This window comes from Microbacterium sp. LWH13-1.2 (assembly GCF_038397735.1).
In the GTDB taxonomy this organism is placed as follows: Bacteria; Actinomycetota; Actinomycetes; order Actinomycetales; family Microbacteriaceae; genus Microbacterium.
In genome coordinates, this window is record NZ_CP151635.1 from 2,253,047 (window position 1) to 2,309,423 (window position 56,377).

Annotated in this window: 54 protein-coding genes, 1 tRNA gene and 1 other RNA gene (2 of these 56 cut by a window edge); 9 read left to right on the plus strand and 47 right to left on the minus strand. The window is 68.6% G+C overall.

Going from position 1 to position 56,377, the window contains the following annotated elements:
* The 11 genes from recR to ffs all read right to left on the minus strand — a co-directional run.
* Positions 1-507, minus strand: the 5' portion of a protein-coding gene (gene recR / locus MRBLWH13_RS10820) for a recombination mediator RecR (protein WP_056312693.1). The gene continues 87 nt to the left of window position 1, outside the view; only the first 507 of its 594 coding nucleotides appear in the window; its start codon is at positions 505-507; its stop codon lies beyond the left edge, outside the window.
* Positions 507-2,933, minus strand: coding sequence for a DNA polymerase III subunit gamma and tau (locus tag MRBLWH13_RS10825; RefSeq protein ID WP_341955059.1), 2,427 nt, complete (start codon positions 2,931-2,933; stop codon positions 507-509). The genes recR and MRBLWH13_RS10825 overlap by 1 nt, the downstream gene beginning before the upstream one ends.
* A 104-nt stretch (positions 2,934-3,037) precedes the next feature.
* A complete protein-coding gene (locus MRBLWH13_RS10830) occupies positions 3,038-4,117 on the minus strand; it encodes a hypothetical protein (protein ID WP_341955060.1) in 1,080 nt (359 codons plus the stop codon).
* 2 nt (positions 4,118-4,119) lie between these two features.
* Positions 4,120-6,624: a glycosyl hydrolase family 65 protein gene (locus MRBLWH13_RS10835; RefSeq protein ID WP_341955061.1), complete on the minus strand. Its 2,505-nt coding sequence runs from the start codon at positions 6,622-6,624 to the stop codon at positions 4,120-4,122.
* A complete protein-coding gene (locus MRBLWH13_RS10840; protein WP_341955062.1) occupies positions 6,621-7,406 on the minus strand; it encodes an HAD-IA family hydrolase in 786 nt (261 codons plus the stop codon). Before MRBLWH13_RS10840 ends, MRBLWH13_RS10835 begins: the two co-directional genes overlap by 4 nt.
* Positions 7,407-7,507: 101 nt before the next feature.
* Positions 7,508-8,728: an acetate kinase gene (locus tag MRBLWH13_RS10845; RefSeq protein ID WP_341955063.1), complete on the minus strand. Its 1,221-nt coding sequence runs from the start codon at positions 8,726-8,728 to the stop codon at positions 7,508-7,510.
* A gap of 9 nt (positions 8,729-8,737) precedes the next feature.
* Positions 8,738-9,451, minus strand: coding sequence for a hypothetical protein (locus MRBLWH13_RS10850; protein ID WP_341955064.1), 714 nt, complete (start codon positions 9,449-9,451; stop codon positions 8,738-8,740).
* A 25-nt stretch (positions 9,452-9,476) separates the two neighbouring features.
* A complete protein-coding gene (gene pta, locus MRBLWH13_RS10855; protein ID WP_341955065.1) occupies positions 9,477-11,591 on the minus strand; it encodes a phosphate acetyltransferase in 2,115 nt (704 codons plus the stop codon).
* Positions 11,592-11,652: 61 nt separating this feature from the next.
* The gene (locus MRBLWH13_RS10860; protein WP_341955066.1) at positions 11,653-12,342 is read right to left on the minus strand and encodes a hypothetical protein; all 690 of its coding nucleotides are present in this window, start codon (positions 12,340-12,342) and stop codon (positions 11,653-11,655) included.
* Positions 12,339-12,950 (minus strand): rhomboid family intramembrane serine protease, encoded by a 612-nt coding sequence (locus MRBLWH13_RS10865; protein ID WP_341955067.1) that lies wholly within the window; start codon positions 12,948-12,950, stop codon positions 12,339-12,341. The genes MRBLWH13_RS10860 and MRBLWH13_RS10865 overlap by 4 nt, the downstream gene beginning before the upstream one ends.
* Before the next feature lie 43 nt (positions 12,951-12,993).
* Positions 12,994-13,090: signal recognition particle sRNA small type (gene ffs, locus MRBLWH13_RS10870), an RNA gene on the minus strand.
* 50 nt (positions 13,091-13,140) lie between these two features.
* Here ffs and MRBLWH13_RS10875 point away from each other — a divergent pair.
* The 4 genes from MRBLWH13_RS10875 to MRBLWH13_RS10890 all read left to right on the plus strand — a co-directional run bounded on the left by MRBLWH13_RS10875 (position 13,141) and on the right by MRBLWH13_RS10890 (position 20,643).
* Entirely contained in the window at positions 13,141-16,062 is a 2,922-nt protein-coding gene (locus MRBLWH13_RS10875; protein WP_341955068.1) for a DEAD/DEAH box helicase, read from the plus strand.
* A gap of 119 nt (positions 16,063-16,181) precedes the next feature.
* Entirely contained in the window at positions 16,182-17,171 is a 990-nt protein-coding gene (locus tag MRBLWH13_RS10880) for a MoxR family ATPase (RefSeq protein ID WP_341955069.1), read from the plus strand.
* A gap of 15 nt (positions 17,172-17,186) precedes the next feature.
* Positions 17,187-18,401: a DUF58 domain-containing protein gene (locus MRBLWH13_RS10885; protein WP_341955070.1), complete on the plus strand. Its 1,215-nt coding sequence runs from the start codon at positions 17,187-17,189 to the stop codon at positions 18,399-18,401.
* The gene (locus MRBLWH13_RS10890; protein ID WP_341955071.1) at positions 18,388-20,643 is read left to right on the plus strand and encodes a DUF3488 and transglutaminase-like domain-containing protein; all 2,256 of its coding nucleotides are present in this window, start codon (positions 18,388-18,390) and stop codon (positions 20,641-20,643) included. The genes MRBLWH13_RS10885 and MRBLWH13_RS10890 overlap by 14 nt, the downstream gene beginning before the upstream one ends.
* Before the next feature lie 4 nt (positions 20,644-20,647).
* Here MRBLWH13_RS10890 and MRBLWH13_RS10895 read toward each other — a convergent pair whose 3' ends face one another.
* The 13 genes from MRBLWH13_RS10895 to MRBLWH13_RS10955 form a co-directional block, all read right to left on the minus strand.
* The gene (locus MRBLWH13_RS10895; protein ID WP_341955072.1) at positions 20,648-21,538 is read right to left on the minus strand and encodes a rhodanese-related sulfurtransferase; all 891 of its coding nucleotides are present in this window, start codon (positions 21,536-21,538) and stop codon (positions 20,648-20,650) included.
* Between the two features lie 55 nt (positions 21,539-21,593).
* A complete protein-coding gene (locus MRBLWH13_RS10900; RefSeq protein WP_341955073.1) occupies positions 21,594-22,328 on the minus strand; it encodes a hypothetical protein in 735 nt (244 codons plus the stop codon).
* Positions 22,325-23,053, minus strand: coding sequence for an ABC transporter permease (locus tag MRBLWH13_RS10905; protein ID WP_341955074.1), 729 nt, complete (start codon positions 23,051-23,053; stop codon positions 22,325-22,327). The genes MRBLWH13_RS10900 and MRBLWH13_RS10905 overlap by 4 nt, the downstream gene beginning before the upstream one ends.
* Entirely contained in the window at positions 23,050-23,766 is a 717-nt protein-coding gene (locus MRBLWH13_RS10910) for an ATP-binding cassette domain-containing protein (RefSeq protein WP_341955075.1), read from the minus strand. Before MRBLWH13_RS10910 ends, MRBLWH13_RS10905 begins: the two co-directional genes overlap by 4 nt.
* A gap of 2 nt (positions 23,767-23,768) precedes the next feature.
* On the minus strand, positions 23,769-25,454 hold the full coding sequence (mpaP, locus tag MRBLWH13_RS10915) for a daptide biosynthesis intramembrane metalloprotease (protein WP_341955076.1): 1,686 nt from the start codon (positions 25,452-25,454) through the stop codon (positions 23,769-23,771).
* Positions 25,441-26,268, minus strand: coding sequence for a daptide-type RiPP biosynthesis methyltransferase (mpaM, locus tag MRBLWH13_RS10920; RefSeq protein WP_341955077.1), 828 nt, complete (start codon positions 26,266-26,268; stop codon positions 25,441-25,443). Before mpaM ends, mpaP begins: the two co-directional genes overlap by 14 nt.
* A gap of 66 nt (positions 26,269-26,334) precedes the next feature.
* A complete protein-coding gene (gene mpaA3 / locus MRBLWH13_RS10925; RefSeq protein ID WP_311244572.1) occupies positions 26,335-26,454 on the minus strand; it encodes an MpaA3 family daptide-type RiPP in 120 nt (39 codons plus the stop codon).
* A gap of 36 nt (positions 26,455-26,490) precedes the next feature.
* Positions 26,491-26,616: an MpaA2 family daptide-type RiPP gene (gene mpaA2 / locus MRBLWH13_RS10930; protein ID WP_311244573.1), complete on the minus strand. Its 126-nt coding sequence runs from the start codon at positions 26,614-26,616 to the stop codon at positions 26,491-26,493.
* Positions 26,617-26,653: 37 nt separating this feature from the next.
* Positions 26,654-26,788: an MpaA1 family daptide-type RiPP gene (mpaA1, locus tag MRBLWH13_RS10935; RefSeq protein ID WP_341955078.1), complete on the minus strand. Its 135-nt coding sequence runs from the start codon at positions 26,786-26,788 to the stop codon at positions 26,654-26,656.
* Positions 26,785-27,975: a daptide-type RiPP biosynthesis dehydogenase gene (gene mpaC, locus MRBLWH13_RS10940; RefSeq protein WP_341955079.1), complete on the minus strand. Its 1,191-nt coding sequence runs from the start codon at positions 27,973-27,975 to the stop codon at positions 26,785-26,787. Before mpaC ends, mpaA1 begins: the two co-directional genes overlap by 4 nt.
* Positions 27,965-29,230 (minus strand): daptide-type RiPP biosynthesis aminotransferase, encoded by a 1,266-nt coding sequence (gene mpaD, locus MRBLWH13_RS10945; RefSeq protein ID WP_341955080.1) that lies wholly within the window; start codon positions 29,228-29,230, stop codon positions 27,965-27,967. The genes mpaC and mpaD overlap by 11 nt, the downstream gene beginning before the upstream one ends.
* Complete coding sequence (gene mpaB, locus MRBLWH13_RS10950) at positions 29,227-30,276, minus strand: daptide biosynthesis RiPP recognition protein (RefSeq protein WP_341955081.1); 1,050 nt, start codon at positions 30,274-30,276, stop codon at positions 29,227-29,229. The genes mpaD and mpaB overlap by 4 nt, the downstream gene beginning before the upstream one ends.
* The gene (locus MRBLWH13_RS10955) at positions 30,276-31,178 is read right to left on the minus strand and encodes a hypothetical protein (protein ID WP_341955082.1); all 903 of its coding nucleotides are present in this window, start codon (positions 31,176-31,178) and stop codon (positions 30,276-30,278) included. Before MRBLWH13_RS10955 ends, mpaB begins: the two co-directional genes overlap by 1 nt.
* Positions 31,179-31,398: 220 nt before the next feature.
* On the opposite strand from MRBLWH13_RS10955, the gene MRBLWH13_RS10960 reads away from it, so the two are divergent.
* A tRNA-Ser gene (locus MRBLWH13_RS10960) sits at positions 31,399-31,483 on the plus strand.
* 134 nt (positions 31,484-31,617) lie between these two features.
* Here MRBLWH13_RS10960 and MRBLWH13_RS10965 read toward each other — a convergent pair.
* The 8 genes from MRBLWH13_RS10965 to MRBLWH13_RS11000 all read right to left on the minus strand — a co-directional run bounded on the left by MRBLWH13_RS10965 (position 31,618) and on the right by MRBLWH13_RS11000 (position 40,743).
* Positions 31,618-32,217, minus strand: a complete 600-nt coding sequence (locus MRBLWH13_RS10965; RefSeq protein ID WP_341955083.1) for a GNAT family N-acetyltransferase — start codon at positions 32,215-32,217, stop codon at positions 31,618-31,620.
* A 30-nt stretch (positions 32,218-32,247) separates the two neighbouring features.
* Positions 32,248-32,883 carry a phosphatase PAP2 family protein gene (locus MRBLWH13_RS10970; RefSeq protein WP_341955084.1) on the minus strand — a complete coding sequence of 212 codons (636 nt, stop codon included), beginning with the start codon at positions 32,881-32,883 and terminating at the stop codon, positions 32,248-32,250.
* Between the two features lie 30 nt (positions 32,884-32,913).
* On the minus strand, positions 32,914-34,425 hold the full coding sequence (locus tag MRBLWH13_RS10975) for a multidrug effflux MFS transporter (RefSeq protein ID WP_341958290.1): 1,512 nt from the start codon (positions 34,423-34,425) through the stop codon (positions 32,914-32,916).
* Between the two features lie 100 nt (positions 34,426-34,525).
* Positions 34,526-35,677, minus strand: a complete 1,152-nt coding sequence (locus MRBLWH13_RS10980; protein ID WP_341955085.1) for a cystathionine gamma-synthase — start codon at positions 35,675-35,677, stop codon at positions 34,526-34,528.
* Between the two features lie 77 nt (positions 35,678-35,754).
* Entirely contained in the window at positions 35,755-37,131 is a 1,377-nt protein-coding gene (locus tag MRBLWH13_RS10985) for a cystathionine beta-synthase (RefSeq protein WP_341955086.1), read from the minus strand.
* Positions 37,132-37,220: 89 nt separating this feature from the next.
* Entirely contained in the window at positions 37,221-38,186 is a 966-nt protein-coding gene (locus MRBLWH13_RS10990; protein ID WP_341955087.1) for a carbohydrate ABC transporter permease, read from the minus strand.
* The gene (locus MRBLWH13_RS10995; protein ID WP_341955088.1) at positions 38,186-39,325 is read right to left on the minus strand and encodes a sugar ABC transporter permease; all 1,140 of its coding nucleotides are present in this window, start codon (positions 39,323-39,325) and stop codon (positions 38,186-38,188) included. Before MRBLWH13_RS10995 ends, MRBLWH13_RS10990 begins: the two co-directional genes overlap by 1 nt.
* 101 nt (positions 39,326-39,426) lie before the next feature.
* Positions 39,427-40,743, minus strand: coding sequence for an extracellular solute-binding protein (locus tag MRBLWH13_RS11000; RefSeq protein ID WP_341955089.1), 1,317 nt, complete (start codon positions 40,741-40,743; stop codon positions 39,427-39,429).
* A gap of 281 nt (positions 40,744-41,024) precedes the next feature.
* Here MRBLWH13_RS11000 and MRBLWH13_RS11005 point away from each other — a divergent pair, with 281 nt between their 5' ends.
* Complete coding sequence (locus MRBLWH13_RS11005) at positions 41,025-42,029, plus strand: LacI family DNA-binding transcriptional regulator (RefSeq protein ID WP_341955090.1); 1,005 nt, start codon at positions 41,025-41,027, stop codon at positions 42,027-42,029.
* Positions 42,030-42,141: 112 nt separating this feature from the next.
* Here MRBLWH13_RS11005 and rplL read toward each other — a convergent pair whose 3' ends face one another.
* The 3 genes from rplL to MRBLWH13_RS11020 form a co-directional block, all read right to left on the minus strand.
* Complete coding sequence (gene rplL, locus MRBLWH13_RS11010) at positions 42,142-42,525, minus strand: 50S ribosomal protein L7/L12 (protein WP_056514013.1); 384 nt, start codon at positions 42,523-42,525, stop codon at positions 42,142-42,144.
* A 50-nt stretch (positions 42,526-42,575) separates the two neighbouring features.
* A complete protein-coding gene (gene rplJ, locus MRBLWH13_RS11015; RefSeq protein ID WP_053097428.1) occupies positions 42,576-43,064 on the minus strand; it encodes a 50S ribosomal protein L10 in 489 nt (162 codons plus the stop codon).
* 232 nt (positions 43,065-43,296) lie between these two features.
* Positions 43,297-45,090, minus strand: coding sequence for a glycoside hydrolase family 15 protein (locus tag MRBLWH13_RS11020; RefSeq protein ID WP_341955091.1), 1,794 nt, complete (start codon positions 45,088-45,090; stop codon positions 43,297-43,299).
* Between the two features lie 52 nt (positions 45,091-45,142).
* Between MRBLWH13_RS11020 and MRBLWH13_RS11025 the strand changes: the two genes are divergently transcribed.
* Both MRBLWH13_RS11025 and MRBLWH13_RS11030 read left to right on the plus strand, forming a co-directional pair.
* Complete coding sequence (locus MRBLWH13_RS11025) at positions 45,143-46,507, plus strand: glucose-6-phosphate dehydrogenase (protein WP_341955092.1); 1,365 nt, start codon at positions 45,143-45,145, stop codon at positions 46,505-46,507.
* Positions 46,508-46,588: 81 nt separating this feature from the next.
* A complete protein-coding gene (locus tag MRBLWH13_RS11030; RefSeq protein WP_056514019.1) occupies positions 46,589-47,281 on the plus strand; it encodes a YqaJ viral recombinase family protein in 693 nt (230 codons plus the stop codon).
* A gap of 21 nt (positions 47,282-47,302) precedes the next feature.
* On the opposite strand, the gene MRBLWH13_RS11035 is transcribed toward MRBLWH13_RS11030, so the two are convergent.
* From MRBLWH13_RS11035 to MRBLWH13_RS11060, 6 genes are all read right to left on the minus strand, one after another.
* Positions 47,303-47,812 (minus strand): hypothetical protein, encoded by a 510-nt coding sequence (locus MRBLWH13_RS11035; protein ID WP_341955093.1) that lies wholly within the window; start codon positions 47,810-47,812, stop codon positions 47,303-47,305.
* Positions 47,809-48,465, minus strand: a complete 657-nt coding sequence (locus tag MRBLWH13_RS11040) for a hypothetical protein (protein WP_341955094.1) — start codon at positions 48,463-48,465, stop codon at positions 47,809-47,811. The genes MRBLWH13_RS11035 and MRBLWH13_RS11040 overlap by 4 nt, the downstream gene beginning before the upstream one ends.
* On the minus strand, positions 48,465-49,094 hold the full coding sequence (locus tag MRBLWH13_RS11045; RefSeq protein WP_341955095.1) for a signal peptidase I: 630 nt from the start codon (positions 49,092-49,094) through the stop codon (positions 48,465-48,467). The genes MRBLWH13_RS11040 and MRBLWH13_RS11045 overlap by 1 nt, the downstream gene beginning before the upstream one ends.
* A 41-nt stretch (positions 49,095-49,135) precedes the next feature.
* On the minus strand, positions 49,136-49,753 hold the full coding sequence (locus MRBLWH13_RS11050) for a SipW-dependent-type signal peptide-containing protein (RefSeq protein ID WP_341955096.1): 618 nt from the start codon (positions 49,751-49,753) through the stop codon (positions 49,136-49,138).
* Positions 49,754-49,755: 2 nt separating this feature from the next.
* On the minus strand, positions 49,756-50,379 hold the full coding sequence (locus MRBLWH13_RS11055) for a SipW-dependent-type signal peptide-containing protein (RefSeq protein WP_341955097.1): 624 nt from the start codon (positions 50,377-50,379) through the stop codon (positions 49,756-49,758).
* 247 nt (positions 50,380-50,626) lie between these two features.
* Positions 50,627-51,502, minus strand: coding sequence for a LysR family transcriptional regulator ArgP (locus MRBLWH13_RS11060; RefSeq protein ID WP_341955098.1), 876 nt, complete (start codon positions 51,500-51,502; stop codon positions 50,627-50,629).
* Positions 51,503-51,572: 70 nt separating this feature from the next.
* Here MRBLWH13_RS11060 and MRBLWH13_RS11065 point away from each other — a divergent pair, with 70 nt between their 5' ends.
* Positions 51,573-52,241, plus strand: a complete 669-nt coding sequence (locus tag MRBLWH13_RS11065; RefSeq protein ID WP_341955099.1) for a LysE/ArgO family amino acid transporter — start codon at positions 51,573-51,575, stop codon at positions 52,239-52,241.
* A gap of 19 nt (positions 52,242-52,260) precedes the next feature.
* Here the strand turns inward: MRBLWH13_RS11065 and MRBLWH13_RS11070 are convergent, their stop codons facing one another.
* From MRBLWH13_RS11070 to nusG, 6 genes are all read right to left on the minus strand, one after another.
* Positions 52,261-53,082, minus strand: coding sequence for an amino acid ABC transporter ATP-binding protein (locus MRBLWH13_RS11070; protein ID WP_341955100.1), 822 nt, complete (start codon positions 53,080-53,082; stop codon positions 52,261-52,263).
* Positions 53,069-53,734 carry an amino acid ABC transporter permease gene (locus MRBLWH13_RS11075; protein WP_056312758.1) on the minus strand — a complete coding sequence of 222 codons (666 nt, stop codon included), beginning with the start codon at positions 53,732-53,734 and terminating at the stop codon, positions 53,069-53,071. Before MRBLWH13_RS11075 ends, MRBLWH13_RS11070 begins: the two co-directional genes overlap by 14 nt.
* 3 nt (positions 53,735-53,737) lie before the next feature.
* Positions 53,738-54,556 carry an amino acid ABC transporter substrate-binding protein gene (locus tag MRBLWH13_RS11080; RefSeq protein ID WP_341955101.1) on the minus strand — a complete coding sequence of 273 codons (819 nt, stop codon included), beginning with the start codon at positions 54,554-54,556 and terminating at the stop codon, positions 53,738-53,740.
* Between the two features lie 161 nt (positions 54,557-54,717).
* On the minus strand, positions 54,718-55,407 hold the full coding sequence (gene rplA / locus MRBLWH13_RS11085) for a 50S ribosomal protein L1 (protein ID WP_056514047.1): 690 nt from the start codon (positions 55,405-55,407) through the stop codon (positions 54,718-54,720).
* Positions 55,408-55,418: 11 nt separating this feature from the next.
* Positions 55,419-55,850, minus strand: coding sequence for a 50S ribosomal protein L11 (gene rplK, locus MRBLWH13_RS11090; RefSeq protein ID WP_056312763.1), 432 nt, complete (start codon positions 55,848-55,850; stop codon positions 55,419-55,421).
* Between the two features lie 191 nt (positions 55,851-56,041).
* Positions 56,042-56,377, minus strand: the end of a protein-coding gene (gene nusG, locus MRBLWH13_RS11095; RefSeq protein WP_341955102.1) for a transcription termination/antitermination protein NusG. It continues 714 nt past the right edge of the window; the window shows 336 of its 1,050 coding nt (coding positions 715-1,050); its start codon lies beyond the right edge, outside the window; the stop codon is at positions 56,042-56,044.

Genomic DNA, 56,377 nt, shown 5'->3' on the forward strand with positions numbered 1-56,377 from the left:
GAGACGCGACACGGTGATCTGCATGGTCGTGAGCAGACGGCTGAGGTAGCTCGCCGTCGCCTCGCCTTCGAGGTTCGGATTCGTCGCGAGGATGACCTCCTGCACCGTCCCGTCGGCGAGACGCGTCATGAGCTGGGCGATGCGCAGATCGTCGGGTCCGATTCCGGCGATGGGACTGATCGCCCCGCCGAGCACGTGGTACAGCCCACGGAACTCGCGGGTGCGCTCGATGGCAGCCACGTCCTTGGCGTCCTCGACGACGCAGATCAGCTCGGGATTGCGACGCGGGTCACGGCAGATCGTGCAGCGCTCCTGCTCTGCCACGTTGCCGCAGACCTCGCAGAAGCGCACGCGGACGCGGATCTCGACCAGCAGCTCCGACAGACGTGCGACGTCGAACGTCGGGGTCTGCAGGATGTGGAACGCGATGCGCTGCGCGGACTTGGGGCCGATTCCGGGGAGCCGGCCGAACTCGTCGATCAGCTCCTGGACGATTCCGTCATACATCAGGAGAACCTCGTCGGGGGCTCGTAGGGCTCTTCGCGCACGAATGTCGCGCCGAGCACCTGGCGGATCACGGCCTCACCGTAGCGCTGGACTCCCCCGGCAGGGGTGCGCTCGGTGATCACCGGGGCTGCGGCGGCGGATGCCGCCTTGCGCACCGGCGCAGCAGGCTGCACGGGTGCGGACTGAGCCGGGGTCGATGACGACGGATGCGCGTGCGCGCGACCGGCGGATGCCGCGGTCTGAGGTGTCGGCACCGGCTCGTACGCCGGGTCGTACGGCGGCTCGTCATCGAAGTACGGCGGCTCGTCGTCGAGCGGAGGCGGCGGCTCATCGCCTCCGACCGGCCGGCCGGCACCAGGAGCGGTCGGGGCTGCCTGAGCGGTCGGGGCTGCCGCGGTCGGCGCGGTCGGCGCGGTCGGCGCCGGCTGAGCAGCGGTCGGTACGGCGACCGGAGAGGTTGCAGGGTCGGCGGATGCCGGGATGGCGGCCACCGCCCACTCGGTCACCGGCCCCGCAGAAGCACTACGTGTCTGAGAGCGCGGTGAGCCCGCTGACGCAGGCTCCGATGCGGTGGCGTCGCCTGTCGGCGCACCGGACGAAGAGGTCGCCGGCTGGCGAGGCGCCCCACCCGCGGGCATCGGAGCAGGCCGGTACTTCACCTTGACGCCGACTTCGTGCTCGATCGCCATGCGGAGGTGATCCGACGGGCCTGCGCCCGGGACCGTGCCCTTGAACTTCGCGACGTCGTGCTGGCTCGTGAAGCCGAGGGTGAGCACCTCGGAATCGGTGTCGTAGGCGAGCGGCTGAACCGCGGTCGCAAGCAGCCAGGAGGTGCGGCTGAGCCCTTCGAGTCGCTTGAGCACCCCGGGCCAGGCGGCGGCGATTGCGTCGAACGTGACAGGACCGGCCGGAGCTGCGGGCGCCGCCTCGGTCTCGGCGGCCGACGCCGCTTCGGATGCAGCGGCTTCAGAAGCGGCGGCGGCGTCGGATACCACGGCTCCAGGTGCATCGGATGCGGGCGCCGCACCCGCGGGCACCTCGTCCTGCGGCGTCGCGGCTGCAACGGCAGCAGTCGGCGCAACTGCAGCGGCAGCAGTCGGCGCAGCCGCAGCGGCAGCAGTCGGCGCAGCCGCAGCGGCAGCAGTCGGCGCAGCCGCAGCAGCAGGGACCGACGCAGCGGCAGGAGCCGCTGTCGACCCGGTGGCGTGGGCGCGCGGCTCGGACTGCGTGGCAGCCGACGGTGTCTGAACTCGCGCAGGCGCCGCGGCGGACACGGAGGTGGCCTGCGGGGCGGCAGCGCCGGCCTCCGCTCCTGCGGCCAGAACACGGGCGACCATCAGCTCGAGGTGAAGTCGGGGCGATGTCGCGCCGGACATGTCGTCGAGGGCTGCGCTGACGACGTCGGCCGTGCGCGACAGACGCGCGGAGCCGAACGACTCGGCCTGCGTGCGCATGCGGGCGAGCTCGTCTTCGGCGACTCCGCGCAGCACCGAGGCAGCACCGGCGCCGACGGCCGCGATCACGATGAGGTCTCGCAGCCGCTCGAGCAGATCGTCGACGAAGCGACGGGGGTCCTGCCCGGTCTGCACGACGCGATCGATGGCGGGGAAGGCAGCGGCGGCATCGGCGGCGGCCAGCGCGTCGACGATCTCGTCGAGCAGAGTGGCGTGCGTGTAGCCGAGCAGGGCCACTGCCCGCTCGTACGCCACCGTCACGGTCTCGGAACCGGCGGGGGAATCGGAGCCGGCGATCAGCTGGTCGAGCAGCGACAGGGTGTCTCGGGGCGAGCCGCCTCCGGCACGAACGACGAGAGGCAGCACACCGCGCTCGGCGACCACGCCCTCTTCGGTGCACAGCTTCTCGACGTAATCGAGCATCGCGGCCGGGGGCACCAGCCGGAACGGGTAATGGTGCGTGCGCGAGCGGATCGTGCCGAGCACCTTCTCGGGCTCGGTGGTCGCGAAGATGAACTTGACGTGCTCGGGCGGCTCTTCGACGAGCTTGAGCAGCGCGTTGAACCCCTGCGGCGTCACCATGTGCGCCTCGTCGAGGATGAAGATCTTGTAGCGGTCGCGGCTGGGGGCGAATGTCGCCCGCTCGCGCAGGTCGCGGGCGTCGTCGACGCCGTTGTGGCTGGCGGCGTCGATCTCGACCACGTCTAGTGATCCACCGCCCGCGCGCGACAGCTCGACGCAGCTCGGGCACGTGCCGCACGGGACGTCGGTGGGCCCTTCGGCGCAGTTCAGGCACCGGGCGAGGATGCGAGCAGACGTGGTCTTGCCGCATCCACGGGGTCCGGAGAAGAGATAGGCGTGGCCGACGCGGTCACCGCGCAGCGCGGTCATCAGCGGATCGGTCACCTGGGACTGCCCGATCATCTCGCCGAACGACTCGGGGCGGTAGCGGCGGTAGAGGGCTGTGGTCACCACACCAGCCTACGGCGTGCCACGGACGTTCAGGCAGGCGGGTCCGGCCGATCGACCGAGCGCCCTGCGCCGCGCTGCCGAGATATCGGGAGCGACGCCGCGAATCACGACGAGACGGCCTCGAACACGCCGCCGACCACCTCGACGACGCCGCCCGTCGCGTCGACCAGGTCTCCGACCGCGCCGACGAGATGCACGACCCCTCCGACGATCTCGATCACGTCGAAGACGGCTCCGGCGACCTCGATCGCGCTGTCCAGCCCCTCCCCCGCTCGCAGCACCTGCGACTCCGTGCGGAGTGCGGCCGTCCACGAACGCTCGAGCCCGAACAGCACGGCATAGGGCAGCAGCCGCTCGTTCAGGAGGAAGCGCTGCAGCCTCTCGGACGCCGCCTCGGCGGAGACATCCGACCGCAGATCCGCCCCGTCCGCCGACTGGAGGAAACGCAGCGGCTCGGCCTCGGCGAGGGCGACGTACTCCCGGATGCCGGCGAGGTGCGCGCGCAGCGGTCGCGCGTCCGGAAGGAACCGGCGCCATGGCCTCGGGGCGATCACGATCACCGCGACGGCGACCACGACACCCGCGATCGGCACGGCGTACACGCCGGTGCCCGGTTCGCTCACCACGACCGCTGCGAAGAGCAGCAGCAGACACACGCCGATCACGAGGCAGGCAGCCACCCGCAGCAGGAAGGTCGCCCAGCCGCGGCGGCCGCGGCCGATCAGCCCCGCGGAAGCGAGCCGTGTCTCGGTCTCGTCGAGCACACCACGCACTCGTCGGTGCAGCGCCCGAGCATCCGAGCTGAATCGTCGCACCCGACCCGAGGTGTGGTCCGGACCGAACAGCGCCTCGAGGACGCTCAGCTCCTCCGGCGTGAATGTCGCGCCGTCGACGACCTCGATGCCGATCGGCGCGCGCTTGCGCGATCCCTCGGACGGCACGTCCTCGGCATCCACCAGCAGCCGCACCTTCCGGCGCACCGCCAGGTCGATCAGCGCCGCGGCGATCGCCCTGCGGTCGGCGTTGAGCAGCAGCGCGTCGTACAGCACCGTCGCACCGGGCGACGGTTCGAACCGCGGTCCGGGCGACGCCACGCGCTGCACCGATCGCACCCGCTCGATGACGGCGAGGACGAGCAGCAGCAGCGCGGGCGCGAGTCCGAACAGCGAAGCGGTGATCAGCACCGTCAGTCGATCGGCTCGATCACCGGGATCGCGGTGGTGATGACGGGGACCGATGCCGACAGGCGCGTGCCGTCCTCGCGGAGCGCATCGGCGAACTGGCGCAGTGACGGGCGTCCGGGGATCAACGGCCCCTGGTCGACCAGGGGCACGACGACCTCTTCGTCCGTGGTGGCGATGTACGCGACCTCGCGCACCGTGAACGGCACCGGGTTGCCGGTGCGAACCTGCACGCGCAGAGCATCCTTCGTGAGGGTGATCTGCAGCGCCGATCCCTGCCACTGCAGCGGGTACGACAGCGACGGCCAGTCCGCCGGCAGGCGGGGATCGAAGCTCAGCTCACCCGCGTAGTCGCGCATGCCTCCGAAGCCGCAGACGAGAGCCGTCCACACGCCGCCGGCGGATGCGACGTGCACGCCGTCGGCCGCGTTGTGGTGAAGATCGTGCAGGTCGACGAACAGCGACTGCTGGAAGTACTGCAGCGCGAGATCCTGGTATCCGACCTCCGCCGCGAGGATCGACTGCACGACCGCCGACAGCGTCGAGTCGCCCGTCGTCAGCGGGTCGTAGTAGTCGAAGTCGGCCTTCTTCTCTTCCGGCGTGAAATGGTTGCCCTGCAGGAACAGCGCAAGCACCACGTCGGCCTGCTTGAGCACCTGGAAGCGGTAGATCACGAGCGGGTGGAAGTGCAGCAGCAGCGGACGCTGCTCCGACGGGGTGTGCGCGAGATCCCAGAGCTCGCGCTCGAGGAACAGCGAGTCCTGCGGATGGATGCCGAGGCTCTCGCTGAACGGGATGAACATCGCATCGGCCGCGCGCTCCCAGCCCTCGGCCTCGCCCTCGGCGAGCCCCGTGCGCTCGACGACCCTGGCGAACTCCTCGCCGTTGGCCTCCTGCGCCTCCCGCACGACCCGCGCCGCGTAGCGCAGGTTGTAGCGGGCCATGACGTTCGTGTACAGGTTGTCGTTCACGACGGTCGTGTACTCGTCCGGGCCCGTGACGCCGTGGATGTGGAACGTCTCGATGCCGTCGTCGTCCGTGGTGTCCGCGACGAGGCGCGAGGTGCGCCAGAAGCCGAGCGTCGCCCACAGGCGCGCAGTCTCGATCGCGATGTCGATGCCCTCGCGGCGCAGGAAGTCGTCGTCGCCGGTGGCTCGCACGTACTTGCCCAGCGCGAAGCTGACGTCGGCGTTGATGTGGTACTGCGCCGTGCCCGCCGCGTAGTACGCCGACGCCTCTTCGCCGTTGATCGTGCGCCAGGGGAACAGCGCCCCCGCCTCGTTCAGCTGGGCCGCCCGACGACGGGCCGCCGGGAGCATGAGCACGCGTGCACGCAGCGCGTTGCGCGCCCACTGCGGCGAGGTGTACGTGAGGAACGGGAGGACGTAGATCTCCGTGTCCCAGAAGTAGTGGCCGCTGTAGCCCGACCCCGAGACGCCCTTCGCCGGCACGCCGGTTCCGTCGGCACGCGCCGAGGCCTGAGCGAGCTGGAGGAGGCACCAGCGGGTGGCCTGCTGGATGTCGTCGTGCTCGCCGATCTGCACGTCGCTGCGGGCCCAGAACGCCGCGAGCCACTCGGCCTGGCGGTCGAACTGCGCCTGAACGCCCTCGAAGGCGACGCGGTCCAGCGACCGGCGGCAGCGGTCGACGAGCTCCCGAGCGGGCACGCCGCGCGAGGTGTGGTAGCTGACGAGCTTGGTGACCGAGATGGGAACACCCGCCTTCGCCTGCACGCGGAAGACGTTCTTCGAGATGTCCTCTTCGATGAGCGTGCGCGAGGTGTAGTCGTTCTCGGTCTCGATGATGTGGTCGGCGACGACGGCCACCGTCATGCCCGAGGCTGCCACCGAGTACGACAGCGCGGACCGGAGCCCGTCCTGCCAGTGCTCGGCGGGCTCGAGCACGCGTTCGGCGATCTTCTCGGCCTTGCGGGGGTCGAATCCGCTCTTCGCCTGGTTGGGCGTGCCCGCGTAGACGCCGGCGCCGTCCTGACGGTTGATCATCTGGCAGCTGACCGTGACGGGGGCGTCGGCGTTCTCGACGACGACCTCGAGGCGGAGCACCGCGAGGTGGCGCTCCTCGAAGCTGACGATCCGCTCGTCGCGCATGCGCACGCGCTTGCCCGACGGCGTCTCCCACACCACGACGCGCTCGAGCACGCCGGTGCGCATGTCGAGCGTGCGGCGGTACTCGCGCACGTCCGCCTCGTCGAAGGAGATCGGCTCGTCGTCGACGTAGACGCGCATGACCTTCGCGTCGGGTGCGTTGACGATCGTCTGCCCGACCTCGGCGAAGCCGTACGCCTGCTCCGCGTGGCGGATGGGCCACGTCTCGTGCAGGCCGTTGATGAACGTGCCGTGCTCGTGCGCGCCGCGTCCTTCGATGTGGTTGCCGCGGAGGCCGAGGTAGCCGTTGCCGACGCTGAACAGGGTCTCCCCGACTCCGTCTTCGGAGTAGCGCGTCTCGATGAGCCGCCAGGGGTCGACGGGGAAGCGGTCGCGGTCGATCATGCGGTCTCCTCGGAGTCGGGGCTGAGGGTGGATTCGGTGGCCGTCGCGGCCTGGTCTGCGAGGAACACGTCGAGATCCTCGACGACGACGGTCGCGCCCGCGGCACGCAGAGCATCCGCTCCCGCGCCGCGGTCGACGCCGATGACGGTCGCGAATCCGGCGGCGGCAGCAGACGCCGCGCCGGACGTCGCATCCTCGACGGCGATGCTGTGAGCCGGGTCGACGCCGAGAGCCACGGCACCGGCGTGGAACATGTCGGCGGCGGGCTTGGAGGCGAGATTCTCGCGCTCGGCGACGACGCCATCGACCACGATGCGGAAGAACGCGCGGATGCCGGCCGCGGCCAGCACCTCCTCGGCGTTCTTGGAGCTCGACACGACGCCGAGCGGCACACCCGCCGCGGACAGCTTCTCGACGAGCGCGAGCGAGCCGGGGAACGGCGCGATGCCCTCGGCGCGGAGCGACTGGGCGAAGGCGGCGTTCTTGCGATTGCCGATGCCGCAGATCGTCTCGGCCTCCGGCTGATCGTCGACCGCGCCCCACGGGATCTCGACGTTGCGACTGCGCATGAGGCTCGCCACGCCGTCGTATCGCTTCTTGCCGTCGACGTAGTCGAAGTAGTCGGCATCCGAGTACGGCGGCGTGATTCCCCAGCGCTCGAAGACGTCGTCGAACACGACCTTCCACGCGCGCATGTGCACCTCGGCCGTCGGCGTGAGCACGCCGTCGAGGTCGAACAGGACACCTTCGGCGCGGAGCGGATCGGGCAGGGCTTCGGGCACAACAGCCTCCAGGAGAAGGACGACGGGTTCCGGCACCTCTCCGTGCCACTGTGCAAGCGTAGTGCGGCACGGCATCGGCGGTAACCCCCGAGGGACGTGGATCAGAGCATGCGCGAGGTCTGTCTGGCGATCTCGAGCTCTTCGTCCGTCGGGACGACGAGCACGGTGACGGGCGAGTCGTCGGTGGAGATCCGACGGATGCCGCGCTGTCGCTCCTCGTTGCGCGCAGGGTCGATCTCGACCCCGGCGAAACCGAGCGTCGACATGGCCTCCGCCCGCACTGCTGCGGCGTTCTCTCCGACGCCCGCCGTGAAGGAGATCACATCGACCCCGCCGAGCTGGGCGATGTACGCACCGGCATAGGCGCGCAGGCGATGGATGTAGACGTCGAACGCGAGCGTCGCCGCCTCGTCGCCGCTCTCGCGACCGGCGAGGATGTCGCGCATATCGCTGCGGCCCGCGAGGCCCTTGAGCCCGCTGCGGGAGTTCAGAAGCGCGTCGAGGTCGTCGATCGACAGGCCTGCTCGACGGGAGAGGTGCACGAGCGCCGCCGGGTCGAGATCACCCGAGCGCGTGCCCATGACGAGGCCCTCGAGCGGGGTGAGCCCCATCGAGGTCTCCACCGAACGGCCTCCGTCGATCGCAGTCACGGACGCGCCGTTGCCGAGGTGGAAGACGAGCTGGCGGAGCGTGCCGAGGTCGCGTCCGAGGAACGCGGCGGCCGACTCGCTGACGAACTGGTGGCTCGTGCCGTGGAACCCGTAGCGGCGCACGCGGTGGTGCGCTGCGAGCTCGGCATCGATCGCGTAGGTGTAGGCGGCGGCAGGAAGCGTCTGGTGGAACGCGGTGTCGAACACCGCGACGTGCGGCACCTCCGCGAACACGGCCTTCGCCGCGAGGATGCCGGCCAGGTTCGCCGGGTTGTGCAGAGGAGCGAGCACCGACAGCTCCTCGATCTGCTCCTCGACGTTCCGCGTGACCAGCGTCGGCGCATAGAAGCGGGCGCCTCCGTGGACCACGCGATGACCGACGGCGACCGGCGGGTGCTCGTCGAGCAGCGGACCGTGCTCGGCGAACTGCTCGAGCATCACGGCGAAGGCCGCGTCATGGTCCGCGAGGGGCTGCTCGGACTCGTACGAGGCGTCGAGCATGGTCACGACGGCATCCGCGGAGGCATCCGGTCGCACCGTGTGCCGGATCGCGCTGACATCCTGGCCGATCCGCTCGATGAGACCGGCCGCGAGTTCGTTCTCGTTCTCGATGTCGATCAGGCTGTACTTCAGCGAGGAGGACCCGCTGTTGATGACGAGGATCGCGCTCATCGTCGCGCCTCAGGCCTTGATCGGCAGGACCTGAAGCGATCCCTTGCCCGAGGCGTCCGGCGGAACCACGATCACGTACTGTCCGGCACCCTGCGCGGGGGCCGCGAGGATGGCCGGGGGCACGCCGGGCGCGAGCGCTGCGGCGCTGACACCCGCGAGCACCTTCTGCTTGAGCGCCGCGGACGCCGCGGCCTTGGTGGCCTTCTTGTCGAGCGTGCCGAGGTAGCCGGCGTAGTGGTGAGCCGCGGCCTCGAACTCGGCATCCGGAACGCTGGGGTGCGAGATGAAGGCGACGTCCACCTGGTTGTTGCCGTTCTTGACCTTGAGCCCCGGGAGCAGCTGACGACCGATCCAGCCGCGCTGGCGGTAGCTGTCGTAGAGCCCGGCCCCCGCCTTGCCGCGGGTGGCGAAGTGCACGATCAGCAGGACGATGCCGAGCGGCAGCAGGACGATGGGGCCGTACACGTAGAAGAAGCGCCAGATCTCGCTACGACCCGCTCGGCTGCCGGTGAACTCGATCGCCCCGGCGTCGAAGAAGAAGCGGAACATGAGCGACCACTGCCATCCGCTCGCGGAGCCCAGCTGGAACAGGTTCATGCCGATTCCGATGACGCTCAGAACCAGCGAGGTGATCGCGATGCCGAAGATCGTGCTCTTCGGCGTGACGGCCTTGGCGAACCCCTCGGGTGTCGCGAGCTGCTGCTGGATCGAGGTAATCGTCATGCTGGAAAGCATAGGGGCGACGCCGTCACTCACCGGTCTGCGCCTGGATGGCCGTGATCGCGACCGTGTTCACGATGTCGTCCACCAGCGCTCCGCGGGACAGATCGTTGATCGGCCTGTTGAGTCCCTGCAGCACAGGTCCGATCGCGACGGCACCCGCCGACCGCTGCACGGCCTTGTAGGTGTTGTTGCCCGTGTTGAGGTCGGGGAAGACGAAGACGGTGGCTCGCCCTGCCACGGCGGAGTCGGGGAGCTTGGCCTTTGCCACTGCGGCGTCTGCCGCGGCGTCGTACTGGATCGGCCCCTCGACGAGCAGCTCGGGCGCGCGCTCGTGCACGAGCGCGGTGGCGGCACGGACCTTGTCGACGTCGGCGCCCGATCCCGATTCCCCCGTCGAGTACGACAGCATCGCGATGCGCGGCTCGATTCCGAACTGGCGGGCGGTGGCGGCCGACGAGATCGCGATGTCCGCCAGCTGCTCGCTGGTCGGGTCGGGGATCACCGCGCAGTCGCCGTAGACGAGAACACGGTCGGCGAGGGCCATCAGGAACACGCTCGAGACGACGGTGACGCCCGGCTTGGTCTTGATGATCTCGAACGACGGACGGATGGTGTGCGCCGTGGTGTGCGCTGCGCCCGAGACCATGCCGTCGGCGAGGCCCAGGTGCACCATCATCGTGCCGAAGTACGACACGTCCGTGACCGTGTCGGCCGCCTGCGCGAGCGTGATGCCCTTGTGCGCACGCAGTCGCGCGTACTCGGTCGCGAAGCGCTCCACCATCTCGGGATCGGTGGGGCTGATGACCTGGGCGGCGGTGATGTCGACGCCGAGCTCGACGGCGCGGGAGCGCACGGCGGACTCGTCTCCGAGGATCGTGAGGTCGGCGACCTCCCTCGCGAGCAGGGTCGCGGCGGCACGGAGGATGCGGTCGTCGTCGCCCTCGGGGAGGACGATTCGCCGGCGGTCGGCGCGCGCACGTTCGATGAGTCCGTACTCGAACATGAGCGGGGTGACCACGCGGGACTCGGCGAGGCCGAGCTGGGTGGTGAGCTCGGCGATGTCGACGTGGGTCTGGAAGAGTCCGAGAGCGCGGTCGTACCGGCCTCGCGACTCCGGCGAGATCCGGCCGCGTGCGCCCATGACGCGCACCGCCGTGTCGTAGGTGCCGAGGTCCGTGGCGATGATCGGCACGGTCGACGTGAACCCGTCGAGCAGCTGCACGATCGGATCAGGCAGCGGGAACGGGCCGTTCAGGATGATGCCGGCGACCCGTGGGAAGGTGCCGGACGCGTCGGCGAGCAGCGTCGCCAGCAGCACCTCGGTGCGGTCGGCGGGGATCACGACGACCGATTCCTCGGTGAGCCGCGGGAGCACGTTCACCATCGACATCCCGGCGACGACGATGGTCAGCGCCTCGCGTGCCAGTCGGTCGGGGTCGCCTTTGATCAGTCGCCCGTCGACGGCCGACAGGATGCCGTTGATCGACGGCGCCACCAGGGTGCGGTCTTCCGGGATCGCCCACACGGGCGTCGTCTTCTGCGGGCGCACGGCGGCGACGGCGGCCTCGATGTCGGCGAGCGCCTCAGGGTCTGCCCGATTCACGGTCACCGCGAAGAGCTCGGCGCGCTCGACCTCGAGCTCGGACAGCGCGAGCGCGGCGATCTGCCCGACGGCGGCGGGAGTCCGTGCGGTCGTGGTGCCGAGCTGCTCGGCCTGACGCTGCTGATCGCGCCCGCTGAGCACGAGCAGGACGGGCGCTGCGAGGTTCGCGGCGATCCGGGCGTTGTAGCCGAGCTCTGCGGGGCTCGCGACATCGGTGTAGTCGCTGCCGATGATCACCACGGCGTCGCACTGGGCCTCGACGGCCTTGTAGCGGGCGACGATGGTCGAGAGAGCGCGATCGGGGTCGTCGCGAACGTCGTCGTAGGTCACCCCGATGCAGTCCTCGTAGTCGAGCTGCACGCCGTCATGCGCGAGCAGCAGCTCGAGCACGTCGTCGCGCTCGGTCACGGAACGGGCGATCGGGCGGAAGACACCTACCCGGGGCGTGACGCGCATGAGCGCATCGAGCACGCCGAGGGCGATGGTGGACTTGCCGGTATGACCTTCGGCCGAGGTGATGTAGATGCTCTTCGCCACAGCTCCACACTAGGTGCAGCTCCCCATGGGCGCGCTGGGTTGACAGCCGTGCGAAATCCGGTCAGCAGGGTGCCGAGAGAGCGTCGACGACCGCGGTGGCATCCGCCGTATAGCGCGTGTAGTACGTCGGATCGAGGTTGATCTGCACCCGGTGGATCGCGAGCGACGGCTCCATCGACGGCCAGTCGGGCACGCGCGCGAGCCGCTCGTAGAACAGCGTCGCGGCGGTCGCCGGGTCCATCCGCTGCTCCGCCGTTCCCCACCACTCCTGCTGCTGGAAGAGCCCGATGCTGGTCGTGCGGCTGCCGTCCGGGTTCGTGAACCCGCTCGTCTCCCAGTCGCCGTAGTCGATGTTGCGCAGGCTGCTCTCGCCCATCGCGGTCATCACCCCGAGGATCTGACCGTCGCGTCCGAACCCGAGCGCGGTGGCGGTCTGCATGATGGTCGCGGCGTTCTCGAGCTGCTCCCCCTCCCAGCCCTCGACGCCGGCCACGGGGAAGGTCGCGGGGTCGGTGATGCAGACGGCGAGCGGCTTCTCGTGGGCGAGCCCGAGGGGGATCAGCACTGCGGCGAGCGCGACGACGACCACCGCCGCGGCTGACCAGCCGATGCGGCGGAGGACCTTCAATCGCCGCACCCGGCGCTGGGCACGGCGACGCGGCGACATCCGTCGGGACCGCGAGCGCGGACGACGGGTCGGGCGCCTGCGCGTGCGCGATGTCGTACGTCGCGAGCTCTGGGTGACGCTCATGTGCGCCGCGTTCCGCTTCTGCCGATGAACGCCGCGAGGCCACCGCCGATCGCGCCGAACAGGTGGGCCTGCCACGAGATCCCCTCACGCACGCCGACGACGCCAGCCAGCATGGATCCGCCGTACAACGCGATGACGATGAGCGCGATGACGGCGTAGAGCACACGGTGTGCGACGCGACCGGGCGCGAACACGCGCATGAGGGTGTAGCCGAAGTATCCGAAGACGAGACCGGAAGCGCCGACGGTGAGCGTTCCCGGCGCGTTGACCAGCCACGTTCCGACCCCGCCGATCACGGCGGCCATCGCGGTCACGGCCCAGAACCGGCGCGCCCCTTCGACGGCGACGAGGCAGCCGAGCACGAGAAGCGGCACGGTGTTGCCGATCAGGTGCGCCCAGTCGGCGTGCAGCAGGGGCCCGACCAGGATGCCACCGAGTCCCTCGACGTCCCACGAGCGCAGTCCGAAGCCGGTGAAGGAACCGGGGAGGATCGCGTCCGCGAGCTGGACGACCCACATGAGTACGACGAGGAGGACGGGAGACGCGAAGCGGCCGAGAGCGCTCGAGCGCGGAGAGTCGGCGGTGCTGATCACGTCTGGTCTTGTCACGTCACGATCCTGGCAGGACTGCCCCGGAGGACGCTGACAAAAAGAAAGTGACCCTCCGCGCACCCAGCAGAGCCCGGTTACCCTTGCTGCGTTTCCGCCCTGGGGGAATTGGCCTGGATGCCGCCACGCGGAGAGCCGTCGACCAGTCTAGCCGATGTCTGCACGTGCTCTTTGACAGACTGGGCAGGTCATGGATCCCGCCACCGCCTCGCCCCTGTCGTCGTGGCATTTCTCCGGCACACTGCGCACGTACCAGGCCGAGGTCCTCGATCGGCTCGCTCCCGGAGGCGACGACCCGCTGCACATCGTGGCGCCACCTGGATCGGGAAAGACCCTGCTCGGCCTGCTGCTCGCCGCACGCGAGGGCCATCGCGCGCTCGTGCTGTCGCCGACCGTGACGATCCGCCAGCAGTGGCTGCGTACCGCGACAGAGCTCGCGACCGACGAATCGGCGGTTTCCGACGACCCCGAGCGTCTCGGGGACCTGACGGTGCTCACCTACCAGCGGCTCAGCGTGACCGCAGACGGCTCCCCCTTCGAAGAACTCGCCCGTGCGGTGTGGACGGACGAGCTCGTCGCGAGCGGGCGCACCGAGGCGGATGCCGCGACCTGGCTCGCCGAGCTCGCGGTCGACAACCCCGCGCGTCACCGTTCCGGCATCCGCAGTCGTGCGCGCCGACTGCGTTCGCGATTCACCCGTCAACGCCCCTCCGAGCTCGCCCGGGCGCTACACCCGAACGCGGTCGCACTCATCGATCGCCTCGTCGAGGCGGGTGTGCGCACCGTGGTCCTCGACGAATGCCATCACCTGCTCGATCACTGGGCGATCGTGGTGGCGTATCTCGCCGCTCGTATCCGCGAGAGCGGCACGGAGCCGAAGCTCATCGGCCTCACCGCGACCCTGCCCTCCCCCGACGACGAGACCGAGTTCGAGAACTACAGCCATCTGCTCGGCGACGTCGACTACGAGGTGCCGACGCCCGCGGTCGTGAAGGAGGGGCACCTCGCCCCGTATCGCGACCATGTGCTTTTCACCGAGCCCACACCCGCAGAGGCCTCCTTCATCCGACGGCACGAGTCCCTGCTGCATGACCTGATCAGGCAGGTGCTGTCGACGCCGGATGCACTGTCGTATCTCGAGGCGAATCTCCAGCCCTCGGACCCACCCGGCAGCGCCGACGCGGCGACCGAGACCGAGACTCCGCTCTCGCGCCTCGACCGTGCCTTCTCGACGGATTTCGCCCTCACGCGATCGTGCGCCATGGTGCTGCGCGAGGTCGCCCCGCAGCATCCGCTCGTCGCCGCGATCCCGCCGGCGCTGCTCGATCGCTGCACCACGGACGACCTGCTCACGGTGCTGTCGCGGTTCGCCCAGACGAGGCTGCTCGCTGACCCTGCGGCCGTGCGCCAGTGGGAGTACGTGCGGCGGTCGCTCGCGGACTTCGGCTACGCGCTGACCGACCGGGGCATCCGACGCGGTCGCAACCCGATCGAGACCACGCTGGCGTTCTCGGCGGCCAAGGATCACGCGGCCGTCGAGATCCTGCGCCGAGAACTCGCGGGCGCAGACGGCGACCGGGTCCGCGCGGTCGTCGTGACCGATTTCGTCGAGCACGGCAACCACCGAGGACTCGCCGGGGACGCGCCGGCAGGCGCACTGCGGACGTTCGACCTCCTCGCGGTCGATCCGGTCACGGCGAGATTGCGCCCGGCTCTGCTCACATCGCAGCACCTGCGAGTCCGCGCCGACGATGCGGACGACATCGCCGCCGCGCTGGGCGACCTGCTCGGCGAGGCCGTCGGCATTGCAGACGGCGTCGGCCCCGTGCGCGATCTGCAGGTGCGCGCCGCCGGGAGCGGACGGGTGATCGGTGCCGTGTCGGAGCTGATCCGCCGCGGCGACGTGCGTCTGCTCGTCGGCACCCGAGGACTGCTCGGCGAGGGTTGGGACTGCCCCTCGGTCAACACGCTCGTGGACCTCACGACCGTGGCCACGTCATCGGGCACCCAGCAGCTCCGAGGTCGCACCCTGCGACTCGACCCCGCGTGGCCCGAGAAGGTCGCGCACAACTGGTCCGTGGTGTGCCTGATCCCCTCGCACGTCGATCTCGACGACGGTTCGGAGTCGGGTCGGCTCCGCCGTCGGCATTCGCATCTGTGGGGTCTCAGCGCAGAAGGAGACGGCCGGATCGTCAGCGGTCTCGGGCATGCGCTCCCCCCACCCGCCATCGAGGCGTGGGAGCGCGTGCTCGCCAAGGACCCCTCGACCTCGATCGGGGATCTCGACGCCGTCCTGCGCGAGCACCGGCCCTCTCGCCGCACGACCAGGGCGCAATGGCGGATCGGCGATGCCTATCGCCCTCAGGAGCGCGAGACGATCACGGTCCGCCGGACCTCACGCGCGCCGCTGCTGCGCGCCGGACAGACGGCGAGCGCCGGTGCCGTCGCCGGATTCGTCATCGGCACCGCGGCGGTCGGCGCCCTCGTCGCCGTGCTGGCCGTCTCAGGGGTCTCCCTCTCTCCCGTTCTCGCGGTGGCAGTCGCGCTCGGCGGCGGTGCGGTGGCGGCGACGACATCCGCCCTGCGCACGCTCGTCCGCTCTCTGCGCGATCGCGCACGGCCGGCCGAGATCTATCGGGCAGCGGCGGTCGCCGTCGCCCGCACGCTCTCCGAAGCGGGCCGCATCGGTCGGATCGACGAGTCCGTGATCACGGCTCGCCCTGACGGCAGCGACCCGACGCGCATCCGCGTCGAGCTGGGCGGTGCCGCCGCCGACGCACGGACGATCGCGGATGCGGTCGAGGAGCTCTTCGCACCGGTGCGCGCTCCCCGATTCCTGCTGCGCATCGACGCGGCCGGGTTGCCGAGGCTCCGCGCGATCGAACGCCTCGCCGACCGCCTCTCGCCCGGACGCACACTTCTGGCGGTGCCCCGACTGATCGCCCGGCGGCGCGGCGACGCCGAGCGATTCCGAGATCACTGGCAGGCCCTGGTCGGCACGTGCTCGCTGCACGAGCTGAACGGAGTGCAGGGGCTCGCCCTGCTGCGTGTCGCCCGCAGCGCCGACAGCCGAATGGACACCGCGGAACCGCGAGCGCGCGTCTGGGGCTGAACGGCGGCGGACGCCGGCCACTGCGTGGGGCGGACGACGGCCCGGTTCCCACCCCATCCCGAGACAGCCGGGTTACGATCGGTTCACGCGCACCGCAGCGCCCACGCGAGAGGGAACGCATGCCAGAGAATCCGCCCCTGATCCCGACCGTCGTCGACGCCGAGCAGTTCGCCGCGCAGACGTCGGCAATCGTCGAGTCCGTCGGACGGGTGATCGACGGCAAGCCGGATGCCGTGCGGAGCGCGCTCGTCTGCCTGCTCGCCGAAGGGCACCTGCTGATCGAAGACGTACCCGGCGTGGGCAAGACCATGCTGGCCCGTGCTCTGGCCGCGAGCGTCGATGCGACGGTCCGCCGCATCCAGTTCACTCCCGATCTCCTCCCGGGGGACGTGACAGGCGTGAGCGTCTACAACCCCGTCGACCGCGAGTTCGAGTTCAAGCGCGGAGCCGTGTTCGCGCACATCGTGATCGCCGATGAGATCAACCGCTCCTCCCCGAAGACCCAGTCCGCGCTGCTCGAGGCGATGGAAGAGGGACAGGTCACGGTCGACGGCTCGACCCACATGCTTCCCGATCCCTTCCTCGTCGTGGCGACCCAGAACCCCCTCGAGATGGAGGGCACCTACGCACTGCCCGAGGCCCAGCGGGACCGCTTCATGATGCGCATCTCGATGGGATACCCGGATGCCGCGGCCGAGGCCCTCATGCTGCGCCAGCGCGACACGGTCAATCCGCTCGCCGCCGTGCGCGCCGTCGCCGATGCGGCATCGATCTCGGGGCTGATCGCCTGGGCCCGTTCGGTGCACGTCGCCCCCGCACTCGAGGAGTACACGGTGGCGCTCGCCCAGGCGACCCGCGCCGACCCCAACCTGCACCTGGGCGCGAGCCCGCGCGCGACGCTGCAGCTGATCAGGGCGGCGAAGGTGTGGGCGGCGCTCGACGGCCGCGACTTCGTGATCCCCGACGACGTCACCGCCCTGATCGTCCCGGTGCTCGCGCACCGGCTGCTCCCTGCTCGTGGAGCGCACCGAGCCGGCGCGCAACCCGTCGAGGCCGCGCTGCGGCAGATCGTCGAGCGCGTGCGGGTTCCCGTCACCGCGCGGTCCTGACCTGCTCACCTCGCCATGCATCGTCGTCGAACCCTCACCCTCCGAGGCACAGGTGCGCTCATCGCAGGGCTCGGATGCCTGATCACGGCGAACATGCTCGGCGCCCCGATCTTGCTCTACATCGGCGTTCTGCTTCTCACGCTGACGATGTTCTCGGTGCTCGTGGTGCGGCTGCCGCGGCGCTCGGGCTCGGTCGCACGACAGGTCTCGACCGATCTGCTGACCGTCTCGGAGACGTCGCGAGTCACCCTGCGGTTCACGATGCGGGCACTGCGCATTCCCCGCGGCCTGTGGCGAGACGTGCTCCCCGACGCGGTGTCCGGCGACTCGGCGGGCGAGTACCCGTCCGAGACGGGCCAGCTCACCTACCTGATCACCGGGGTGCGCCGGGGAGTCTGGCCGATCGGGCCGCTGGTGCTGCGCACCGTCGACCCCTTCGGTCTCGCGCAGCGCGAACAGGAGTTCGGCGAGACCCGCACGGTGACGGTCGTACCCGAGGTGTTCACGCTCGCTCCGCTCACCGTGAAGGTGGGGGCGGCCGGAGGCACGGCGCACACGTCGTCGAGCCGCCTGGGCCAGGGCAGCGACAACCTCTCACCGCGCCGCTACATCTCGGGCGATTCCATGCGACGCATCCACTGGCGGGCGACCGCGCACCGGGGGCAGCTGATGGTGCGGCAGGAAGAGGAGGAGTCGAGCCCGGATGCCCTCGTCATCTTCGACCGGAGCTCGGCTCGATGGTCCCGCCCCGGCGACGAGTCGGATCCCGCGTTCGAGAGGGCCGTCTCGATGTGCGCCTCGGTCGCGGTGCATCTCGTGCAGGAGGGGTACGGCGTCGACGTGATCGACAGCGCGGGGACGCTTCTGGGAACACTCCGCGGCCACGAGGACGACCGCGATGGCCTGCTCGTCGCACTCGCACTCGTCGCCCCTCGCGGCGAGGCCCGCGACATCACCACCCTGGTCGGCGGCACTCCCCCCGGCCCACTCGTCTACATCACCGGCGAGATCGATGAAGAGGATGCCGCGCTGCTGCGTCCCTCCGGCGCGGCTGCGCCGATGCTGTTCGCGACCTCCCCTCAGCCCGGGGCGGTGCAGGCAGCGGAGCAGCACGGCTGGCGGGTCGCGACCCTCGGCGATGACGTGACCGAGTCCTGGGAGGATGTCCTTCCCGACCGAGTCGGGCTCGGGCCCGCCGAGCACCGGGGAGCAGCCGATGTCGCGCGCTGACCGTCAGGCCGCGAGGGCGTCGCGGCTGTCGTGGCATCGGGAACACGAACTGCCCACCGGCACCGTCCTGCCGGCGGTGCTGGCCGCGGGCGCAGGACTCGTGGCGATGTGGCCGTATACCTCGGTCATCGAACCGGGGACCTGGTCGTTCGCCGTGCTGGTCGTGATCGTGGTCACCGCGCTCACCGGCATGACGATGCGCACGCTGATGCGCCGTCGCGCGGCCTGGGCTCGGGACCTCGCCACCATCGGAGTGCAGATCCTCGTCGCGATCGGCACCGTGGTGCTGCTGGTGGCGGGAGACACCGCTGTCTTCGGAGTGATCCCCACCGACGCGACGATCTTCACCTTCCAGACCCTGGCGGCCTCCGCCTGGGAGGAGGTCATGTTCGGGTCCGCGCCGATCGCCGCGTCACCGGGACTCGAGGCGATGATGGGCCTCGGGTTCGCGGTGGTGGCGATCCTGCTCGATCAGCTCGTCGCTCAGCGCGGCGCGATCCTGGCGAGTCTGCTGACCGCCGTCGTGGGGTCGGTGCCGATGATCGTCACGCTCGGCGGTGTGAACGTCGTGTGGTTCGTCATGCTCGGCATCCTGATCGTCGTCCTGCTGAGGTACACCGCGGCTCAGAACCCGGAATCGCCTCGGCGCACGTCCACCGCGGTCGCGGCGGGAGTCGGTGTCGCCGCTCTCGCGGTCACGGTCATCGTCGCGCCCGTCCTGCCGGTGTCGGCCAGCCTCGCCGGCACAGGCGTGGGCGTCACGGTCGACGCATCGCTGCGGCTCGGCGACGACCTTCGCCAGCCGAACCCTGTCGAGGTGCTCACGATGGCGACGACGGCCGATACGGCGCCCTACCTGCGACTCACGACGCTGTCGGAGTTCGACGGCCGCGTGTGGGAGCCGGATCGCGGCGACCTGCAGTCCCTGAGCGACGGCTTCGGCCCGGACGAGTGGGGCGACGACATCGAGACGACCGACCAGAACACCTCGATCCGCGTCGTCCGGATGTCGAGTTCCTGGTTGCCGGTGCCCTACCCCGCGACCAGCGTGCAGGGCATCACGGCGGGGTGGCGCGTGAGCACGGAGAACCGCACCATCACCTCCCGCACCGCGGATGCCGTCGGCAACGACTACACCGTCCGGTCGATCGAGGTGGCGCCCACACTCGAGCAGATCCGGGCGATCCCGGCCGCCGAGCGGATCGTCGATCCCGATGCGGAGCCCGTGGAGCTGCCCGCGGTGATCGCTGAGACGGCCGCGGAGGTCACCGCGGGTGCGACCAACGACTACGACCGGCTGATCGACCTGCAGTCGTGGTTCCGCAGTCAGTTCGCGTACTCGCTCGACACCCCGGTCGACGAGGGCTTCGACGGCACCGGAGCCGACGCGGTGGCGCAGTTCCTCGAGGTGCGCTCGGGATACTGCATCCACTTCGCGGGCGCGTTCGCGCTCATGGCCGAGAGCCTCGACATGGAGGTGCGCATCGTCGTCGGCTACCTGCCCGGAGTGCGCACCGACAACACCCGTGGCGATGAGGCCGTCTACTCCGTCTCGAGCGATCAGCTGCACTCGTGGCCGGAGGTGCTCTTCCCCGGGGTCGGTTGGGTGCCGTTCGAGCCGACAGCCTCTCTCGGGGTTCCGACGGCGTTCGCCGCGGGTTCCACCACGGGTGGCGGATCCGGCGGATCGACGCCGACCGCTCCCTCCGCCGCCCCCAGTGCTGAGCAGAGCTCGGGGCCGGTCATCGAGCGCGAGGACGCAGGTGACAACGCGGGTGCGAACGGCGAGCTGCGGCGTCTCGATCCGACGCCCGTCATGCTGACGACCCTCGGTGTGCTGGTGGCGCTGCTGCTGCCCGCGCTGATTCGCCTCGCGATCCGCGTTGCGCGGCGTGGTCGGGCGAAGAGCGGTGACGCGGCATCGGCCTGGACCGAGCTGCGGGCGACGATGCAGGATCTGCGGCTTCCGCTCTCGGATGCGGAGACACCGCGCATGCGCGGTGTCGACCTCATCCGGGAGAACGGCGTGGATGCCGACGCGATGCGCGCCCTGGTCGACGCCGTCGAGCGATCGAGCTACGGGCGACCGTCGCCTGATCGGTCCGGCGATCTCGATGAGGCGCTGAGAGAGGTGATCGTCCAGCTGCGGCGGAGCGTCGATGGACGCTCGCGCGTGCTGGCGTTCCTTCTACCCCGGTCGCTCTTCGCGAGTCGCCGGACCGACGTGCCTCTGGTCGCCTGAGGTGTCAGGCCGCGTGCTGCGCGCAGCGCACGGCGTCGCAGGACTCGCACGCGACGAACTGCGTGCGACAGGAGAGGTCGGGACAGTTCGCCGTGCGCTTGGTCGCCGCCCCACATCCGACACACTCGCCGATGACGGCGGCGTGATCCGAGAAGTCGATGGACCCGCGCTTGTCGAACACGTAGAGCGATCCCTCCCAGAGCCCGTCATCGCCGTACTGCTCGCCGTAGCGGACGATGCCTCCCTCGAGTTGGTAGACCTCGCCGAACCCGCGTGAGGTCATCAGACTCGAGAGGACCTCGCACCGGATGCCGCCGGTGCAGTACGTCACCACGGGCTTGCCCTTGAGATCGTCGTACTCGCCGGAGTCGAGCAGCTGGACGAAGTCACGCGTGGTCTCGGTGTCGGGCACGACGGCTCCGCGGAAGCGGCCGATCTGCGCCTCCAGCGCATTGCGTCCGTCGAAGAACACGACGTCGTCTCCCCGCTCGCCCATGAGTTCGTGCAGCTGTTCGGGGGTGAGGCGAGTGCCGCCGCCGACGACGCCCTGCTCATCGACGCGCAGCTCGCCCGGCGCCCCGAACGAGACGATCTCGTCGCGCACCTTGACGCTGAGCTTCGGGAAGTCGATGCTGCGGCCGTCGGCGTCGACTCCGCTGCCCTCGCTCCACTTGATGTCGGCATTCTTGAACGGCGCGTACGACCGGAAGGACCGCGCCCACTTCTTGAGGGCCAGAAGGTCACCGCCGAGGGTGCCGTTGACTCCGTCTTTCGAGATCAGGAGCCGACCCCGGAGACCGAGCGCCTCGCCGAGGTCGCGCTGCCACACCCGGATCGCCTCGGGGTCGGCGAGCGGGGTGAACACGTAGAAGAGAACGATCTTGGGGGTTGCCACCTGGAGATTTTACGTCGCCCTGAGGGAGTCCTGCGCCGGAGCACGCTCGAGTCCTCTATGTCACATCGCGGGTGACGAACGAGACTCCGCCGGCCACGACAGCCGTGAACACCCAGCCGACCGCCACCAGAGCGGCGATCGGGCCGCCGAGCCTGTCATCCGGCACGATCCCCACCGCTGAGAGATCGAACCGGAGGGCTTCGAGCATCGCGAGGAACGGAAGGTAGACGGCACCCTCTCTCCAGACGATCGCCAGGAGCACTGCTCCGCTGAGGGACATCGGAACGACGAAGAGCGCGACGAGATGGGTCTGCACGATGACTCCCAGCCCCATTCCCCAGAGGCCCGATGCCGCGCCGAGCACACCGGTCTGTGCGACCGATGACCAGTCCAACGGAAGCCCCTCGCCGGCCAGGCGCAGGGCGGCGTGACCGGCGGCTGCTGCTGCGAGGGCGACGATCGCACCACCGACGGCTGCTCCGAACGCCCTGGCCAGATATGTCGCACCACGCCGCTGCGACATCAGACGCTGAGCGATGACACCGTCCCGCCGATCGACGGTGTACCGGAACGATCCGTAGACCGCCGCGAGAACCGCACCGTAGGTCGCGAGCACCGTCGCGAACGGCGCGGTGAGAGACGCTCGGACGTCCGGCGGTGCGTCGGCGAGCTCCGGCGGTATGTTCGCCACGACGGAGAGCGAGATCACGACTCCCGCCACCGCCACCCAGAGAAGGACGACGTCACCGGCGAAGACGCGCGCGTGGGCTCGAAGGACGCGACCGATCACACGCCCCTCCTGCTGCCCCTGAACCACGCGACGGCGACCAGCCCGGCAGCCCACGCGATTGCGATGCCGAGCGCCGGCACGAAGTCGAGCAGACGGTCCTGATAGCCGGGAACGCTCACGGCTGCCAGGACCAACCCCGGCGAGAACCTGGCCAGCTCGGGCGCCGTGCGCAACAGAGCGAGCTCCAGCACCATCGGGAGGACGAGGACGATCGCTGCCGTGACGTAGTAGTTTCGGGCGATCCAGCCGATGGCCCCTCCGATCAGCGCGCCGAGAACCACCCCCACCAGTGCCCCGCCATAGATCCGCCACGCATCCGAGGTGAGTGAGAGCGAGAGGCCGCTCCGCAGCAGGATGACGGAGACACCGGCCGTCCAGACGACGAAGATGCAGATCGAGACGGCGAGCGCGATGAGAGTGCCGGCGACGAGCTTTCCCGAGAATGCGCGTCGAAAGCCGACTCCGGTGAGCGTCCTGTCCATCGAGGCGTAGTAGCACTCGCGGGTCACGCCATACGCGCCGATGAACGCCGCAGAGACGGCGCACCAGGCGAGCGGCTCCAAGAGCCCTGCGGTGGCGGCGCCGGATTCGAGGCCCTCGAGGTCGAAGCGCGAGCCGTCCGAGAACAGCACGAAAGCAGGCATCAGGACGGCGACGACATAGACCGCCAGGACGGAGGATCCGCTCACCGCCCGGACGACCTCACTGTGGATGATTCCCTTCACGAGGACGCTCCTTCGACCAGATCGAAATACTTGCTTTCCAATGTGTCGGCACCGTCCGTGACGAGGTCGCCGAGCTTCCCGGCGAAGAGCGCCCGTCGTTTGATGACGACCACCTCATCCACGACCTGTTCCAGCTCTGCGAGCTGATGACTGGCGATCAGCACCGTGCCACCGGCCTCCGCATAGTCTCGGAGGAACCGGCGCAGCCAGCGGATGCCGTCGGGGTCCAACCCGTTGGCGGGCTCGTCGAGGATGAGTGTCCGCGGGGAGCCCATGAGCGCGGCGGCCAGCCCGAGGCGCTGGGCCATCCCGGTGGAGAAGGTCTTCACACGGCGACGGGCGTCTGCGGCGAGACCCACCTCATCGAGCACGGCGTCGACTCGACCACGCGGCGCACCGGCCGCGAGGCGGCAGATCTCCAGATGCCTCCTCGCGGTGATCCCGCCCTCGAAACCGAATCCGTCCATGTGGACCCCCACGTGAGAGGCAGGGTCATCGAGTGCGGAGAACGGCATGCCGTCGATGACGGCGTCACCGCTCGTCGGAGTCAGCAATCCGACGAGCGTTCGCAGCGTCGTCGACTTGCCCGCGCCGTTGGGCCCGAGGAGGCCGACGATCGCCCCGTACGGCACCGCGAACGACAGGTCCTCGACCGCGGCCCGATCTCCGTACCTCTTCGTGAGTCCTCGAACCTCGATCGCGTGCGTGTTCATCTTCATTCCTTTCTCGCCTCTCCGCTCTGGAGGGATGACAGCGGCAGCGCCACACCGGTCTCCCAGATCGCCTGCCACAGGTTTCTCTCTCCCAGCCGGACTCGGGCCTGCCCCGTCGCAGGTACGCTCGCTCTCTCGGAGGCCATCTCGACTCCGGCGACGATCACCCCGGCCACCGACGCGCCGTCGACCACCACGGGAAGGAGCGCGTCCAGGGGAACCCTCCTCGGCTCCGGCGGCACGGACGTGACCACTCCTTCGCCGACAGGATCGTTCGCGAGGAGCCCGTTGCTCATCAGGACGACCTCGGTCCCCTCCGGCACTTCCGTCTCCACGGCCTCTCCCGCCTGCAGAAGGACCGCGGTGCCGTTTTGCGCCGCGAAGCCGAAGGTGGCTGTCACCGGCACGGTTATGACGATTCCGGTGATCACTGTGGCCGCGGCCGTCGCTGCGATCACCGACACGAATCGAAGCACCGCGACACCGGACAGCAACACTCTGTGCAAGGCCCGAGAGAGGATCACGAGGCCCGTGAGAAGCGCCGCCGCTTCGAGCATGACGACGAGCACACCGACGATCGGCCCCCCGCCCGCCAGCGCCCGGGCTATTCGAGACAGCGCCAAGACCACCAGCACCACGGGGGCCGCGAGACTCGCGAGTCCGAAGGGCACGCTCCACCACCGCTCGAGGCTCTTGCTCGTCCGCCGTCCGCCGAACAGGGCTCGAGTCAAGAAGGCCGACCCGTCGCGGATCGCCCGCGCCCTGAGGTTCGGTTCGTCGAGAGCGCACATGAGCGCGATGTATCCGTCGAATCTCACGAACGGGATGAGGTTGATGAGGACGATGGCGGCGCAGGAGACAGCGAGAAGCAGCACGGTCCGGCGAAGCATGGAGGGTGGCAGCATGAGCGCGACGATGAGCGCGATCGCGCTCACGGAGGCGTGCACAGCCGGTCCCGCCAGGGCCACGGCCACGCGATGGCGGCGATCGGAGAGTCGCCACCCGTCGGTCACATCGACGAAGAACGCGGGGCTGAGATAGAACAGCATGAATCCTGCACGGCGCGGTCGGCCGCCGAACCTGGTGAGCGTTATCCCATGGGCGCTCTCGTGGAGGGCGGTCAGCAGCGAGAGCACTGCGAGCAATGAGATGAAGCCGACGAGCGGCACCGGCGTGGTGAGCACCTCGTGCAGCTCCTCAGCCTGATGCGCTGCCGCGAGAATTCCGGAGCAGACCAGGACCGCGACGAAGAGCGTCGAGGCGCGGAGGGGGAGCGGGACGATCAGCCGAGCCAGACGGTCGAAGATGACGGGCGCGCGAAGCGTCGCGAACTGCAGCGTGAACGGGGGTCGATAGACGATTCTGCCGGGTGGGGGCTTCGCCTCGCCTCCGAGGAGCCCACCGGCCTGGAAGCGCTGGACCAGGCGCAGAAAGCCCTCCGACGACTCGGCGGCGGCGAAGCGCAGGCGCAGGTCGCGAATCGGCGTCTCTCCGTCCATCGCTTTCAACAGCTCGATGGTCGCCTCGGAGACCCTCGAGGAAGGCACCCCGTCGAGCATCGCGATCCAGGGTCCGGCGTCGGCGGCTTGCTCGAAGGAGACCCCGGGCGCGAGACGCGGGCATTCATCGGCGTTGAGGACGACCGACGTCGAGGAATCCCGTCGGTGGGTGAGGCTATTCGGACGCATCGCGGCCCCCGGCGTCCGACGTCCCCGCCCACGTCGTCGTGAGCAGGAGGATCTCGTCATGCCCCGTCGTCCTGACCGGAGAGATGACAGGAGCAGCGAAGCCCGCGTCGATGAGTTCTCGTGCGAGCGTGTCATGCCCGAGCACTCGCAGGCGGCTCGTGAGCACCGTCGCCTCGCTGCCTTCCGTCAGGTCGGCGACACGAACCCAATTGACCACGCGCTCGGCGCCGCCCTCCTCCATCTGCTGCGAGAAGAGGTAGATCTCCTCCCCGTCGGGCCCGGGTATCGTGACCACCCGATCCGTCGACGTCGAGAGGCTCGCGGCAGAGCCACCGCCTGCAACGGTCATGGCGAGAACACCTCGAGCGGCGAGGTGGCGTCGCACGTTCGCGTAGAAGCGTGATCTGCCCACCCTGTCGAGCAGAGTGATGGATGTCGCGCCTATGATCACGAGGTCGAACCGCCGGCCCAGCGCGAAGTCGCGCATGTCGCCGACGACGCACTCGAGCATCGGATGGTCAGGCACCGCACGGCGAAGGCGCGAGAGCATGTCGTCGGAGAGGTCTAACGCCGTCACCCTTCTGCCCGATCTCACCAGAGGTATGGTCAGCCGCCCGCTCCCGGCGCCGATGTCGAGAATCGGCCCTTCGACGCCTCGCGCGAGCGCCAGCATCTCTCTGATCTCCGCACGGTCAGACCCCACCAGCCTGTCGTAGAACTCGGCACCGTCGCCGGTGTAGAGGTCCTGTTCCTTCGGTACCGCTCCGACCATTTCGAATCTCGCCGATACGGCCTCGGTGATCAGACTCGACATATTGCATTACCTCTCTGCCAAGAGCATCAGGGTGCGGGTGTGTCATCACCCACCCGCACCCCTTGATCAGGTTGCGATCGCTGCCGCACTGCCGATGATGGCGATGATGTAGCTCGCGTGCTCCCACCACTCGAGTGGGGCATCGATCTGTTCGAGTTCGAGGAACTCGAGCGAATCCGTCTGCATGTCATACCTCCGTGAAGGCACCTTGCGAAGGTGCCTCTATGTCAGGGCGAAGATGCCGATGATCACTCCCACAGCGAATCCACGCGTGAAATCGAGGGCGTCATCGAGCGCTTCCATGGACTCGAGTTCTTGGAACTCGAGCGTCGGTGTTGCTGATCGCATGCTCACCTCCCTCCCGTTTCTCCTGGTCTGCTCGCGATCACGTCGCTGCAGCCGCGCCGATGCCGATCAGCACCAACGCGCCGAGTACGCCCTTGTAGAAGCTGTCCCAACTGGGGGCATCCATCGCCTCCAGCTCCTGGAACTGAAGCTGTGGTCCGGCACTTTCGGTCATTGATTCACCTCCTTCCGCAACTTGGACGATCGGTCGGGATGACCGAACGGCTGAGAGCTCCATGACGAGTCACGGAGAAGATCGGAGAAGTCCGCTGCGACGAGACCCGCGAGCATCGGGTGGCGATTCGCCCAGGCTCTCTCTGTGACAGCGGCGATGCGCGCGATGGACCGAGGAGTCGGGCGTGGCGGAGTCGGGATCTGCCAACGATCGATGAGGGCGGCGATGCCCGACGGCGGGTCGAGCGGAAGCGCGAGCCCACTCGCTGCCGTCGACCAGAACTCTTCGAGGCTCCGTCGATCTCCCCAGCGCCGGTCTCCCGAGCAGATCCGACGCCAGACGGCAGCGATGATCGCCGCCGTTGCGGCCATCTTGCGCACTTCCAGCGCGAAGGACACCTCGTTCGCGATGTACCAGTGACGGGCGCTGTAGGGGTCGCTCCCCCGCAACGCCGCCGTTCGCTGGGTCGCTGCGCTCAGACGCGCGAGGCGCAGTCGTGACCCCGGAGAGGTGTCGCCCCGGCTCGCCGTGGCGAGAAGCGCGCTGCCGAGCGTGATCGCATCGCATTTCGCCCTGATGGTCCTCCGCGGGCTCGTCGAGGCTCCGGCCAGACGGAGGAACGCCTCCATCGCACCCTCTCGGACGGCCACCGGCGAAAGGGTCATCAGGTTGCGCGCATCGATGATGGCGTGGCGCGGCCTCAACGAGCCGCCGATGATGAGCCGGTGGCCACTCTCGTTCGTCAGGATGCCGACGCTGTTCGTCTCCGACGAGGTGCCCAATGTCGTCGGCACCGCGATGACTTCCACAGGCGGCGGCGCATCGGGCAAGAAGGTCAGTGCCGACGTCGCCGCGCGTTCGATCGCGAAGTCGAACGTCCGCCCGGGAGAAAGCACGAGCGCGGCGATCTTGCTGGCGTCGAGGATGCTTCCCCCGCCCACCGCGATGATCACGCGCGGCTTCCGACGAGCGATCTGCTCCGCGATGGAGACGACAGAGGCGATGCTCACAGAACGAGCGTCGACCACGATCGTCATGGGAGGACTCCCCGAGAGAACAGGTGTGGGAGTCGACGAGTCCATGATCGCGAGTGCCTCCCGGCCAGCGGTGAGCCGATCGGTCATCCGCCTCGTGATCCCCTGACCGTGCCAGAGCGTCGGAACCCGTGCCGCGAGCTCAGCGCTCATGTCGACGCTCCCGCATCTGTGTCAACCCGGCGCGCACTGCCGAATCCGTCTCGAGAAGCTCGGTCGAGGTGAATCCGTACGCCGGGATCAACGCGATCGCACTGGGGCCCGGCTGCACCAGCACTCCGTGATCCGCGATCTCGGAGACGACTCGAAGCACCTCCGCTCCCGACAGCGGGCTCGCGTCGCTGTCACGCAGGGCGAGCCCCAGGAAGCAACCGGCGCCCGTCACGTCGGCGATCAGTCCGTCAGACTTCAGGGTCGCCGCCAGGCGTGATAGCTCGCGCCCGAGCGCTGCGGTGGTCGGGTTCACATCGATGCGGTGCAGCTCGTCGATCACTGCGGTGACAGCCGCCGCGCACGCCGGAGTACCTGCCTGCGTCTCACCGTGGACGAACGTCCAACCGCCACGCACGAACGCTGACGAGACACGGGGCCCGACGAGAATCGCGGCCGCTCCCGCCGCGCCGTTCGTCAAGGCTTTCGACAGGATCAGCACGTCGGGTGCGGCGCCCCATCCGTCGGTGGAGAACATGCGTCCGGTGCGGCCGAATCCGGTCGCCACCTCGTCGGCGACGACAAGGAACCCGTAGTGCTCGCGCAACGCGAGCAGCCGCGAGACGAACGTCTCCGAGAGTGCATGTGCGCCGCTGCCCAGGACGGGTTCGACGACCACCGATGCCACTCGGTGCCCTTCGCGACTCAACAGCGCCTCGAGTTGCTCTCCGTCGTCGTCGTAGGACACGTGCCTCACCGACCTGCGGTCGACGGAATAGACGGATTGAAGAAGATCGTCGCCACTCAACGCGTGGCTGCCGTACATGGTGCCGTGATAACTGCCCGTCAGCCCGACGACGAGAGAGCGCGACTCCGCTCCTTGGTGAGACCAGTACTGTCGCGCCAACTTCATCGCGGCGTCGTTCGCCGCTCCGCCCGAGGTCGAGAAGATGACGCGCCTGTACCGGCGCGGGTTCGCGAGCTCGATGAGCGCGTCGGCCGCGTCTTCGGCATATCGATGCGGCGCGCGGAAGAGGGACAGGTAGGAAGCGTCGTGCATCGCTCGGTCCACCGCTTCGGTCACCGCCGGGTTGCCGAAACCGAGAGGGACGTTCCACAGCCCGCTCGTCGCGCAGAGACGTGTGGATCCGTCTGCGAACTCGATGCGGTTGCCGACAGCACCGACCGCGACCCGATCCGGTGTGAAGGTGGCGTCTGCCGGAAGCATCGAGGGCCACAGTGCATGCGGAGAGTTCACGTTCGGGCGCCGTGTGCGGCGCACGCCGCGTCACTCGGCATGCCGAGGTGGATGTCGAGTGCATCGACCGCTCCGAGGCACAGCCCACGCGCATCAACCGTATCGATGTCGAGTTCGCGGGAGACACGATCGGCCGCGAGCTCGGCTGTCGTCGAGGTCTGGACCACAGTGACCACGGTGGCGGTCGTCGGAGACAGAAGCCGGCGCCGCAGGGTGGTGAGGTCGGCGAGCACGAAGCCGTCTGCCGTATCGAGAAGGAACGGATCCCTCATTCGAGGTTCGGCATCCGCACGGCCATCTTCACCGGGGCACCAGCCGAATCCCGCGATCTTCGCGGCACCGTTCGCCAGGCGCATCGTCTTCATGAGGTCTGTCGCGTTGAGGTAGCGCCCGATCCGTTCGCGGCAGGTGAAGTCTGAGGGGCCCGCCGAGCCGCTCGTCGCAGCTCCGAGCATCGCCGCACGCGGCATCGGGACCGTCAGCAGCTCTCTCAGTTCGTCGACGCCGCCAAGGGGTTCGCCCCGCACGCCGATGCTGACTGTGCCGTCCGCGCTCAGCCTGATGGCGCTCGGAGTCCCGAGTCCCGTCGGACCGACCAGTGCACGCCGATTCGCGAGCAGCACGCGCTGATCGATCAGAGCCGACGGGAACACTCCTGTGCGTCGTGCGAGTGCCGCATCGTCGAGAAAAGCCTGCGCGCTCGGTTCGTCGAAGAGGCCGACGACGGTGGGGCCGATGATCTGGACGAATGCCGCGGCGACGTAGTCTTCGACTTCGACGGCGCGCTCCCCGAGGAAGAGGGCGTCGCCGATCTCGTTCAGCGCTCCGCTGTAGCGGAAGGAAAGCGCGCGGCCGCCCCACGGCCCGCTGTCGACGGCCAGAAGAACCGCGTCATCGTCGCCCGCGACATCGGCGACGACAGTCGGGCTTGCGCCGCTCTCGACCATGAAGACGCGCGAGAATGCCTCCGGTTCTCCCGTGATCCACTCACGCAGTGCTCGTGCTCCGATGAGATCAGATCCGGTGCGTGCCCTCTCGCGCCCCATCAGAGACCCTCGTCTTGAGCCGTTGAGGTGTCGAGACCCGGCCGCCTCCGCGGGCGCGGCATCCTGGTGCCGAGCAGCTGCCCGACGTGCCGGTGGATGAACGGGACGAGTTCCGTGTGCTCGCCCGCATCCGCGCGAGTGAGCAGCTTCGTCATCACGTAGAGCTGCGAGATGACGCCGCCGTCGGACTCGAGATCGCCGCGAAAGCGTCGTGCCACCTGGTCGGCGGCGTGACGTACCGCGAGCGAGTGGCCGAGCAGGAAGGCCGCGTCATAGCCGCGTGGCGCGAGGCCCCAGGCCTCCCAGTCGGCGATCGCGAACGGCTCGCGGTGAAGATTGTTCCAGTGCAGGTCACCGTGTGCGGGCAGCCACTCGCGGGGGTCGATGTCCAGATCGATCCCGAAGAACACCGTGATTCGTCGACGCATGGTTTCGGGGTCCAGGACTCGCCGCTCGGTGGATGTCTCAGCGAGAGCTCTGAGACTGCGCTCGAGCTCGTCCCACCACCCGTCGTCGAGACCGGGGTTCCGTTCGAGGACCGCCGTCGATGCGCAGGCCCTGCCCGGCAGGAGGCTCATGAGCTCGGCGCGATAGACCAGCGGGCCTTCTTCCCACGCACGCGCATCCAGCACCCGCGGCTTGGCCACGCCCCGGATCGACGTCGCGTCTCGATTGCCGGTCCACCAGTCCCCCTGCGCCTGCTCGCGGCGCGCCCACACCACGCGAAGCCACTGTCGCGATCCTGCATGCTCGACGGCTGATCCGATCGAACGATCGCGCCATCCGAAGCGGACCCGCCCGATCGCGTCGAGCCCGAGGTCGGCCAGCGCCCTCGAGTGCGCCATGCGCAGTGCTGTGCGCAGAGCGGTGCTGGGCGAGATCGCCATATCGACCGTGGTCATCAGTTCCTCCGAAGATCGTCCGCCAGGGGCAGTCATGCTCACGTATGACTGCATAACGTCTTCTTATGAAGGTAGATACCTGGTGATGAGCCCCGCAAGGTCACCGAGGATCGCATACCGGTGCGACGGAATCTCGGCCCTGGCTGCCGCGAGTGGCGACTCCTTGACGGCTGGTCGTAGGCGGTCCGCGCGATCGGATAGACTGTTCAGGTTGTTCCTTGGTGACGTGTCCGAGCGGCCGAAGGAGCACGCTTGGAAAGCGTGTGTTGTGCAAGCAACCGCGGGTTCGAATCCCGCCGTCACCGCCGAAAAGCATGAAGGGTCTCCGCGCCAGCGGGGGCCCTTCATGCTTTTTGTCGAGCATCGTGGGATTCGGGGAGGAGCGAGCGCAGCGAGCACCGGAGTCCCGCCGTCACCGCCAGCCCGCAGCCGACGAGGTCTAGCTGAACCGCACCCCGTAGCTCTGCCCGCCCGGCTCGGCCGGCAGCGGCGTCATGCCGAGCCGCTCGTAGAACGCGGCGGCACCCGTGTTCTTCGGGTCCATGCCCAGGTGCAGTCCGCGCACTCCGCGGCGTCTGAGCTCGGCGAACAGCGTCTCGATGAGCGCGCGTCCGAGGCCCTGCCCCTGTGTCTCGGGCAGCAGGTCGATGTGCAGGTGCGCCGGGTACTCCGCGGCATTCGCGTTCCGTCCAGGCGCCTGGCTGAAGCCGTGCTCGATCATCCGCTCTTCGCGGGTCTTCGGCTCGGCCGCACGCGGATACCGCTCCTGCAGCGTCGGCCACCACTCGTCGCGGAACCAGGTGGCGAAAGCCTCCGTGTCGTCGGTCGCGACGATGTAGCCGATCACGCGTTCGTCGTCGGTCTCGACCACCCACGCGAGGTCCGGATGCCGTTCGGCATAGGGCACCGCGAAGAGGTCACCCCAGAGGGAATCGTCCGAGAAGATCCCGGTCGCGTCAGCGCCGGCGTCCGCGGTCCTCGTGCACACCTCGTACAGGGCTGCGCGGTCGGACGGACGATACGGGCGGATGCGAGACACGACGGCTCCTCGGTGAGTGGGGGTGTCCCGTCAGCCTATCGGCGCGGATGCCTCCGCTCGGCGCGACGCCGACTGCACCCATGGCAGCATCACGGAGCCCAGCACGAGCACCACCCCGGCCCCGACGAGTGCACCGCCCAGAGTGTCCGTGGCCCAGTGGACCGAGAGCAGCGTGCGGGAGATGGCCATCGCGAGGACCCACAGGATTCCGAGGATCGCCGTCCACACGCGCGGGAACACGAGCCACAGCACGACAGCGATCGTCGCCGCGTTGGCCGTATGACCCGAGGGGAACGAGCCGTAATCGCTCACCACGATCATGTCCTCCGGGCGCGCACGTCCGAACAGCTGCTTGAGCAGCTGCACCGCTCCGGCACTGGCGAGGAACGCCGCGGCGGCGAACACCGCAGCACGCCATCGCCGAGCGAGCAGCAGCGCGATGATCATCAGGAGCGGCACGAGGAGGATGGCCACCCACCCGCCGCCGATGTCGTTGAGGATCAGCGCGAACGACAGCATCCACTCAGCGCGGTACGTGCTGATCGTCTCGTTCCACCAGGTGTCGAACCCCGGAGGCTCGGTGTACCCGAACACGATCGCCGCTCCGAGGAGCGTCGCCGCGACGAGCATCCCTATTCCCCACCACAGCAGCGTTCGTCGTCTCATCGAACCATTCTGCCCGGTGGATGCTGAATATCAGGGAGCCAGCATGCCGACAGTCCGGGGGCGCACGATCAGCCACAGCGACAGAACGCCGATCGCCGCGCATCCGACCATGACCGAGGCCATGGTCGTCGCGGTGATTCCCGCCCCCTGGGAGACCCAGCCGACGACCGGCGAGATCAGCCCCGCAACACCGAAGTTGGTGGCTCCGATGACGGACGCCGCGGTGCCTGCCGCTTTGCCGTGCCTGTCGAGCGCGAGCACCTGCACGTTCGGGAACGTGAAGCCGCAGGCCGTCATGAAGACGAACAGCGGGACGACCGTGCCCCAGAGGCCGAGGCCCAGCTGGTCCGTGACGATGATCGCCGCTCCCGCGAGCAGCAGCACCGCGGTCGAGTAGGCCATGACCCACTGAGGACCGAAGCGCGCCGCGAGGCGCGAAGCGGTCTGCACACCGGCGACGACACCGAGGGAGTTCACCGCGAACAGGAGGCCGTACTGCTGGGCATCCAGTCCGTGCGTCTGCTGGAACAGGAACGGCGAGGCGGAGAGATACGAGAACAGACCCGAGAAGGTCATGCCGCCGATGATCAGCACACCGATGAAGACCCGGTCGGAGAACACCGAGCGGTAGCGCTGCAGGACGGTCGCGCCGCCCTTCTCCTGCCGCCGGGCGATGGGGAGCGTCTCGGGGATGAAGACGATGGCCGATACGAGCATCACCACGCCGTAGAGCGCGAGCACGACGAAGATCCCCCGCCAGGGCATGAGGGTGAGCAGCCACGAGCCGATCAGGGGCGCGATGACCGGCGCCACGCCCGACACCAGGGCGAGGCGCGACAGCATCACGACCAGGCGGCGTCCGCCGAACAGGTCGCGCACGATCGCCATCGCGACGACGCCACCGGCAGCGGCACCGACACCCATGAGAACGCGAGCGCCGCTGAGCAGGGGCAGGGTCGGGGCGTAGGCCGCCGCGGCACTGGCCAGCACGTGCAGCGCGGTCACGGCGATCAGAGGGATGCGGCGTCCGACCTTGTCGCTGAGCGGACCCACCACGAGCTGCCCGAGCGCGAAGCCGATCATGGTGCCGGTGAGGGTGAGCTGGATGGCCGCGGCCGTGGTCTCGAAGTCCTGCTCGAGCACGGGGAATGCCGGCAGGTAGAGGTCGATCGTGAACGGGCCGAGCGCGGTGAGCGCACCGAGCAGCACGATGTACAGCGCGCGGCGGCCGTTCGAGATCGAGTCGCCGGGGTGCAGCATGATCGGCGCCGTGGCGGGGTTCGATCCGAGGGTGCGGATCGCGCCCGTGGACGACGGGATGCGGATGCTGCCGGTGGCCGTGCGCTCGGTGGCGGAGGTCGTCGGGATGGAGTCAGTGCGTGGAGCGTCGGGCACGACGGTCCTTCCGGAGTTCGAGGGGATGAGGTCGAGTCGCGAGAGCGGCCGAATCGTCGATGAGATCTCGAAACGATTCGATTCGGGCGAAGTCTCCATGTTACAGCTCAGGCGTGCACCGGCACATCCCGACGGATGCACCTTCATGCCGAAAAGACGGATGGATGCCGAAACGCGCGGTCTCGGCATCCATCCGTCTTCTGAGCAGGCGTCTGTGCGGCCTGCGGGCAGACGGTGTCCGGCGGAGTCAGCGGAGCCGCGCGAGCCCCCGCTCGAGGTCGGCGATCAGGTCGTCGACGCCCTCGATGCCCACCGAGAGGCGCACGACGTTCTCGGGCACGGCGAGCTCGGTGCCGCGCACCGAGGCGTGAGTCATGTCCGGCGGGTATCCGATGAGGGACTCGACCCCGCCGAGCGACTCGGCGAGCTGGAAGAGCTCGGTCGACTCGGCGAAGGCCTTCGCGGCCGCAGCTCCCGCGGACAGGCCGAGTGAGAGCATCCCGCCGAAGCCGCTCATCTGGCGAGCAGCGATGTCGTGGCCCGGGTGCGAGGCGAGACCCGGGTAGTAGACGGTCTCGAACTCGGGGCGGGCGGCCGCCCACTCGGCGATCGCCTGCGCGTTCTCGGAGTGCTGACGAACCCGCACGGCGAGAGTCTTGATGCCACGCGTCGTGAGCCACGCGTCGAGCGGAGCCGAGACCGCGCCGACGGCGAACTGCTGGAACTTGATCTGCTCGAAGAAGCGGTCGTCACCGAAGACCACGGCGCCGCCCAGCACATCCGAGTGCCCGCCGAGGTACTTCGTAGTGGAGTGCACGACCAGATCGGCCCCGAGCGAGAGGGGCTGCTGCAGCGCGGGCGATGCGAACGTGTTGTCGACGACCGCGATCGCCCCGGATGCGTGCGCGATCTCGGCGATGAGCGCGATGTCGACGATCTTCAGCAGCGGGTTGCTGGGGGTCTCGACCCAGACGATCTTCGTCTCGGGGCGGATCGCCGCGCGCAGCGCGTCGGAATCCGACAGCTCGACCGTGGTGGTCTCGATGCCCCACGGCGCGAGCACCTTGGTGAGCAGACGGTACGTGCCGCCGTAGACGTCGTTGCCGAGCACGATATGGTCGCCGGGCTTGAGGATGCCGCGCAGCAGCGCGTCTTCCGCCGCGAGGCCCGAGGCGAACGACAGCGCGCTCGCCCCTCCTTCGAGAGCGGCGAGCTGCGTCTCGAGCGACGAGCGCGTCGGGTTGCCCGCACGGTTGTACTCGTATCCGTCGCGGAATCCCCCGATGCCGTCCTGCACATGCGTGGAGGCCTGATAGATCGGCGGGATGATCGACCCCGTGGTCGGGTCAGGCGCCTGACCTGCGTGGATGGCTCGGGTGGCGAAAGCATGCTCGGACATGTCTCTCAGCCTACGTCGACCCCGACACCGACATCCGGCCCTGTTACGCCCGGCGTCAGCACGACGTCCGTGCGGCGTCAGCGTGAGATGTACGAGAGCAGGTCCTGGCGCGTGAGCACCGTGTGCGGCTTGCCGTCGGAGGTCACGAGCAGGGCGTCGACGTCGGCGAGCGCCGACCTCGCCTGCGCGAGAGGAGCATGGATGCCGATGAGCGGCAGCCGCTCCCCCACGTGATCGCCCACGGCGTCCGCCGGCTTCGCGTCGCCCCGGAACAGCAGGTCGAGCAGGCCCTTCTCATCGACGGTGCCGACGACCTCGCCCATCATCACCGGGGGCTCGGCGCTGAGGACCACGAGCTGCGACACGTCGTACTCGGTCATCATGCCGATGGCCTCGAGCACGGTGTCGGTCGGGTGCGCATGCACGAGCGCCGGGATGCCGTCGCCGAGGCGCGACGAGCGCGCAGCCAGCACATCGGCGACCGTCTCGCCCTCCTCCACCTCGCTGAACCCGTAGGAGCGCATCCACCCGTCGTTGAAGATCTTGCTCAGGTAGCCGCGCCCGCCGTCGGGGAGCAGCACCACCATGACGGCATCCGCCGGAAGCTCCCGGGCCACGCGCAGCGCGCCGACCACGGCCATGCCGCTCGATCCGCCGACGAGGATGCCTTCTTCCCGCGCGAGCCGCCGGGTCATCGCGAACGATTCTGCGTCGCCGACCGCGACGATCTCGTGCGGGATCTTCGGGTCGTAGGCGCCGGGCCAGATGTCCTCTCCGACCCCCTCGACCAGGTACGGCCGTCCGGTGCCGCCGCTGTAGACGCTGCCCTCGGGATCGATCCCGACGATGCGCACGCGATCGTCCGAGACCTCGCGCAGGTACCGTCCCGTGCCCGTGATCGTGCCGCCGGTGCCGACACCCGCGACGAAGTGCGTGACCGCGCCGTCGGTGTCACGCCAGATCTCGGGACCGGTGGTCTCGTAGTGGCTGCGAGGGCCGTTCGGGTTCTCGTACTGATTCGGCTTGAACGCGCCGGGGATCTCGCGGGCGAGGCGATCGCTCACGCTGTAGTACGACTCGGGGCTGTCTGCCGCGACCGAGGTCGGTGTGACGACGACCTCGGCACCGTAGGCGCGAAGGACGTCGATCTTGTCCTCACCGACCTTGTCCGGCAGCACGAAGACGCATTTGTACCCGCGCTGCTGCGCGACGAGCGCCAGGCCCACCCCGGTGTTGCCGCTCGTCGGCTCGACGATCGTGCCTCCGGGCCGCAGGTCGCCCGAGGCCTCGGCCGCGTCGATGATCCGCGAGGCGATGCGATCCTTCGCGGATCCGCCGGGGTTGAGGTATTCGAGCTTCACGAGCACGGTGCACTCCACACCCTCGGTGACGTGCTGGAGCTTCACGAGGGGCGTGTTGCCGACGAGGTCGACGATGGAGTCTGCGTACTTCATGTTCACAGCGTACGTGCGACGATGCCGCGACCGGGGTTGTGTTGCACCCGGTCGCGGCATCGTGTGTTCCGCAGTTCTGAGAGAGGCGATCAGCCCTTCGTCGAACCCGCCAGGAGTCCTCGCACGAAGTATCGCTGGAGCGAGAAGAACACGATCAGCGGGATGATGATCGACACGAAGGCGCCTGCGGTGAGCAGGTACCAGTCGTTCCCTCGGGTTCCCGTGATCTCCGCCAACAGCTTCGTGATCGGAGCAGCTGCTCCGTCGGCGAACACGAGGGCGACGAGCAGGTCGTTCCAGACCCAGAGGAACTGGAAGATCGCGACCGAGGCGATGGCCGGCATCGTCAGCGGCAGCACGACCCGGAAGAAGATCTGTCCACGCGATGCACCGTCGACACGTGCGGCCTCGATGATCTCGCCGGGGATCTCCGACATGAAGTTGTGCAGCAGATAGATCGCCAGCGGCAGCGCGAACATCGAGTGCGCGATCCACACCTGTGCGTACCCCGACGATGCGTCCAGCGGCAGGGTGACCTGCAGTCCGAAGAGATTGATGCCGCGGGAGAACGATGACAACAGCGGCACGAGGGCCATCTGGATGGGCACGATCTGGAGCGCGAACACGAAGATGAACAGCGCGTTGCGTCCCTTGAAGTCGATCCAGGCGAACGCGTAGGCGGCCATCGAGGCGATCATCAACGGGATGACGGTCGCGGGAATCGTGATCGCGATCGAGTTGACGAACGATTCGAGGATCGTCAGCTGGGTCGTTCCGGACTGCAGCACGTCGACGTAGTTCTCGAGGGTCACCTGCGGGTTGGCGAAGAACTCCCACCACCCGCTGGACTGGATCTGATCGCGCGGACGGAACGACGAGATGAACAGGCCGAGCGTCGGGATCGTCCACAGCACCGCGATCAGGATCGATCCGACGGATGCCCACGGACGCGACAGCTTCTTGCGCGCACGCCCGGCTGCGGCATCGAGGCCGCCTCCGGTGGTGATCGCTCGTGTGCTGGTCGCGCCGGTCTGGGTCTTCAGCGTGTCGCTCATCAGCGCACCTCCCGCTGCTTCTTGATCTGTCGCGCGTTGTAGATGACGATCGGCAGCACGAGGATGAACAGGATGACCGACAGTGCGGCACTGCGTCCGGCCTCGAACTTCGAGAACTGCGTGTACATCTCGTTCGCGAGCACGGAGGTGCCGTAGTTGCCGGCTGTCATGGTGCGAACGATGTCGAAGACCTTCAGCGAGGCGATCGAGATCGTGGTGAGCACGACGATCAGCGCCGGCCGGATCGACGGGACGGTCACGGCCCAGAAGCGTTCCCAGGCATTCGCGCCGTCGAGCTCAGCGGCTTCGAGCAGCTCGGCGGGAACGCCCTTGATGGATGCCGAGAGCACGACCATCGCGAAACCCGTCTGCACCCAGATCAGCACGACGATGAGGAACAGGTTGTTCCACGGCTCGTTGAGCAGCCACTGCTGGGGCTCGCCCCCGAACCAGACCAGGATCTGGTTGAGCAGGCCGATCTGCTTGAACTCCGGCCCGCGGTACTCGTACATGAAGCGCCAGATGATGCTGGCACCGACGAACGAGATCGCCATCGGCATGAACACGAGAACCTTGTAGATCTTCTCGCCGCGGGTGCGGTCGATGAAGACCGCGTAGGCGAGGCCGACCATGGTCGACACCGTGGGCACGAGCAGCACCCAGATGATCGAGTTGACGACCGAGGTGATGCCGTCGGACTGAGTGAAGATCCACAGGTAGTTCGCGAAGCCCACGAACTCCTTGCCCGATGAGTTCCAGAAGGAGGAGTACATCGTCTGGATCGACGGCAGGATGAGCCCGACGAGCAGCAGGAGCAGCGCCGGGGCCATGAAGGCGACGAGTTGGATCAGGTACCCCGCGCCGTCGCGGGATCTGTAGTCCAGGAAGAAGAACAGAGCGCCGACGACGACGGCGACTCCCATCGCCCAGTAATAGGAGCTGAAGAAGAACATCACTGCGAGAGGGATGAGCAGGCACATGGCCAGGCGCACCCAGGTGTAGATCTTTCCCTTGCGTGGAGCGACGTCCACGAGAAGCAGGATGACGGCCACGACCACCGCGAATGCGATGACCACGACGACGGCCTGCAGGATCGGCGGGAGCGTACCGATCCACTGGAAGAAACTGGTCGCGTTCACGGAATCCCCTTCATGACGCGTTATGGATCTGCAGTTCGCGCGGCGGTGCGCGAACCGTGTGAGAAGGAGGGCCGCCCGACCGGGCGGCCCTCCTCATCCGGTCAGCTGGACGGCCAGCCCGTCTCGATCTGCGTCAGGACCTCATCGGTCGAGGAGCCGTTGACCCACGCGACCATGCCCTTCCAGAAGGTTCCGGCGCCGACGGCACCGGGCATCAGGTCGGAGGCGTCGAAGCGGAACGTCGTGTCCTTGTCCTGGAGGATCTTGATGGTCTCCTGCAGGATCGGGTCCTTGGCGTTGGCCGGGTCGAGGCCGTTGTTGGCCGAGGTGACGCCACCCAGGCTCACTCGGCTGTTGGCCCACTCGGGGCTCGACAGGTACGCGAGCACCTTCTGCGTCGCCTCGGAGTCGCTGAACGCTCCGACGATCTCACCGGCACCGGTGACGGCCTTGTCGTCAGCGGACTCGCCCGGGAGCATGAACGCCCAGATGTCGCCGTCCTCGGCGATCGTGGTGCCCTCGGGGTAGAAGCCCGAGAGGAACGACGCCTGGTGGGTCAGCGCGCAGCTGCCGGATGCCAGAGCCGGGGCGACATCGCCGAACGCGGTCGAGTTGATCGAGCGGACGTCGCCGAAGCCGGCGTTGACGTTGGCCGGGTTGAGCAGGACCTCGCCCACCGAGTCGAACGCCGTCTTGATCTGCGGGTCGGTGAACGGGATCTCGTTCGTGACCCACTGGTCGTAGACGTCAGGGCCGGCCTGACGGAGCACGTAGTCCTCGATCCAGTCGGTGCCGGGCCAGCCGGTCGCCGTTCCGGACTCGAATCCTGCGCACCATGCCGGCGTGCCGGTGGCCCCCTGGATCGTCTCGGTGAGAGCGGTGAGCTCATCGAGCGTGGTCGGGACCTCGACGCCCCACTCGGCGAACTTCGCCGGCGAGTACCAGATCCAGCCCTTGACGTTGGCCATCAGCGGAGCACCGTAGAAGGTGCCGTCGACGGTGCCGTAGTTCACCCAGTCCTCGGTCCAGTACTCGTTGGCGTTCTTCTCGACCTCTTCCGGCGCGGGCTTCAGGAAGTCGCGGTTGGCGAAGTCGGCGAACAGGCCGGGCTGCGGGAAGATCGCGATGTCCGGCGGGTTTCCGCCCTGTGCGCGGGTGCCGAGCTGCGTCTCGAAGTCCTGGCTGCCCTCGTACTTGATCTCGATGTCGTTCTCCTCGGCCCAGTCGGCCCAGGACTCCTGCAGCAGTTCCGCTTCGGCGTCGACGATCGTGCCGTAGATCGTGACCGTGTTGCCGCCGCTGTCGCCGCCGCCGCCGTCGGGCGCACCGCCGGGAGCACCACAACCGGCGAGCGCGATGCCCGCCACTCCCAGCAGGGCGATCGGCGCGTAACGCCGCGAACGCTGTGACAGACCCATGTGAATTCTCCTCTTCGAGTTTCACGGTCCCCCGCGTATTCTGCGCCGCCCCTCGGCGCAGAATCGGGAACCGATTCCAGGACAACCTACCGGGGTCGGATGCCGCGGCACAATAAGCCAGGATCACAACACGGCAACCTTTCCTGCAGCCCGCGATCTCCCTCATGGGAGCGCTCCCTCACGAATCCTGTGGAACCGGTTCCTTTCGACGTGGACACGGGCTACGCTGACATCGGTGCGCAGGAGGGGCTGGGCGCCGCACGCATGGTCGAGGAGGACCGATGAGCACGATCGCGGACGTCGCGGCGCGTGCAGGCGTGTCCAAGGCGACGGCGAGTCGGGCGCTCAGCGGTCGCGGATACGTCTCAGAGAGCACCCGCAAGAGGGTGACGGATGCCGCAGACGAACTGACGTACGTTGCGCATTCCTCCGCCACCAGCCTCGCGACCGGACGCACCCAGACAGTCGGGGTGATCATGCCCCCCGTCGACCGCTGGTTCTTCTCCGAGCTGCTGGCCGGCATCCAGGAATCGCTGTTCGCGCTCGACTACGAGCTCGCCCTGTACGGCATCCGCGAGGGGACCGACACGCGTGAGCGTCTGTTCGACGCAGTGCTTCCCGGTCGACGCTTCGACGGGATCATCGCGGTCGGCATCCAGCCGAGCGCGCAGGAGCTCGAGCGTCTGCACCGCTCGGAGCGACCGCTCGTCAGCGTCGGGCCCTACAGCGAAGGATCGAGTGCCGTGTCGATCGACGACATCGCCGCCGCGCGCATCGCCACAGAGCATCTGATCGAACTGGGGCACACCGACATCGCCTTCGTCGGCGGGTCCGCCGACCCCGACGATCTCAGCTTCGGCGACGCCCAGCGCGTCGAGGGATATCTCGAGGCTCTGGCCGCGGCCGGACTCGAGGCGGTCGCGCGGATCGCGGACTCTCCCCCGACCATGCCGGGTGGGTACGCCGCCGCTGTCGAGCTGCTCGGCGACCGCCGGGGGCGCCCGACCGCGATCATCGGCGTGTGCGACGAGGCCGCGATCGGAGCGATGATCGCCGCACGGCGGCTGGGGATCGCGGTGCCCACCGAGCTGAGCATCGTCGGCGTCGACGACCATCAGCACGCCGAGATGTTCGCACTCACGACCATCAAGCAGTCCCCGCGCGAACAGGGTCACGAGGCGGTGCGGCTGCTGCAGCAGCAGATCGACCACCCGGACTCCCCGCGCGAGCGCACCGTCACGGCGTCCGCTCTGGTCGTGCGCAGCTCCACCGCCGGTCGACGCTGAGCGTCGTTCGCGGCATGGGCCCAGACGCACGAAAGCCCCGGGCGGACCCGGGGCTTTCGTGAAGCGTTCAGACGCTTCCAGGGCGAGGCGCTGGGCCGCGACCTGGAACGGATTACTTGAGGGTAACCGTGGCGCCTGCCTCTTCGAGGGCAGCCTTGGCCTTCTCGGCTGCTTCCTTGTTCGCGCCCTCGAGCACGGCCTTGGGAGCACCGTCGACGACAGCCTTGGCCTCGCCGAGACCCAGCGAGGTGAGCTCGCGGACGGTCTTGATGACCTGGATCTTCTTGTCGCCAGCAGCCTCGAGGATGACGTCGAAGGAGTCCTTCTCTTCCTCGGCCTCGGCACCTGCGCCGGCACCGGCGGCACCTGCGACGGCGACGGGGGCAGCAGCGGTGACCTCGAACTTCTCCTCGAACGCCTTGACGAAGTCGTTGAGCTCGATGAGGGTCAGGCCTGCGAACTGCTCGAGCAGCTCCTCAGTGGTGAGCTTAGCCATGATGTATCTCCTAGATAGATGGGTTTTGTTGAACGAGAACGTCAGGTCGCTTACGCGGCCTCGGCGGTCTCCAGCTTTTCGCGAAGAGCATCGATGGTGGCGGCAGCCTTGCCCATCGTGGCCTTCATCATGCCCGCAGCCTTCGCCAGCAGAACCTCACGGCTCTCGAGCGCGGCGTACTTGTTGACCTCGTCGGCAGAGAGGGCGTTGCCCTCGAAGATGCCGGACTTGATCACGAGAAGCGGGTTGGCCTTGGCGAAGTCACGAAGAGCCTTGGCAGTGGCGACGAAGTCACCGTGCACGAACGCGACGGCCGACGGACCCTTGAGGTCGTCGTCCAGCGCGGTGATGCCAGCCTTGTTGGCGGCGATCTTGGTCAGCGTGTTCTTCACCACGGCGTACTCAGCGTCCTGACGGATGCTGTTGCGCAGCTCCTTGAGCTGGGCAACCGTCAGACCGCGGTACTCGGTCAGCAGAACGGCAGTCGAGTTCTCGAATGACTTCGTGAGCTCGGCGACCGATGCATCCTTCTGCGCCATGGTCACTCCTTGGTGTGTACGAGGTGCCTCACGGCGGTGAGGCACCGGGTCCGACCCCTGGCAACAGAAAAGCTCCGGCGCAAGCGCACGGAGCTTTGGAAAGTTCGTGTCCTGCGCGGGCCCCTGCTGAGCAGAGCTTCAATCCTCTTGCGCTTGCGCGCATGACGATGACCAGCGGTCTTCGGTTGATCCCACTGTACCTCACCGCATCCGCTCTCCCAAATCCGGCGGATCACCGGCGATGAGCCGCGCGGCCCCCGTGGCCCCCGAGCGCGTCGGCGGCGTGGATCAGACTCAGATGCGAGAGCGCCTGCGGGGTGTTGCCCGCCTGCCGCGTGTTCGCGACGTCGAACTCCTCCGACAGCAGGCCGAGGTCGTTCGTCATCTCGATCAGCCGCGCCATCAGGTCTCGGGCCTCGTCGACACGGCCGCTCGTCGCGTACTGCTCGACCAGCCAGAAACTGCAGGCGATGAAGGGATGCTCTCCTCCGTCGAGCCCGTCGACACCGGACTCCGTACGGTACCGCCAGAGGAATCCGCCGGTGAGCAGGGTGCGCTCGATCTGCTCCACCGTCCGCAGCATCCGCGGGTCGTCGGGGGCGCAGTACCCGACCTGCGGAAGGACGAGCAGCGAGGCGTCGACCTCGGCCGACCCGTAGTGCTGGACGAAGTACCCCTGATCGGCATCCACTGCGCGCTCGTCGATCTCGCGCCGCAGCCCGTCGCGGACCACCGCCCATCGGTCGGCGTCGCCCGGGAGCCCGTGCTCCCGCACGGCGCGCACGCCGCGGTCCAGCGCCGCCCACATCATGACCCGGGAATGGGTGAACCACTGCGGCTCGCCCCTGATCTCCCAGATGCCGTTGTCGGGGCGGTCGATCGACGCGATCACCTGCTCGATGAGGGCCCGCTGCAGGGGCCACGAGAAGTCGCCCTCCTCGAGGCCTGCGATCCGAGCTGCTTCCAGAGCGACCAGGACCTCGCCGATCACGTCGCCCTGATACTGGTCGACCGCGCCGTTGCCGATCCGCACCGGTGCCGCGCCTCCGTAGCCGGGAAGGCTCGTGAGCTCGCGCTCGATGAGATCCCGCTCCCCCGCGATCCCGTACATGATCTGCACCTCGTTCGGCTCGCCGGCCACGGCGCGCAGCAGCCACCGCCGCCAGTGGTGCGCCTCGGTGAGGAACCCGTGCGCGATCAGCGCCTCGAGGGTCAGCGCGGCATCCCGCAGCCAGACGAAGCGATAGTCCCAGTTGCGCGAGCCGCCGAACTCCTCGGGCAACGACGTCGTGGCGGCGGCGACGATCCCGCCGGTGTCCTTGTTCGTGAGAGCCCGCAGCACGAGCAGCGACCGCACGACCTCGCCGCGGTATGCGCCGTCGTGCTGGATCCCGCTCGCCCACCCCTGCCACCACGATCGCGTGGCGGCGATCGCGTCGTCGACGTCGAGGGCCGCCGGCGAATGCTCGTGCGAGGGGAACCAGCTGAGAATCAGATCACGGGTCTCATCCGCCGAGACGATGAACTCCGCCCGGTGCCGGTGATCCTCGGCGACGAGCCGCACGCCGCGCACGATCACCGCCTCGGGCCCGGCCGTCGCGCGCAGAGCCGGCTCCTCGCTCGTGCCCACCTGCCGCACCCAGGGAAGCCTGCGGGAGTAGTCGAAGTGCATCCGCAGCTCGGTGACGAACTCGACGCGACCCGAGATGCCCACGATCCGGCGCACGACATCGCTGCGCGAGGACTGCAGCGGCATGAACTCGTGCACCTCCGCCACGCCGTCGGCGGTCTCCCATCGTGTGACGAGGATGAACGTGTCCGACACGTAGTGGCGCTGCGAGGTCGCGGCGGCATCGAGCGGCCGCAGGCTCCAGCATCCGTTGCTCGCCTCCCCGAGCAGCGCTCCGAACAGCGACGGCGCATCGAAGCGCGGAAGGCAGAGCCAGTCGATGCTGCCCTCCTTCGAGACGAGCGCACCGGTGCGGCAGTCGCTGAGCAGGGCGTAGTCCTCGATGGGAGCGGGCATCGACCGATCATGGCACGACTGCCGGACCCTGTGGACGGGTTACGGTGGGACCATGGCCGATGCGACGACGCTCGTGATCCTCGGAGCCGGTGGCGATCTCACCTCCCGGCTCCTCCTTCCGGCGCTCGGACAGCTGCTGACTCGGGAGCCCTCCCGTGCGGTGCGCATCGTCGGCGCCGACCGTGAGGATTGGACGGATGCTGATCTCGAGTCCGTAGTCCGCTCGTCGTTCGCATCGATGGATGCGGAGAAGGCCGCGTCGCACGTCGACGTGACGTACGTGCGCACCGACATCACCCGGCCGGACGATCTGCGCGCGCTGCTGCAGGATCGCACAGGGCAGGTCGCGATCTACTTCGCCGTGCCGCCGTCGGTGGCCGCGGCATCCATCGAGGCGCTCACCCCCGAGATGCTGCCGGACGGAGCGATGCTCGTCATGGAGAAGCCGTTCGGCACCGATGAGGAGAGCGCGCGAGCACTGAACCGGACGCTCACGGCACTCGTCCCGGAAAGCCAGGTGTTCCGGGTCGACCACTTCCTCGGCCGCTCGACCACCCTCAATCTTCTCGGCGCGCGCTTCGCCAACCGCATCCTCGAGCCCCTGTGGTCGGCGGAGAGCATCGAGTCGGTCGACATCGTCTACGACGAATCGCTCGCACTGGAGGGACGCGCGGGCTACTACGACGCAGCCGGCGCACTGGTCGACATGATCCAGAGCCACCTCCTCCAGGTGCTCGCGGTGGTGGCGATGGAGGAGCCGACCACGCTCGACGAGGTCGACTTCCGTGCGGCCACGGGTGCCGTGCTCCGCGCGACCTCGGTATGGGGTGACGACCCGGTGGCATCGTCACGTCGGGCGAGGTACACGGCCGGAGACATCGACGGCACGGCGAAGCCCTCATATGTCGACGAACCGGGGGTCGACCCCGGGCGCCGGACCGAGACCCTCGCCGAAGCGACGTTCGAGGTGCGCAACAGCCGTTGGGCCGGGATTCCGTTCCGGCTGCGCTCCGGCAAGGCTCTCGGGACACCGGCCAGGGAGATCGTCGTGCGATTCCGCTCGGTCCGCCACGTTCCGCGCGGACTCACGGGCTCATCGGCCGGCGCCGTGCTGCGGTTCTCCCTGGGCCCCGACCGGATGTCGCTCGAACTGAACCTCAACGCGTCGGAGGATCCGTTCGAGCTGGAACGGGCGGCCCTGTCGGCAGAGCTCGGCGAGGGGGCGCTCAAGGCCTATGCCGAGGTGCTGTCCGGCGTCCTCGACGGCGACCCGATGCTGTCCGTGCGCGGCGATGCCGCGGAGCAGTCGTGGCGGATCGTGGCGCCGATCCTCGACGCGTGGGGGCGCGACGACGTTCCTCTCGAGGACTACGTCGCAGGCTCGCTCGGCCCCGAGGGCTGGCCGGCACTCGACTGAGAGCGAGCCGCACGCAGGAGGGATGCCGGCGAGCGGCGTGTACGGGGAACGAGAGTCCCCGACCGGGGTTACGCTCGATGGGTGACCCCCGAACTCCACGCTCGCATCGTCGCGGACTCCCGCGACCGCGTTGCCTGGATGCGGGCCCGCTCACGCGGGATCACCGCGACGGATGTGGCAGGACTCACCAGCGAGAGGTCGATCATCCGAGCGGCCGACTCGAAGCTCGGTGGCGGCCCCCGCTTCGGCGGCAACGCGTACACAGACCACGGCCGCCGGCGCGAGCCCGAGATCGCCGCGTGGGTCGCGGCGACGCACGGCATCCTTCCCTCCTCCGCACTGTTCCGCGCAGAGGTCGAGCATCGCCACCTCGCCACTCCCGACGGCATCGCCGTCGATGCGGACGGACGCGTCGAGCTCGCCGAGATCAAGACCACGAACAAAGCGTTCCGCGGCATCCCCCGCACCTACCTCCGTCAGGTGTGGTGGCAGCAGCACGTGCTGGGCGCCGAGCGCACACTGTTCGTCTGGGAGGAGCACGTCGACTTCGCCCCCATCCACGACGAGCCGCGCTGCGTCTGGATCGATCGGGACGACCGCGAGATCGCCAAGCTCGTGGGCCTCGCCACCGACCTCATCGACGAGCTTTATCGCCGCACCACCGGCCTGCAGGTGCCGGCTCGGATCGCGGAGGCCACGGCCGCCGCAGCGGCCAGCCGCCGTGAGCATCTCCGTGAGCGCGATGCCTTCCGCGCGCTCGCCCTCGCCGACTGAGCGCTCCCACACCGCCTGCACTCAGGTGCACGAGGCGTTGAGACCGAGCAGCGCTATGGAGAGTTGGCGGGATGCTCCGGCCGACACCCACGTCGTGCCCACCAGAAGGTTGGTCGCCGTCATCGTCGTCGTGCTGCCGAGCAGGTTCGAGATGAGGCTCGTGAGCAGGGCCTGGGTGAGCACAGCCGTATGCGTGTAGAGGCCGCCGGCGGGCCCTGACGTCGAGATGTTGGCGGCGGGCACCGTCGCGGTCGTCGCACCCTGCGTGAGTGTGAGTCGGACACCGGTCGCCGGGTAGGGCGACGTCCAGTCGATCCTGACGCTCTGGAAGATGCCCAGGCCGTTGTTCGTCACGGCGCACGCGATCACGGTCGGCGGGGGAACGGTGAACGCCGTGATCGTCGCCCGCCCGTGTTCCGAGTCGGTGAACGCGGCATCCGTTACCTGGGCGACCGGCACCATCCCGACGCCGAGGAGGAGTGCCGCTCCGGCGACGCCGGCGAGGATGCGGTGCCGCCGCCGTACGCTCATGACTCGTCCTCGCGAGCGACCCCCGCGCGAGCGAGCAGCCGCCGGCGGCGCACGGCGATCGATGCGACCCCCGCTCCGACCAGGATGACGCCCCCGGCGACGAACCAGGGTGCGGTCGGAGGCATGCCGGTGGTCGCGAGTCCGCCGCCGTCGGGCCCGATCACCGCGGACTCTCCGGCGCCTCGCGCGTGCACCCGCACCTGCGTGCTGCCGAGATCCTCCCCGGCGAGCGCGATGACGAACCTCAGGTGGGTGACCTCGGTGTCTGCGGTCTCGAGGAGCTGCACCTCGATGCCGTCGCGCGGTATCGCCCAGCCGGTCTTCAGCGGCACCGCTCCCCCCGCGCATCCGGTCGCCTCCCACGCTTCTGCGCATTCGAGAGCGTCGACGACGAGGGCCGCGTCGCCGCTCGCGCTGATGCCCACTGTCACCGTTCCCGGATCGGGAGCCTCGGCGCTGACAGTGACATCCCACTGCACGGGCTGGCCCGGCAACAGGCTCGACGCGGCATCCCAGTCGGCGACGGAGACGAGACGGAGCACGTCTCCCTGAACGACCTGGGTCGAGGGGGCGGCCCAGGCGGGAGTCGCCGCGACGACGAGGCCGACGGCGAGGGCCGCGACGACCACCGGTCTTCCGCTCCCCCACATCATCAGCCCGGCTCCTCTGGGACGCCTCGGCGCCGTGCAGTCGACGAGCGCGGCCAGAATGCCCACACGACGAGCGCGGTCGCTGCGATCGTGAGCCCACCGAGCACGTAGGGGTTGCCCATCGCGACGATCGCCGACGCGATCCCCGGCACCGAGAACAGCACGACCCGCACCGTCTGCACCGTGTACGGGTACGGATCGTCGCCGGCGTTGGCGTCTCCGCGCATCGTGAGCACCCGTTCGGCGTCGCTCGCCCCCGGCGAGATGGAGGTGACGCGGTGGGTGACCGGAAGGTCGCCCACCCTGTCGACCGTGACCACGTCTCCGACCTCGATCTCGGATGCCGCAACCTCCTGCACCACCGCGACGGATCCGGCGGGGATCGTCGGCGACATGGATCCGGTGCGGAACATGATGAGGGTGATGTTCGCGGTGAGGGCGAGCACGACCAGGACCATGCAGACCACTCCGGCGATCGCCGCGACCCACAGCAGGATGTCGGCGAGCACCCGACCGACGCCTCGCCGTTTCCCTCGCGTCGAGCCTGATGGCGCTGGAGCGTCCCGCGGGCTCGCGGGCATGCCGACGGATGCGGCCTGCTCGCGCAGACTCCGCCTCGTCGGTGTGCTCATCGACGCCCCTTCCGCTTCTCTCCTGCCGCCGCCCGCCGCCGTCACGACGACGTGCCGGCCACCTGCCAGGTCTGGATCGCGGTCAGCCCCTGAGCACCGTTGTCAGCCGTCGCCGGGAGCGTGACCGCGATGCAGTAATTGACGGTCGTGCCTCCGTTCGCCGCGACCGCCTGGGTGCCGGTCCCCCCTGTCGCCATCGTCGAGTTGTCCGGCACGACTGCGGTTCCCGCGGAGTAGGTGGTGCCGTTGCACGTCGTCCCGGCGATCGAGCGGACGCCGTAGCGGAGGTAGGTCCCGAGTCCGGTACCCGCCGTGGACGTCACGCTCAGCTGCAGCGTTCCCGCGACCGACGGGTTCGCCGTGCGCACACTGAACAGTGCGTACACCGTGTTGCCGGGCGCCATGGCGTTGAAGGGTGTGCTGAACGACAGCGTCGCCGGGGTGCCGACGGGGTGGCTCGAGAACGTCGTGCCATCCGTCGCGCCGACGATGTCGAAGCGTCCGGCGGTGAAGGTCGCGCTGCCGTACTCCGAGTCGTTCCACGCGGCGAGCGTCATCGTCGCCCCGACGCCGAACACCAGTCCGCCCGCGAGCAGAGCGCGTATCCGACGGGAGCGCAGTCGCTTCCCCTCCCGCATGCCTCGGCGGGTGTCGGCCATGATCAGTCCGCGGTCGAGGTGGCGGTGAACTCCCACGTCGCGGTCGCCGCAGCGCCCTGGGTGAGCCCTGCACCGGCGGTCACCGCGAAGCACAGCTGCACGGGGGTTCCCGCAGTTCCCGCCGGAGTGCCCTCGGCGAGCGGCACCGAGGTGGCACCCGTCTGGTCGCTGAGCGTGGCGCCACTCGCGACGACGGTTCCGGTGGCTGCGGCACCGCACGTGTCGCCGGCGGCGATCGCCGTGACCGCGTACGACAGGTTCGCCTCGTTGCCGCCCGTGCCCGCGGTGATCCCCGCGGGGAGCAGGGTGGCGGAGTTCGTCGTCGTGGCGTCGAGGCGCACCCAGAAGGGCGCGTACACGACGTCGCCGGGCGACATCGACGAGGCGACGGCCGGCAGCTGGAACACGAGCGATGCCGCGGTGTCGCCGTTGTCGACGTTGTGGTCGTCGTATCCGGTGGTCGCGCTGGTCGTGGATCCTTCGAGGTTGAACGATCCGGCGGTGAAGGTGCCGGTCGCGAACTCCGAGTCGTTCCACGCCGCGAGGGTCACCCCGATCCCGACGCCGAGCACGAGCCCTCCAGCGAGCACTGCGAGAACCTTGCGTTGCGTGTCCTTCGTTGACATTGCACATTCCCCCTCAGGAATTCCGACGCGCGGATGCCTGGGAATGGCCGCCCCTCAGTGGCCTGCATCCACATGTTCAGTTCGTTCGGGTCAGTTTTGTCCACGAGTGCGCGCAAATCAAGGGCATGCGGATCACGATTGAACATTTCTCACGTTATCGGAGCATGAAACGTCCAGGTGTCTTGAGAACCTGTCGAGCGGATGGGGTATGTCGATACCGCTCGAATCCGACCTCCCCCGGTCGCGGTCACCTCGCGAGAACGCGCCGCGCTTCGCTCGCGACCTCGGCGGCGATCGTGTCGAGCAGCGCCGAGCGCAGGTTCCACTGCTGCCAGTAGAGCCGCACTCGCAGCGGGGGGCCGCCGATCGCCACCAGCCCGTCTTCGCGCTGCAGAAGTGGCACCATGCCCCACCCCAGCCCGAGACGCACCGCCAGCGCATAGTCGGCGGATGCCGGCACGTAGTGCCTGGGCACCCCCTGATGCGGCACCCCCATGGTTGCGAGCCACTCATGCTGCAGAGCATCACGCCGATCGAAGTCGACGAACGGCGCCGCCGCGAGGGCCTCGGGGGTCACACCCCCGCTGAACCAGCGCTCGACGAAGCGCCGCTCGGCCATCGCGTGGTACTCCAGCACCCCGAGCGGTGCGACCGAGCATCCTGCCACCGGTTCGGCCTCGCTCGTGACCGCGGCCATCACCGTGCCCGATTCGAGAAGCCGCGCGGTGAAGTTCTGGTCATCCCGATGCAGATCGAAGTCGAGGTCATACTCTGCCGAGAGACGTGCGAGCGGGGCCAGGAACCAGGTCGCCATCGAGTCCGCATTGACCGCGAGGGGGATGCGCGTGCGCGAAGCGTCGCCGCCCTCGAGCCCCAACCCGGCGAGTGCGTCGTGCTCGAGCAGTGCGATCTGTCGCGCGAGCCGCACGACGGCCTCCCCCGCCTCTGTCAGCTGCACCGGTTTCGTGCGCACGACGAGCACGCGCCCCAGCTGCTCCTCGAGCGCCTTGAGCCGCTGGCTGACCGCAGACGGAGTCACGCGCAGTGCCCGAGACGCCGCGTCGAGGGTTCCTTCATCCGCGACGGCGGCGACGGTGGCGGCGAGCTCGGGGTCGATCTTCACATTAGCGATGCTAATGGTTCGGTAGTTATCCTCGCTGGCACTGACGCTCAGCGATGTCTAGCGTGGAACCATGCTCTCCCTCTTCGCAGGCCTCGGTCTCGGCCTCTCCCTGATCGTCGCCATCGGCGCTCAGAACGTCTTCGTGCTGCGCCAGGGCATCCGCCGCGAGCACGTCCTTGCGGTGGTGATCATCTGCGCCCTCTCCGATGCACTGCTGATCGCCGCAGGCGTCGCCGGGCTGGGCTTCGTCATCTCCGCCGCCCCCTGGCTCGTGGTCGTGGCCCGATGGGCCGGCGCCCTGTTCCTGCTCGGTTACGGCGTCATCGCCGCGCGCCGTGCGTGGCGCGGGGGCGAGGAGCTGCGAGTGGACACCGAGGATGCGGGGAGCGTCTCGCCGTCGTCGGGATCCGCCCCGACCGCGACGCGCACCGCGACCCGCACCTCCCTCGTGCCTGTGATCGCAACGGTGCTCGCGCTCACGTGGCTGAACCCGCACGTCTACCTCGACACCGTGCTGATGCTCGGTTCCATCGCCGCCACCCACGGCGAGGAGCGGTGGCTGTTCGCCGCCGGAGCGATGGCCGCCAGCATCCTGTGGTTCACGGCTCTCGGCTTCGGCGCGCGCTACGTCGGCCGCTGGCTGCGCACCGAGCGGTCATGGCGCCTCCTCGACGCGCTGATCGCCGTCGTGATGATCACGCTCGCCGTGAGCCTGGTGCTGCCTGTGCTCGGCGGCTGAGTGCGTTCCTGGCGGGGAGTCAGTCCCCGTCGAGCGGACGCAGGATGCGAGTGAGGAATCTCTGAGTGCGCTCATGCTGCGGAGCCCCGAAGATCTCGGAGGGCGGCCCCTCTTCGACGACGACGCCCGCGTCCATGAAGAACACGCGGTCAGCCGCCTCCCGCGCGAAGCTCAGCTCGTGCGTCACGACCACCATGCTCCAGCCCTCGTCGGCGAGCTCCTTGATCACGAGCAGCACCTCGCCGACGAGCTCGGGGTCGAGCGCGCTGGTCGGTTCGTCGAACAGGAGCAGGTCGGGGCGCAGTGCGAGAGCGCGGATGATGCCGACGCGCTGCTGCTGCCCGCCGGAGAGCTCGTGCGGACGCGCGTTCTCCTTGTCGGCGAGTCCCACCCTTGCGAGAAGCACACGAGCCTCGGCGATCACCTCGACCTTGGGGCGCCCCTGCACGCGCCACGGCCCCTCGATCACGTTCTCGATCACCGAGAGATGCGGGAAGAGATTGTGATGCTGGAAGACCATCGCCGAACGGTCGCGCAGCGCCAGACGCTTCTGCTTGCGCACGCGCTGCTTCACCGGCGCATCCGGTGCAAAGTCGATGTCAGGGCCCCCGGCCACGACGATCGTGCCGGAGTCCGGCGTCTCGAGCCCGTTGAGCGCCCTCAGCACCGTCGTCTTGCCTGATCCGCTGGGACCGATCAGCACCACGACCTCGCCGCGATGCAGCGTCAGGTCGATGCCGCGGAGCACCTCGTTGTCGCCGAAGCGCTTGTGCAGACCGCGCGCGGTCAGCAGCGCGTCGGTCGTGGGCTCACCCGAAGGCGTGGGGTCAATGGGCGACATTGCGGTCGAGCCTCCTCTCGAGCGCGCTCTGCCCGAACGACAGCACGAGACAGAGCACCCAGTAGACCAGTGCTGCGGCGAGATAGAGCACCATGAACTCCAGTGTCGCCGACGCGATCTGCTGCGCCACCTTGAACAGCTCGGTCACCAGGATCAGCGACGCGAGCGACGTGTCCTTCACGAGCGAGATGAACGTGTTCGACAGCGGCGGCACCGAGACCCTGGCGGCCTGCGGCAGGATGATGCGCGTCAGCGTGCGCGTGCGATTCATGCCGACCGTGTAGGCGGCCTCCCACTGGCCCTTCGGCACCGAGATGATCGCGGCACGCACGACCTCGGCCCCGTAGCCGCCCACGTTGAGCGACAGCGCGATGATCGCGCTCGGCCACGGGTCGATCTTGAGCCCGATCGACCCGAGGCCGTAGAAGATCACGAACAGCTGCACGATCATCGGCGTTCCGCGGATCACCGAGATGTAGAACCGGGCGATGCCCGAGACGATCGGGTTCACCGAGATGCGCATCAACGCAGCGCCGACGGCGATCACCAGGCCCACGGCGAATGAGATCAGCGCGAGCGGAACCGTCACCGTCACCCCTGCCAGGGCGATGGGCCCGAGCGAGTCGAGGAACAGCTGCCAAGGGTTCTCCATGGATTACTGGGTGACGTCTTCGCCGAAGTACTTGTCGCTGATCTCCGCCAGGGTCCCGTCGGCGCGGAGCTCTTCGAGGGCTCCATCGATCGCCTCGACGAGAGACGTCTTATCCTTCGTGAACACGAACGCCTGCTCACCGGCATCGTCGGTCTCGGCGGCGATCTTCAGTCCGGAGGGGCTGTTGGTGGTCTCGTAGTCGAGGAAGGTCAACTTGTCGTTGACGGTCGCGTCGACGCGACCCTGGCGCACGAGCTCGACCGCCTGTGCCCAGCCTTCGACGCCCTCGACGGTGGCACCCGATTCGGTGGCCAGCTCGTACCAGTTGCTCGTGAGCGACTGCGCGGTGGTCTTGCCTTCGAGGTCGTCGAACGACGAGATCGAGTCGTCGTCCTCGGGGACCACGATCACGCCGGGCGAGACGGTGTACGGAGTGCTGAACAGGTACTTCTCCTCGCGCTCGTCGTTGATGCTGACCTGGTTCGCGATCACGTCGAAGCGGCCTGCATCGAGGCCGGCGAAGATCGCATCCCACTGAGTCTCCTGGAACTCGACCTCGAGGTCCAGCTTCTCGGCCACGGCCTGGATGATCTCGACGTCGAAACCGGTGAGGTCGCCCGTGCCACCGTCGTCGTGGAAGCTGAACGGGCGGTAGGTGCCCTCAGTGGCGACCGTGAGGACGCCGTCTTTGACGAGGCCGAAGCCGTCGCCCGCGCCCTCCTCGCTCGAGCTGCTCTCGGCGGGCGAGGTGCTGCCGCTGCAGGCGGTGAGTGCGGCGGCGGCGACGACCAGTGCGGTGACGGCGATGAGGCGACGGGACATGTGACCCTCCTGGGGTGCGGTGTGAGGCGCGAGTGCTGTGGCGCGGAACTCACCCACAGTACGTGGCATCCGCCTCTCATCCCAACATCCGATGACGCTCGATGTCGTCCGGGGATGCAGAAAGGCCCCCGCGTGCTGCGGGGGCCTCTCTGGAATCACACTCAGATGGAGTTGACGTCCAGCGGGATGCCGGGGCCGAACGTGGTCGACACGGCGCCCTTCTGGATGTAACGGCCCTTCGAGCTCGACGGCTTGAGGCGGACGATCTCCTCGAGCGCTGCGCCGATGTTCTCGTCGAGCTGCTCAGCGGAGAACGACGACTTGCCCACGACGAAGTGCACGTTGGCGTGCTTGTCGACGCGGAACTCGATCTTTCCGCCCTTGATCTCCTCGACGGCCTTGGCCGTGTTGGGGGTCACGGTGCCGGTCTTCGGGTTCGGCATGAGTCCACGCGGACCCAGGACCTTTCCGAGACGACCGACCTGGCCCATGAGCTCCGGGGTCGAGACGGCCGCGTCGAACGCGGTCCAGCCTGCGGCGACCTTCTCGATGAGCTCGGCGCCGCCGACCTCATCTGCACCTGCGGCGATCGCCGCCTCGGCCGCGGGGCCGGTGGCGAAGACGATGACGCGGGCGGTCTTACCGGTGCCGTGGGGCAGGATGACAGTGCCGCGCACCATCTGGTCTGCCTTGCGGGGGTCGACCGAGAGCTTCAGCGCGACCTCGACGGTCGAGTCGAACTTCGACGAGCCGGTCTCCTTGGCGAGGGCGACTGCCTCGGTGGGAGTGTAGAAACGGTCTGCCTCGATCTTCTCGGCGGCAGCCTTGTAAGCCTTGGACTTCGTAGCCATGATTATTCTCCTCAGCCCTCGACCGTGATGCCCATGGAACGGGCGGTGCCGGCGATGATCTTCGAGGCAGCCTCGATGTCGTTCGCGTTCAGGTCGGCCTGCTTGGTCTCAGCGATCTGACGGACCTGGTCCTTGGTGATCTTCGCGACCTTGACCGTGTGAGGCGTCGCCGAGCCCTTGGGCACGCCGGCTGCCTTCTTGATGAGCTCCGCGGCCGGCGGGGTCTTCAGGATGAACGTGAAGCTGCGGTCCTCGTAGACAGTGATCTCGACGGGGATGACGTTGCCGCGCTGCGACTCGGTCGCGGCGTTGTACGCCTTGCAGAACTCCATGATGTTGACGCCATGCTGACCGAGCGCGGGGCCGATCGGCGGCGCCGGGTTGGCTGCACCGGCGTTGATCTGAAGCTTGATCAGGCCGGTCACCTTCTTCTTCGGTGCCATATCCTCTTCCTTTCATCGAACGGATGCGGGTGCATCCGCTCTCCCGCGAACCCGGCATCTCCGGGCTGCGGTCGTCTGCGCGCACACCGAAGCGGCACACAAACCAGACAAGTCTACCTGATCGGCAGGCATGCCGGGAACGCGAGAACGGCCGCCCCGAAAGGGACGGCCGTTCTCGTGAAAAGAGTGTGTCAGACCATCTTGGTGACCTGGTCGAACGACAGCTCGACCGGGGTCTCACGCTCGAAGAGGGAGACGAGCACCGTGAGCTTGCCGCTCTCGGGCTTGATCTCGCTGATCGAACCGGGAAGACCCGCGAACGAGCCCTCCTTGATCGTGATGGTCTCGCCGACCTCGAAGTCGACCTCGGCCGGAAGCGGACGAGCGACGGCGACGCCGCCCTTGGACGCGATGTTCTTCGCGGTCGGGGCGTCCTTGACCTCGACGAGGGACTTCAGCATGTTGAAGGCCTCTTCGAAACGCAGGGGGGTCGGGTTGTGGGCGTTGCCCACGAAGCCGGTGACACC

What these genes read in the sequence shown, in the direction of transcription:
- MRBLWH13_RS10835 (WP_341955061.1), bottom strand. Translation starts at nt 6,624, where the DNA reads ATGATCGACCGCGACCGCTTCCCCGTCGACCCCTGGCGGCTCATCGAG.
- MRBLWH13_RS10845 (WP_341955063.1), bottom strand. Translation starts at nt 8,728, where the DNA reads ATGAGCGCGATCCTCGTCATCAACAGCGGGTCCTCCTCGCTGAAGTAC.
- MRBLWH13_RS10850 (WP_341955064.1), bottom strand. Translation starts at nt 9,451, where the DNA reads ATGACGATTACCTCGATCCAGCAGCAGCTCGCGACACCCGAGGGGTTC.
- MRBLWH13_RS10860 (WP_341955066.1), bottom strand. Translation starts at nt 12,342, where the DNA reads ATGAGCGTCACCCAGAGCTCGCGACGTACGACATCGCGCACGCGCAGG.
- MRBLWH13_RS10875 (WP_341955068.1), top strand. Translation starts at nt 13,141, where the DNA reads ATGGATCCCGCCACCGCCTCGCCCCTGTCGTCGTGGCATTTCTCCGGC.
- MRBLWH13_RS10880 (WP_341955069.1), top strand. Translation starts at nt 16,182, where the DNA reads ATGCCAGAGAATCCGCCCCTGATCCCGACCGTCGTCGACGCCGAGCAG.
- MRBLWH13_RS10885 (WP_341955070.1), top strand. Translation starts at nt 17,187, where the DNA reads ATGCATCGTCGTCGAACCCTCACCCTCCGAGGCACAGGTGCGCTCATC.
- MRBLWH13_RS10890 (WP_341955071.1), top strand. Translation starts at nt 18,388, where the DNA reads ATGTCGCGCGCTGACCGTCAGGCCGCGAGGGCGTCGCGGCTGTCGTGG.
- MRBLWH13_RS10910 (WP_341955075.1), bottom strand. Translation starts at nt 23,766, where the DNA reads ATGAACACGCACGCGATCGAGGTTCGAGGACTCACGAAGAGGTACGGA.
- mpaP (WP_341955076.1), bottom strand. Translation starts at nt 25,454, where the DNA reads ATGCGTCCGAATAGCCTCACCCACCGACGGGATTCCTCGACGTCGGTC.
- mpaM (WP_341955077.1), bottom strand. Translation starts at nt 26,268, where the DNA reads ATGTCGAGTCTGATCACCGAGGCCGTATCGGCGAGATTCGAAATGGTC.
- mpaA3 (WP_311244572.1), bottom strand. Translation starts at nt 26,454, where the DNA reads ATGCAGACGGATTCGCTCGAGTTCCTCGAACTCGAACAGATCGATGCC.
- mpaA2 (WP_311244573.1), bottom strand. Translation starts at nt 26,616, where the DNA reads ATGCGATCAGCAACACCGACGCTCGAGTTCCAAGAACTCGAGTCCATG.
- mpaA1 (WP_341955078.1), bottom strand. Translation starts at nt 26,788, where the DNA reads ATGACCGAAAGTGCCGGACCACAGCTTCAGTTCCAGGAGCTGGAGGCG.
- mpaC (WP_341955079.1), bottom strand. Translation starts at nt 27,975, where the DNA reads ATGAGCGCTGAGCTCGCGGCACGGGTTCCGACGCTCTGGCACGGTCAG.
- mpaB (WP_341955081.1), bottom strand. Translation starts at nt 30,276, where the DNA reads ATGGGGCGCGAGAGGGCACGCACCGGATCTGATCTCATCGGAGCACGA.
- MRBLWH13_RS10955 (WP_341955082.1), bottom strand. Translation starts at nt 31,178, where the DNA reads ATGACCACGGTCGATATGGCGATCTCGCCCAGCACCGCTCTGCGCACA.
- MRBLWH13_RS10970 (WP_341955084.1), bottom strand. Translation starts at nt 32,883, where the DNA reads ATGAGACGACGAACGCTGCTGTGGTGGGGAATAGGGATGCTCGTCGCG.
- MRBLWH13_RS10975 (WP_341958290.1), bottom strand. Translation starts at nt 34,425, where the DNA reads ATGAAGGTGCATCCGTCGGGATGTGCCGGTGCACGCCTGAGCTGTAAC.
- MRBLWH13_RS10980 (WP_341955085.1), bottom strand. Translation starts at nt 35,677, where the DNA reads ATGTCCGAGCATGCTTTCGCCACCCGAGCCATCCACGCAGGTCAGGCG.
- MRBLWH13_RS10985 (WP_341955086.1), bottom strand. Translation starts at nt 37,131, where the DNA reads ATGAAGTACGCAGACTCCATCGTCGACCTCGTCGGCAACACGCCCCTC.
- MRBLWH13_RS10990 (WP_341955087.1), bottom strand. Translation starts at nt 38,186, where the DNA reads ATGAGCGACACGCTGAAGACCCAGACCGGCGCGACCAGCACACGAGCG.
- MRBLWH13_RS11000 (WP_341955089.1), bottom strand. Translation starts at nt 40,743, where the DNA reads ATGGGTCTGTCACAGCGTTCGCGGCGTTACGCGCCGATCGCCCTGCTG.
- MRBLWH13_RS11005 (WP_341955090.1), top strand. Translation starts at nt 41,025, where the DNA reads ATGAGCACGATCGCGGACGTCGCGGCGCGTGCAGGCGTGTCCAAGGCG.
- rplL (WP_056514013.1), bottom strand. Translation starts at nt 42,525, where the DNA reads ATGGCTAAGCTCACCACTGAGGAGCTGCTCGAGCAGTTCGCAGGCCTG.
- rplJ (WP_053097428.1), bottom strand. Translation starts at nt 43,064, where the DNA reads ATGGCGCAGAAGGATGCATCGGTCGCCGAGCTCACGAAGTCATTCGAG.
- MRBLWH13_RS11020 (WP_341955091.1), bottom strand. Translation starts at nt 45,090, where the DNA reads ATGCCCGCTCCCATCGAGGACTACGCCCTGCTCAGCGACTGCCGCACC.
- MRBLWH13_RS11025 (WP_341955092.1), top strand. Translation starts at nt 45,143, where the DNA reads ATGGCCGATGCGACGACGCTCGTGATCCTCGGAGCCGGTGGCGATCTC.
- MRBLWH13_RS11035 (WP_341955093.1), bottom strand. Translation starts at nt 47,812, where the DNA reads ATGAGCGTACGGCGGCGGCACCGCATCCTCGCCGGCGTCGCCGGAGCG.
- MRBLWH13_RS11040 (WP_341955094.1), bottom strand. Translation starts at nt 48,465, where the DNA reads ATGATGTGGGGGAGCGGAAGACCGGTGGTCGTCGCGGCCCTCGCCGTC.
- MRBLWH13_RS11045 (WP_341955095.1), bottom strand. Translation starts at nt 49,094, where the DNA reads ATGAGCACACCGACGAGGCGGAGTCTGCGCGAGCAGGCCGCATCCGTC.
- MRBLWH13_RS11050 (WP_341955096.1), bottom strand. Translation starts at nt 49,753, where the DNA reads ATGGCCGACACCCGCCGAGGCATGCGGGAGGGGAAGCGACTGCGCTCC.
- MRBLWH13_RS11055 (WP_341955097.1), bottom strand. Translation starts at nt 50,379, where the DNA reads ATGTCAACGAAGGACACGCAACGCAAGGTTCTCGCAGTGCTCGCTGGA.
- MRBLWH13_RS11065 (WP_341955099.1), top strand. Translation starts at nt 51,573, where the DNA reads ATGCTCTCCCTCTTCGCAGGCCTCGGTCTCGGCCTCTCCCTGATCGTC.
- MRBLWH13_RS11070 (WP_341955100.1), bottom strand. Translation starts at nt 53,082, where the DNA reads ATGTCGCCCATTGACCCCACGCCTTCGGGTGAGCCCACGACCGACGCG.
- MRBLWH13_RS11075 (WP_056312758.1), bottom strand. Translation starts at nt 53,734, where the DNA reads ATGGAGAACCCTTGGCAGCTGTTCCTCGACTCGCTCGGGCCCATCGCC.
- MRBLWH13_RS11080 (WP_341955101.1), bottom strand. Translation starts at nt 54,556, where the DNA reads ATGTCCCGTCGCCTCATCGCCGTCACCGCACTGGTCGTCGCCGCCGCC.
- rplA (WP_056514047.1), bottom strand. Translation starts at nt 55,407, where the DNA reads ATGGCTACGAAGTCCAAGGCTTACAAGGCTGCCGCCGAGAAGATCGAG.
- rplK (WP_056312763.1), bottom strand. Translation starts at nt 55,850, where the DNA reads ATGGCACCGAAGAAGAAGGTGACCGGCCTGATCAAGCTTCAGATCAAC.